60 protein-coding genes and 1 pseudogene (1 of these 61 running past the window's edge) are annotated in these 53783 nt (G+C 68.3%); 51 read left to right on the top strand and 10 right to left on the bottom strand.

Going from position 1 to position 53783, the window contains the following annotated elements; all coding sequences use genetic code 11:
• From DDF62_RS14270 to DDF62_RS14260, 3 genes are all read left to right on the top strand, one after another.
• Positions 1 to 1345, top strand: partial view of a TonB-dependent receptor gene (locus DDF62_RS14270; RefSeq protein ID WP_116489709.1) — the 3' end only. Its footprint begins 1364 nt before the window's first position; only the last 1345 of its 2709 coding nucleotides appear in the window; its start codon lies off the left edge, out of view; the stop codon is at positions 1343 to 1345.
• A gap of 212 nt (positions 1346 to 1557) precedes the next feature.
• Positions 1558 to 4071 (top strand): beta-galactosidase GalA, encoded by a 2514-nt coding sequence (gene galA / locus DDF62_RS14265; protein WP_116489708.1) that lies wholly within the window; start codon positions 1558 to 1560, stop codon positions 4069 to 4071.
• A gap of 229 nt (positions 4072 to 4300) precedes the next feature.
• Entirely contained in the window at positions 4301 to 6376 is a 2076-nt protein-coding gene (locus DDF62_RS14260) for a S9 family peptidase (RefSeq protein ID WP_116489707.1), read from the top strand.
• A gap of 206 nt (positions 6377 to 6582) precedes the next feature.
• On the opposite strand, the gene DDF62_RS14255 is transcribed toward DDF62_RS14260, so the two are convergent.
• Positions 6583 to 9441, bottom strand: coding sequence for a TonB-dependent receptor domain-containing protein (locus DDF62_RS14255; protein WP_116489706.1), 2859 nt, complete (start codon positions 9439 to 9441; stop codon positions 6583 to 6585).
• A gap of 345 nt (positions 9442 to 9786) precedes the next feature.
• On the opposite strand from DDF62_RS14255, the gene fdhD reads away from it, so the two are divergent.
• From fdhD to DDF62_RS14230, 5 genes are all read left to right on the top strand, one after another.
• Positions 9787 to 10602, top strand: coding sequence for a formate dehydrogenase accessory sulfurtransferase FdhD (gene fdhD, locus DDF62_RS14250; RefSeq protein ID WP_116489705.1), 816 nt, complete (start codon positions 9787 to 9789; stop codon positions 10600 to 10602).
• On the top strand, positions 10602 to 12911 hold the full coding sequence (locus tag DDF62_RS14245) for an FdhF/YdeP family oxidoreductase (RefSeq protein WP_116489704.1): 2310 nt from the start codon (positions 10602 to 10604) through the stop codon (positions 12909 to 12911). Before fdhD ends, DDF62_RS14245 begins: the two co-directional genes overlap by 1 nt.
• Before the next feature lie 51 nt (positions 12912 to 12962).
• Entirely contained in the window at positions 12963 to 14126 is a 1164-nt protein-coding gene (locus tag DDF62_RS14240; RefSeq protein ID WP_244286821.1) for a GNAT family N-acetyltransferase, read from the top strand.
• A gap of 16 nt (positions 14127 to 14142) precedes the next feature.
• Entirely contained in the window at positions 14143 to 15048 is a 906-nt protein-coding gene (locus tag DDF62_RS14235; protein WP_116489702.1) for a transcriptional regulator, read from the top strand.
• A 102-nt stretch (positions 15049 to 15150) separates the two neighbouring features.
• Complete coding sequence (locus tag DDF62_RS14230; RefSeq protein WP_116489701.1) at positions 15151 to 15990, top strand: GIN domain-containing protein; 840 nt, start codon at positions 15151 to 15153, stop codon at positions 15988 to 15990.
• A gap of 191 nt (positions 15991 to 16181) precedes the next feature.
• Here DDF62_RS14230 and DDF62_RS14225 read toward each other — a convergent pair whose 3' ends face one another.
• A complete protein-coding gene (locus tag DDF62_RS14225; protein ID WP_116489700.1) occupies positions 16182 to 16937 on the bottom strand; it encodes a hypothetical protein in 756 nt (251 codons plus the stop codon).
• Between the two features lie 625 nt (positions 16938 to 17562).
• Here DDF62_RS14225 and rpsJ point away from each other — a divergent pair.
• The 27 genes from rpsJ to rplQ all read left to right on the top strand — a co-directional run bounded on the left by rpsJ (position 17563) and on the right by rplQ (position 32031).
• Positions 17563 to 17871, top strand: coding sequence for a 30S ribosomal protein S10 (rpsJ, locus tag DDF62_RS14220; RefSeq protein WP_004616952.1), 309 nt, complete (start codon positions 17563 to 17565; stop codon positions 17869 to 17871).
• Between the two features lie 14 nt (positions 17872 to 17885).
• The gene (rplC, locus tag DDF62_RS14215) at positions 17886 to 18650 is read left to right on the top strand and encodes a 50S ribosomal protein L3 (protein ID WP_116489699.1); all 765 of its coding nucleotides are present in this window, start codon (positions 17886 to 17888) and stop codon (positions 18648 to 18650) included.
• Positions 18650 to 19288: a 50S ribosomal protein L4 gene (rplD, locus tag DDF62_RS14210; protein ID WP_116489698.1), complete on the top strand. Its 639-nt coding sequence runs from the start codon at positions 18650 to 18652 to the stop codon at positions 19286 to 19288. Before rplC ends, rplD begins: the two co-directional genes overlap by 1 nt.
• Complete coding sequence (locus DDF62_RS14205) at positions 19288 to 19584, top strand: 50S ribosomal protein L23 (RefSeq protein ID WP_116489697.1); 297 nt, start codon at positions 19288 to 19290, stop codon at positions 19582 to 19584. The genes rplD and DDF62_RS14205 overlap by 1 nt, the downstream gene beginning before the upstream one ends.
• A gap of 3 nt (positions 19585 to 19587) precedes the next feature.
• On the top strand, positions 19588 to 20424 hold the full coding sequence (gene rplB / locus DDF62_RS14200; protein ID WP_058348434.1) for a 50S ribosomal protein L2: 837 nt from the start codon (positions 19588 to 19590) through the stop codon (positions 20422 to 20424).
• A 3-nt stretch (positions 20425 to 20427) separates the two neighbouring features.
• Positions 20428 to 20706: a 30S ribosomal protein S19 gene (gene rpsS, locus DDF62_RS14195; RefSeq protein WP_012285669.1), complete on the top strand. Its 279-nt coding sequence runs from the start codon at positions 20428 to 20430 to the stop codon at positions 20704 to 20706.
• A gap of 2 nt (positions 20707 to 20708) precedes the next feature.
• Entirely contained in the window at positions 20709 to 21089 is a 381-nt protein-coding gene (gene rplV / locus DDF62_RS14190) for a 50S ribosomal protein L22 (protein WP_116489696.1), read from the top strand.
• The gene (gene rpsC / locus DDF62_RS14185; RefSeq protein WP_058348436.1) at positions 21089 to 21838 is read left to right on the top strand and encodes a 30S ribosomal protein S3; all 750 of its coding nucleotides are present in this window, start codon (positions 21089 to 21091) and stop codon (positions 21836 to 21838) included. Before rplV ends, rpsC begins: the two co-directional genes overlap by 1 nt.
• Positions 21839 to 21850: 12 nt before the next feature.
• Positions 21851 to 22282, top strand: coding sequence for a 50S ribosomal protein L16 (gene rplP / locus DDF62_RS14180; RefSeq protein ID WP_058348437.1), 432 nt, complete (start codon positions 21851 to 21853; stop codon positions 22280 to 22282).
• 5 nt (positions 22283 to 22287) lie between these two features.
• Positions 22288 to 22479 (top strand): 50S ribosomal protein L29, encoded by a 192-nt coding sequence (rpmC, locus tag DDF62_RS14175; protein ID WP_101715812.1) that lies wholly within the window; start codon positions 22288 to 22290, stop codon positions 22477 to 22479.
• A 10-nt stretch (positions 22480 to 22489) separates the two neighbouring features.
• A complete protein-coding gene (gene rpsQ, locus DDF62_RS14170) occupies positions 22490 to 22729 on the top strand; it encodes a 30S ribosomal protein S17 (RefSeq protein ID WP_101715813.1) in 240 nt (79 codons plus the stop codon).
• Between the two features lie 18 nt (positions 22730 to 22747).
• Entirely contained in the window at positions 22748 to 23116 is a 369-nt protein-coding gene (rplN, locus tag DDF62_RS14165; protein ID WP_058348440.1) for a 50S ribosomal protein L14, read from the top strand.
• Complete coding sequence (gene rplX / locus DDF62_RS14160; protein ID WP_101715814.1) at positions 23116 to 23430, top strand: 50S ribosomal protein L24; 315 nt, start codon at positions 23116 to 23118, stop codon at positions 23428 to 23430. The genes rplN and rplX overlap by 1 nt, the downstream gene beginning before the upstream one ends.
• Positions 23423 to 23980, top strand: coding sequence for a 50S ribosomal protein L5 (gene rplE, locus DDF62_RS14155; protein WP_101719242.1), 558 nt, complete (start codon positions 23423 to 23425; stop codon positions 23978 to 23980). Before rplX ends, rplE begins: the two co-directional genes overlap by 8 nt.
• Positions 23981 to 24003: 23 nt before the next feature.
• Positions 24004 to 24309, top strand: coding sequence for a 30S ribosomal protein S14 (rpsN, locus tag DDF62_RS14150; protein WP_058348443.1), 306 nt, complete (start codon positions 24004 to 24006; stop codon positions 24307 to 24309).
• Between the two features lie 10 nt (positions 24310 to 24319).
• Entirely contained in the window at positions 24320 to 24718 is a 399-nt protein-coding gene (rpsH, locus tag DDF62_RS14145; protein ID WP_058348444.1) for a 30S ribosomal protein S8, read from the top strand.
• Positions 24719 to 24736: 18 nt separating this feature from the next.
• Entirely contained in the window at positions 24737 to 25270 is a 534-nt protein-coding gene (gene rplF / locus DDF62_RS14140; protein WP_116489695.1) for a 50S ribosomal protein L6, read from the top strand.
• Positions 25271 to 25273: 3 nt separating this feature from the next.
• Entirely contained in the window at positions 25274 to 25624 is a 351-nt protein-coding gene (gene rplR, locus DDF62_RS14135) for a 50S ribosomal protein L18 (RefSeq protein ID WP_058348446.1), read from the top strand.
• Positions 25625 to 25634: 10 nt separating this feature from the next.
• On the top strand, positions 25635 to 26240 hold the full coding sequence (gene rpsE / locus DDF62_RS14130; protein ID WP_058348447.1) for a 30S ribosomal protein S5: 606 nt from the start codon (positions 25635 to 25637) through the stop codon (positions 26238 to 26240).
• A gap of 3 nt (positions 26241 to 26243) precedes the next feature.
• Positions 26244 to 26429, top strand: a complete 186-nt coding sequence (gene rpmD / locus DDF62_RS14125) for a 50S ribosomal protein L30 (RefSeq protein WP_058348448.1) — start codon at positions 26244 to 26246, stop codon at positions 26427 to 26429.
• 130 nt (positions 26430 to 26559) lie between these two features.
• Positions 26560 to 27045: a 50S ribosomal protein L15 gene (rplO, locus tag DDF62_RS14120; RefSeq protein ID WP_116489694.1), complete on the top strand. Its 486-nt coding sequence runs from the start codon at positions 26560 to 26562 to the stop codon at positions 27043 to 27045.
• Positions 27046 to 27341: 296 nt separating this feature from the next.
• The gene (gene secY, locus DDF62_RS14115; protein ID WP_116489693.1) at positions 27342 to 28700 is read left to right on the top strand and encodes a preprotein translocase subunit SecY; all 1359 of its coding nucleotides are present in this window, start codon (positions 27342 to 27344) and stop codon (positions 28698 to 28700) included.
• A 123-nt stretch (positions 28701 to 28823) separates the two neighbouring features.
• Positions 28824 to 29393, top strand: a complete 570-nt coding sequence (locus tag DDF62_RS14110) for an adenylate kinase (RefSeq protein WP_116489692.1) — start codon at positions 28824 to 28826, stop codon at positions 29391 to 29393.
• A 172-nt stretch (positions 29394 to 29565) separates the two neighbouring features.
• Complete coding sequence (rpsM, locus tag DDF62_RS14105; protein ID WP_058348452.1) at positions 29566 to 29934, top strand: 30S ribosomal protein S13; 369 nt, start codon at positions 29566 to 29568, stop codon at positions 29932 to 29934.
• A gap of 13 nt (positions 29935 to 29947) precedes the next feature.
• The gene (gene rpsK / locus DDF62_RS14100) at positions 29948 to 30337 is read left to right on the top strand and encodes a 30S ribosomal protein S11 (protein ID WP_058348453.1); all 390 of its coding nucleotides are present in this window, start codon (positions 29948 to 29950) and stop codon (positions 30335 to 30337) included.
• Between the two features lie 73 nt (positions 30338 to 30410).
• Positions 30411 to 31427, top strand: coding sequence for a DNA-directed RNA polymerase subunit alpha (locus DDF62_RS14095; RefSeq protein ID WP_101719247.1), 1017 nt, complete (start codon positions 30411 to 30413; stop codon positions 31425 to 31427).
• Between the two features lie 190 nt (positions 31428 to 31617).
• Positions 31618 to 32031, top strand: a complete 414-nt coding sequence (gene rplQ / locus DDF62_RS14090; RefSeq protein WP_101715823.1) for a 50S ribosomal protein L17 — start codon at positions 31618 to 31620, stop codon at positions 32029 to 32031.
• Positions 32032 to 32235: 204 nt separating this feature from the next.
• Here rplQ and DDF62_RS14080 read toward each other — a convergent pair whose 3' ends face one another.
• The 3 genes from DDF62_RS14080 to DDF62_RS14070 are packed head-to-tail and all read right to left on the bottom strand — an operon-like array spanning position 32236 to position 34599.
• Entirely contained in the window at positions 32236 to 32850 is a 615-nt protein-coding gene (locus DDF62_RS14080; protein WP_133244925.1) for a hypothetical protein, read from the bottom strand.
• A gap of 50 nt (positions 32851 to 32900) precedes the next feature.
• Entirely contained in the window at positions 32901 to 33707 is an 807-nt protein-coding gene (locus DDF62_RS14075; RefSeq protein WP_116489690.1) for an ABC transporter permease subunit, read from the bottom strand.
• Positions 33697 to 34599, bottom strand: coding sequence for an ABC transporter ATP-binding protein (locus DDF62_RS14070; RefSeq protein ID WP_116489689.1), 903 nt, complete (start codon positions 34597 to 34599; stop codon positions 33697 to 33699). The genes DDF62_RS14075 and DDF62_RS14070 overlap by 11 nt, the downstream gene beginning before the upstream one ends.
• A gap of 160 nt (positions 34600 to 34759) precedes the next feature.
• Here DDF62_RS14070 and DDF62_RS14065 point away from each other — a divergent pair, with 160 nt between their 5' ends.
• From DDF62_RS14065 to DDF62_RS14045, 5 genes are all read left to right on the top strand, one after another.
• On the top strand, positions 34760 to 36025 hold the full coding sequence (locus tag DDF62_RS14065) for an alkaline phosphatase family protein (RefSeq protein WP_116489688.1): 1266 nt from the start codon (positions 34760 to 34762) through the stop codon (positions 36023 to 36025).
• A gap of 113 nt (positions 36026 to 36138) precedes the next feature.
• A complete protein-coding gene (locus DDF62_RS14060) occupies positions 36139 to 36582 on the top strand; it encodes a VOC family protein (protein ID WP_116489687.1) in 444 nt (147 codons plus the stop codon).
• Entirely contained in the window at positions 36579 to 36920 is a 342-nt protein-coding gene (locus tag DDF62_RS14055) for an MmcQ/YjbR family DNA-binding protein (protein WP_116489686.1), read from the top strand. Before DDF62_RS14060 ends, DDF62_RS14055 begins: the two co-directional genes overlap by 4 nt.
• Positions 36917 to 37240 carry an ArsR/SmtB family transcription factor gene (locus DDF62_RS14050; RefSeq protein ID WP_116489685.1) on the top strand — a complete coding sequence of 108 codons (324 nt, stop codon included), beginning with the start codon at positions 36917 to 36919 and terminating at the stop codon, positions 37238 to 37240. The genes DDF62_RS14055 and DDF62_RS14050 overlap by 4 nt, the downstream gene beginning before the upstream one ends.
• Positions 37237 to 37707 (top strand): SRPBCC domain-containing protein, encoded by a 471-nt coding sequence (locus DDF62_RS14045; RefSeq protein ID WP_116489684.1) that lies wholly within the window; start codon positions 37237 to 37239, stop codon positions 37705 to 37707. Before DDF62_RS14050 ends, DDF62_RS14045 begins: the two co-directional genes overlap by 4 nt.
• Positions 37708 to 37711: 4 nt before the next feature.
• Here DDF62_RS14045 and DDF62_RS25605 read toward each other — a convergent pair.
• Positions 37712 to 37832, bottom strand: a pseudogene (locus DDF62_RS25605) (hypothetical protein); the annotation flags it as partial.
• Between the two features lie 41 nt (positions 37833 to 37873).
• Between DDF62_RS25605 and DDF62_RS14040 the strand changes: the two are divergent.
• The 5 genes from DDF62_RS14040 to DDF62_RS14020 all read left to right on the top strand — a co-directional run bounded on the left by DDF62_RS14040 (position 37874) and on the right by DDF62_RS14020 (position 43372).
• Positions 37874 to 39139 (top strand): TCR/Tet family MFS transporter, encoded by a 1266-nt coding sequence (locus DDF62_RS14040; RefSeq protein ID WP_116489683.1) that lies wholly within the window; start codon positions 37874 to 37876, stop codon positions 39137 to 39139.
• A gap of 101 nt (positions 39140 to 39240) precedes the next feature.
• Positions 39241 to 40677 (top strand): Do family serine endopeptidase, encoded by a 1437-nt coding sequence (locus DDF62_RS14035; protein WP_116489682.1) that lies wholly within the window; start codon positions 39241 to 39243, stop codon positions 40675 to 40677.
• A 66-nt stretch (positions 40678 to 40743) separates the two neighbouring features.
• The gene (locus DDF62_RS14030; RefSeq protein WP_116489681.1) at positions 40744 to 42045 is read left to right on the top strand and encodes a replication-associated recombination protein A; all 1302 of its coding nucleotides are present in this window, start codon (positions 40744 to 40746) and stop codon (positions 42043 to 42045) included.
• A gap of 5 nt (positions 42046 to 42050) precedes the next feature.
• Entirely contained in the window at positions 42051 to 42836 is a 786-nt protein-coding gene (locus tag DDF62_RS14025) for an RluA family pseudouridine synthase (protein WP_116489680.1), read from the top strand.
• A 38-nt stretch (positions 42837 to 42874) separates the two neighbouring features.
• On the top strand, positions 42875 to 43372 hold the full coding sequence (locus DDF62_RS14020; RefSeq protein ID WP_116489679.1) for a CC0125/CC1285 family lipoprotein: 498 nt from the start codon (positions 42875 to 42877) through the stop codon (positions 43370 to 43372).
• A 27-nt stretch (positions 43373 to 43399) separates the two neighbouring features.
• Here DDF62_RS14020 and DDF62_RS14015 read toward each other — a convergent pair whose 3' ends face one another.
• Both DDF62_RS14015 and DDF62_RS14010 read right to left on the bottom strand, forming a co-directional pair.
• Positions 43400 to 44632 carry a hypothetical protein gene (locus DDF62_RS14015; protein WP_116489678.1) on the bottom strand — a complete coding sequence of 411 codons (1233 nt, stop codon included), beginning with the start codon at positions 44630 to 44632 and terminating at the stop codon, positions 43400 to 43402.
• A 135-nt stretch (positions 44633 to 44767) separates the two neighbouring features.
• Positions 44768 to 45976, bottom strand: a complete 1209-nt coding sequence (locus DDF62_RS14010; RefSeq protein WP_133244924.1) for a TonB family protein — start codon at positions 45974 to 45976, stop codon at positions 44768 to 44770.
• Between the two features lie 113 nt (positions 45977 to 46089).
• Between DDF62_RS14010 and crcB the strand changes: the two genes are divergently transcribed.
• From crcB to DDF62_RS13995, 3 genes are read left to right on the top strand one after another with little or no spacing between them, the layout of a single operon-like run.
• On the top strand, positions 46090 to 46476 hold the full coding sequence (crcB, locus tag DDF62_RS14005; protein WP_116489676.1) for a fluoride efflux transporter CrcB: 387 nt from the start codon (positions 46090 to 46092) through the stop codon (positions 46474 to 46476).
• The gene (locus tag DDF62_RS14000; protein ID WP_116489675.1) at positions 46473 to 47462 is read left to right on the top strand and encodes an RluA family pseudouridine synthase; all 990 of its coding nucleotides are present in this window, start codon (positions 46473 to 46475) and stop codon (positions 47460 to 47462) included. Before crcB ends, DDF62_RS14000 begins: the two co-directional genes overlap by 4 nt.
• A complete protein-coding gene (locus tag DDF62_RS13995) occupies positions 47459 to 48949 on the top strand; it encodes a putative 2OG-Fe(II) oxygenase (RefSeq protein WP_116489674.1) in 1491 nt (496 codons plus the stop codon). The genes DDF62_RS14000 and DDF62_RS13995 overlap by 4 nt, the downstream gene beginning before the upstream one ends.
• Before the next feature lie 145 nt (positions 48950 to 49094).
• Here the strand turns inward: DDF62_RS13995 and DDF62_RS13990 are convergent, their stop codons facing one another.
• Together DDF62_RS13990 and DDF62_RS13985 are read right to left on the bottom strand one after the other, a co-directional pair.
• Positions 49095 to 50357 (bottom strand): DUF1501 domain-containing protein, encoded by a 1263-nt coding sequence (locus DDF62_RS13990; RefSeq protein ID WP_116489673.1) that lies wholly within the window; start codon positions 50355 to 50357, stop codon positions 49095 to 49097.
• A complete protein-coding gene (locus tag DDF62_RS13985; protein WP_244286820.1) occupies positions 50354 to 51793 on the bottom strand; it encodes a DUF1800 domain-containing protein in 1440 nt (479 codons plus the stop codon). Before DDF62_RS13985 ends, DDF62_RS13990 begins: the two co-directional genes overlap by 4 nt.
• Before the next feature lie 96 nt (positions 51794 to 51889).
• Here DDF62_RS13985 and DDF62_RS13980 point away from each other — a divergent pair, with 96 nt between their 5' ends.
• The 3 genes from DDF62_RS13980 to DDF62_RS13970 form a co-directional block, all read left to right on the top strand.
• Positions 51890 to 52618, top strand: a complete 729-nt coding sequence (locus tag DDF62_RS13980) for an ATP12 family chaperone protein (RefSeq protein ID WP_116489671.1) — start codon at positions 51890 to 51892, stop codon at positions 52616 to 52618.
• Positions 52619 to 52628: 10 nt separating this feature from the next.
• The gene (locus DDF62_RS13975; RefSeq protein WP_116489670.1) at positions 52629 to 52955 is read left to right on the top strand and encodes a YnfA family protein; all 327 of its coding nucleotides are present in this window, start codon (positions 52629 to 52631) and stop codon (positions 52953 to 52955) included.
• 72 nt (positions 52956 to 53027) lie between these two features.
• Positions 53028 to 53783: acyl-CoA carboxylase subunit beta (locus DDF62_RS13970; RefSeq protein WP_279629666.1), on the top strand; the 756-nt coding region annotated here is incomplete at its 3' end.

Below are 53783 nucleotides of genomic sequence, written 5' to 3'. Positions count from 1 at the left end.
ACTCGTCGCCGGGGCCCTGGACTTCACCCGCGACCTGGAAGGCACGTTCAAGAGCGTCCAGTTCGGCTTCCGCGTGTCGGACCGCACCAAGGACCACAGCCAAGGCCAGTGGTTCGTCTGCGCCAACCCGTCGAACCTCAGCAACATCTACGACGCCAGCCTGCAGGACGAGTGGGGCAACTGCCTGCAGTCGACCACCGTGCCGGCCAGCCTGCTGACCTCGTACAACATCGGCGGCTTCAATGTTCCGGGCGTCATCACCGGCGACCTCGACGCCGTCGCCCGTGCGATCTACGGCGACAACGCGTTCAACTACGCCAACGCCCGCGACAACCTGGCCCAGCGCTGGAAGGTCAACGAGAAGGTCGGCGAGGCCTACGCCAAGCTGAACTTCGCCGCCGACAGCTTCGCCGGCTCGTGGCTGACGGGTAACGTCGGCGTGCGCGTGGTCACCACCAAGACCAGCAGCGACGGCTACCGCCAGAACGCCGGCGCCAGCACCTTCAGCGCGGTGACGGTCGACAACGACTACACCGACGTCCTGCCGTCGGCGAACGCCAAGTTCGACTTCGGCGAAGGCAAGGTCGTGCGCGTGGGCCTGGCCCAGGTCGTGGCCCGTCCGCCGCTGGACGAGCTGCGCGCCAGCAAGACCCTCAGCACCTGGGCGCCCTACACCGGCTCGGGCGGCAACCCGAACCTGAAGCCGTTCAAGGCCGTCCAGTTCGACCTGTCGGGCGAGTGGTACTTCCGTCCGGAAGCCCTGGTGGCCCTGGCCTACTACTACAAGGACGTCGACACCTACATCGGCTGGACCCAGACGCCCGAGACCTACAACGGCACGACCTACGCCGTGGCCACCCCGGTCAACGGCGGCGGCGGCTACATCCAGGGCGTCGAGGCGACCTTCCAGACGCCATTCTTCTTCCTGCCGTCGGGCCTGGACAAGTTCGGCATCTATTCGAACTACGCCTTCGTCGACTCCGACCTGAACGAGATGACGCCGTCGACCAAGCCGCTGTCGCTGACCGGCCTGGCCAAGCACACCGCGACGGTCGACCTGTGGTACTCCAACGGTCCGATCGAAGCCCGCCTGGGCTACAAGTACCACAGCCCGATGACCGTGATTTACGGCTGGAACGGCTCGGAGCTGCAGACCCTGGGCACTGAAAAGACCCTGGACTTCAGCACCTCGTACCAGATCAACGACATGGTCGGCGTGCGCTTCCAGGCCAACAACCTGACCAACCGCGCCATGCGCACCTACCGCGACGGCGACGAGAACCGTCTGGGTCGCTACGACATCTATGGTCGTCGCTTCCTGATGGATGTCACGGTGAAGTTCTAAGGCGTTCAGAAGCCTTGCGTGGACCTCGCCCTTCGACAAGCTCAGGGTGAGGTCCATGGCATCGCTTCGGCATTCGAAATCCTCATCCTGAGCTTGTCGAAGGATCAGGATTTCGCACTTTTCCCAGGACGTCACTCCTCCCCGACGATCCTTTGCTGGGGGAGGAAACCTCGCCGGTTTCCTCCCTTCTTTTTTGCTTTGAGAGGTCCCCGATGGTCGAGTTCAGCCGCCGGCAAGCCCTGGCCGCCACCGCTGGCGTCGCCGCCTTCGCCGCCGCGTCTTCCGCCCGCGCCGCCAAGCCCGCCGCAACTACCGCCAGGAAGGCCGCGCCCGTCGTCGTCGACCTGGGCCCGCGCGAGCGCACCAGCCTGGACTTCGACTGGAAGTTCCACCTGGGCCACGCCCAGGATCCGGCCCGCGACTTCGGCTATGGCGCCAACCAGCGCACCTACGCCAAGGCCGGCGCCGACGCGCCCAACTGGTGGGTGGCCGCCGCCGCCCAGAAGGACTTCGACGACAGCGCCTGGACCCCGGTGACCGTGCCGCACGACTGGGCCGTCACCCTGCCGTTCGAGAACAATCCCGACTACAAGCCCAGCGGCAAGCCCGACGACGAGGACCTGCGCGCCGCCCACGGCTACAAGGCCATCGGCCGCGAGTTCCCCCAGAACAGCATCGGCTGGTACCGCAAGAAGTTCACCCTGCCGGCCGTCGAGACCGGCACGCGCCTGTCGATCGAATTCGACGGCGTGATGCGCGACGCCGTGGTGATGGTGAACGGCTACGTCCTCGAGAGCGAGGAAAGCGGCTACGCCAGCTTCCGCGTCGACATTACCGACATCGCCAATGTCGGCGGCGACAACCTGATCACCGTGCGCGTCGACGCCAGCCTGGGCGAAGGCTGGTTCTACGAGGGCGCGGGCATCTATCGCCACGTCTGGCTGGTCAAGACCGCCCCGGTGCACGTGCCCCAATGGGGCGTGTTCGTGAAGTCCAAGGTCGACGGCACGCTGGAGATCGAGACCGACCTGATCAACGAGGGCGACGAAGCCGTCGAGTTCAGCCTCGTCCACTCCGTGCTCGACGGCGCGGGCAAGCCGGCCCTGGCCGTGGCCCCGGCCGCCGGCCGCCTGCCGGGCTGGCAGCGCCAGTCGCTGTCGCAGACCGTGACCCTGGCCAATCCGGTGCTGTGGTCGCTGGAGAACCCGCACCTCTACACCCTGGTGACCGAGGTGAAGGTCGGCGGCGCGGTGGTTGACCGCTACGCCACGCCGTTCGGCGTCCGCTCGGTGCGCTTCGACCCGAAGGAGGGCCTGTTCCTCAACGACAAGCACGTCAAGCTGCAAGGGACCTGCAACCACCAGGACCACGCCGGCGTCGGCGCGGGCATCCCCGACACCCTTCAGACCTGGCGGATCGAGCAGTTGCAGTCGATGGGCTGCAACGCCTATCGCGCCTCGCACAACCCGGCTACGCCCGAACTGATGGACGCCTGTGACCGCCTGGGCATGCTGTTCATCGCCGAGACGCGCCGGATGTCCAGCGACCCGACCTCGCTAGACGAGATGGAGCGGCTGATCCGCCGCGACCGCAACCACCCGTCCATCATCCTGTGGTCGATCGGCAACGAAGAGCCGCAGCAGGGCACGGCGCGCGGCCGCAAGGTGGCCAAGACCATGCGCCGCCTGGTCAACCGCCTCGACCCGACCCGCGGCGTCACGGCGGCCATGGACTCGGGCTTCGGCGACGGCATCACCGCCGAACTCGACGTCATCGGCTTCAACTATCGCCACGAGAAGATGGATGACTTCCACGCCCGCTTCCCGAACCTGCCGATCATCGGCAGCGAGAGCGGCAGCACGGTCACCACGCGCGGCGAATACCTGCGCAGCGACGCCAAGAGCTATGTCCCGGCCTACGACACCGACCACCCCTGGTGGGCGACCACGGCCGAGAAGTGGTGGAGCCACGCGGCCGACCGTCCGTGGATGGCCGGCGGCTTCATCTGGACCGGCTTCGACTATCGCGGTGAGCCCACGCCCTTCAACCGCTGGCCCAGCATCAGCTCGCACTTCGGCGCGCTCGACACCTGCGGCTTCCCGAAGGACAACTATTACTACTACCGCGCCTGGTGGCGGAAGGAGCCGCTGCTGCACCTCTTCCCGCACTGGAACTGGGAAGGCCAGGAAGGAAAACCCGTTCCGGTCTGGGTCCACAGCAACTGCGACAAGGTCGAGCTGTTCCTGAACGGCAAGAGCCAGGGCGTGCGGGAGGTGAAAGCCAACCACCACGTCGAGTGGTCCGTGCCCTATGCCCCGGGCGTGATCGAGGCCCACGGCTACAAGGACGGCAAGGTGATCCTGCGCCAGCGCCGCGAGACCGCCGGTCCCGCCGCCGCCGTGCGCCTGACCACCGACCGCTCGGCCCTCGCCGCCGACGGCCAGGACGTGGGCATCCTCAAGGTCGAGGTGGTCGACGCCAAGGGCCGCGTGGTGCCCAAGGCCGGGGATCTGGTGACCTTCGCCGTCACCGGCCCGGGCGAGGTGATCGGGGTCGGCAACGGCAACCCGACCAGCCACGAGAGCGACGTCGCCAGCCAGCGCAAGGTCTTCAACGGCCTGGCCCAGGTGATCGTCCGCACCAAGCGCGGCCAGGCCGGCGAAGTGCGGGTGCTGGCCTCGGCCCCGGGCCTGAAGCCGGCCTCGCTGGCGCTGAAGGCGGGCTGACCGCGAGAACGAAATCCTCGCCCTTCGACGGGCTCAGGGTGAGGATTTCTACTGCAAGGCCTGCAATCTGGTCCTCATCCTGAGCTTGTCGAAGGACGAGGACCACGCGCGGGCAACTCAGGCTGGTAAGGCGCAAGATCCTTGCGCGAGGTGCGGAAATAGGGGTGGACGCTGGGCGTTAGCGCGGCAGTATCCACCCCTTCTTTCGCAAGCTTCGCCAGGATCGCCCATGCGCCGCCCGACCAAACTGCTGCTCGTTTCGCTGCTGGCCCTGGCGGCGGCGAGCCCGATGGCCGGCGTCGCCGCCGTGCGAGAGGCGCCCCAGGCCCTGTTCACCGGCCGCGACCTGTTCGGCCTGGAAGTCGCCTCCGATCCGCAGATCCGTCCCGACGGCGACCTGATCGCCTATGTCCGGGCCTCCAACGACATCATGGTCGACCGCGCCGTGCGCTCGATCTGGCTGGTCGACGCGAAGACCGGCGCCCAGACGCCGCTGGTGGCCGGGCAGGGGGCCGCGATGTCGCCCCGCTGGTCGCCCGACGGCCAGCGGCTGGCCTATGTGCTGGTGACGCCCGACGCTGGCGCGCAGCTCTACGTGCAGTGGGTCGCCACCGGCCGCACCGCGCGCCTGGCCACCCTGGTCGAGGCGCCCAGCGATCTCACCTGGTCGCCCGACGGCAAGACCATCGCCTTCACCATGCTCACCGCCGACGACGGCGCCAAGCTGGGCTCGGCCCCGGAGGGCAAGCCTGAAAACGCCAAGTGGGCGCCGCCGCTGACCGTCGAGACCCGCGTCACCTTCCGCGGCGACGGGGAGGGCACGCTGAAGGCCGGCTTCTCCAAGATCTACACGGTCTCGTCCGAGGGCGGCGCGCCGCGCCAGCTGACCTTCGGCAAGTTCGACGACCGCGGGCCGCTGTCCTTCACCAAGGACGGCCGCTACCTGCTGTTCTCGGCCAACCGCGCCGAGGGCTGGGAACGCAATCCGGCCGAGGCCGAGATCTGGCGCCTGACCCTGGCCGACGGTTCGCTGAAGGCCCTGACCACCCGCGTGGGGCCGGACGCCAATCCGGTGGTCTCGCCCGACGGCCGGCAGGTGGCCTATGTCGGCTATGACGACGCCCGCCGCCGTGGCTACGAGAACACCCGCCTCTACGTGATGGACATCGACGGCGGGAACAGCCGCGTGCTGACCGGCGACCTCGACCGCTCGATCGACAACCCGGTGTGGTCGGCCGACGGCCGCGGCCTCTATATCTCCTACGACGAGAACGGCTCGGTGCGCGTCGCCCGCGTGGACCTGTCTGGCAAGGTCGAGACGGTGGTCGCCGGGCTGACTGGAGCGGGTCTTGACCGTCCCTACAGCGGCGGCGCGTTCAGCGTGGCCCGCGACGGCGCCGTGGCCTTCACCCAAGGGGCGACCAGCCGCCCGTCCGATATCGCCATTGCCCGGAAGGGGGGCGAGGCCAGGCGCCTGACGGCCCTCAACGCCGACCTGCTGGGCGCCAAGACCCTGGGCAAGGTCGAGGCCCTGTCGGTCAAGTCGTCCTTCGACGGCAAGGACATCGGCGCCTGGATCGTCACCCCGCCCAACTTCGATCCGGCCAGGAAGTATCCGCTGATCCTCGAGATCCACGGCGGGCCGTTCTCGGCCTATGGCCCCAGCTTCTCGACCGACAACCAGCTCTATGCGGCGGCCGGCTATGTGGTGGTCTACGCCAACCCCCGCGGCTCGACGTCGTACGGCGAGGCCTTCGCCAACGAGATCGACCGCAACTATCCCAGCCACGACTACGACGACCTGATGAGCGCGGTCGACGCGGCCGTCGCCAAGGGTTTCGTCGACACCGATCGCCTTTACGTGACCGGGGGCTCGGGCGGCGGCGCCCTGACGGCCTGGATCGTCGGCAAGACCAACCGCTTCGCCGCGGCCGCCACCCAGAAGCCGGTGATCAACTGGTCGAGCCAGGTGCTGACCACCGATGCGTACAGCTTCATGGCCTCGTACTGGTTCGGCAAGATGCCGTGGGAGGACCCGCAGGGCTATTGGGCCCGCTCGCCGCTGTCGCTGGTCGGCAACGTGAAGACCCCGACTCTCGTCGTCGTGGGGGATCAGGACCTGCGCACGCCGGTGGCCGAGTCCGAGCAGTATTACCAGGCCCTGCAACTGCGCGGCGTGCCGACGGCCCTGGTCAAGGTTCCCGGCGCCAGCCACGGCGGCCTGGCCGTGCGGCCCTCGCAATCGGCCGCCAAGGCCTCGGCCATCCTGGCCTGGTTCGAGAAGTTCCAGTCGCCGCCGAAGTGATGATCCTCCCCCTGTGGGGGAGGCGGCCGAAGGCCGGTGGGGGGACGTTTTCAGCTGCCGCAGTGTGGGCCGATTTCGTCGCCACGCCCCCCACCGATCGCTGCGCGATCGCCTCCCCCACGGGGGGAGGTTCCTGCGGATCGCCCCAAAGAAAAGCGGCGGGGCCTTTCGACCCCGCCGCCTGATCTTGTCCTGGACCCGAAGGCTTAGAACTTGGCCTTCACCGCCACGTAGAAGCGGCGGCCGAGCACGTCGTAGGTCGACGGATCGGTGTTGGCCTGCACGTACGAGGTGAAGTACGGCGGCTGCTTGTCGGTCAGGTTCGTGACGCCGCCCCGGATCGAGTAGGTGTCGTTGATCTGCCAGCTGCCGTTCAGGTCGAAGTAGTCGACGGCGTCGATCTTCTCCGAGGAGTCGGCCGCGTCGACCATCTCGCCGATGTGGCGCCAGCGCACGCCGACGTCCACCGGACCCACGACCCAGCTGGTCGAGGCCGCGAACTTCCACTCGGGGTGCGAGACGGCCACCGAGCTGATCGAGGTGTTGCCGATCGTGCCCTTCAGCTCCTGGAACTCCTCGCCGGCCAGGCTCTGGACCTTGAAGCTGTCGAGGTAGTTGCCCACCACGTTGAACTTCAGCATGCCGTACTTGTCGTCGAGGCCGACCGCGCCCAGGCCGAAGGCCCAGTCCGCCTGGAAGTCGACGCCGGTGGTCTTGTAGCGGGCCAGGTTCAGGTTGGTCAGGGTGAGGGTGTCGATCTCGCCCGTCGAGCTGTTGCGCGAGAACAGGCTGCAATAGTAGGCGCTGTTGGCGTCGCCGTTGTAGCACTTGTCCAGCACGGTCGAGGCGTCGATGGTGCCGATCGCGTCCTTGATGTCGATCGAATAGTAGTCGACCGACAGCGACAGGCGTTCGAACAGCGGGTTGTCGAAGCGCGGCGACCAGACGAAGCCGACATTGTAGGTGTTGGCGGTTTCTTCCTTCAGGTCCGGGTTGCCGCCGGTCAGGGCGTTCACCTGGCTGTTGGCGTAGGTGTAGCTGTCGATGATCGCCGACGGCACGCCTTGCGACAGGCAGAGCGTGCGGACGTTGGCGGCGTTGGCGCCGGTCCGGTAGCTGCTGTTGTAGGCGCAGGGGTCTTCGCTGATCGACGGGTAGTCCTGGTTCTGCGGCGAGTAGAGCTCGCCGATCGACGGGGCGCGGACGGCGCGCTGGTAGCCGCCGCGGATGCGGAAGCCGTCGACGACCTCCCAGTCGCCGTCGACCTTGTAGGCGCCGACGGTGCCGATGGTCTGGTAGTCCGACATCCGGTAGCCGGCGTCGAGGTTCAGCGACTTGATGAACGGCAGGTCCTTGAGGACCGGCACCAGGATTTCGCCGTACAGCTCGTAGACGTCGGTCGAGGCGTCGATGGCGTCGGCGGCGTTGAAGCCGACCACGTCGCCGGTCGAGAGCAGGCTGTCGGGCACGTACTGGAAGCTGTCGAACTTGTAGTCCGCGCCCCAGGCGCCGCGCACTTCACCGGCCGGCAGGTTGAACAGACCGCCCTGGAAGTTCAGTTCGACCATGCGCTGTTCGGCGGCGGTCCAGTTCTTGGTCGTGCGCGAGATGTACGAGCGGCACGAGTCCGACAGGGCGTTGTTGCCGAACGGGTCATAGCCGCCGGTGCAGATGCTGGCGCCGCCGTCGGCCGCGTCGAGCAGGGTCTGCACCGCCGAGTGGCTGACGTTGCCCGACTGGGTCTCGTTCTGCTCCGAACGGCCGAACGAGGCGTACAGGTCGTAGGTCCAGTCCTTGAAGCCGGTCGCGCCGCGCACGCCGCCGGCCAGCTGGAAGACGTTGAAGGTGGTTTCCGAGATGCGGGAGCCGACGTCGGTGAAGCGCTTGCGCAGCAGGAAGTCGGCGGTCGGGTCGGCGCGGCTGGCCAGGATGGTCGACAGGTCGGTCGGGATGAAGGGGTTGGTGACCGGCACCGAGAAGCCCGTCGAACCGGCGGCCGGCGACGGCGCGAGGATGGTGCGCGAGTCGTAGTGGGTGAAGTTGAACGAGCCGTAGACCTCGGCGTGCTCGTTGACCTCGTACTCGGTGGCCGCGTAGGCCGAGTAGCGGGTCAGCGGCAGTTGCAGCAGGTTCAGGGCGCCGGTGTTGTAGGTGCCGTTCACGGGGATCGTCGAATAGTCGATCGCGTCGGAGCCGGTGTAGTTGACGCCGTTGTAGAACAGCGTGCCGTCGTCGTTGAAGCCGAGGTTGGCCGAGCGGCCGACTGAGCCGGCGGCATAGCCGTACTTGGCGAACACGGCGTCGACGGCGGCCTGGCTGGGCAGGTTCGTGCCGGTGGCGTCATAGCGGCCGTACGGGGTGGTCGACGAGGCGCCGGAGACCTTCGCGAAGTCGCGGGCGGCGTTGTAGACCTCGCCGCGCTGCGAGTAGCTGACCGAGAACACGGCGTGGCCCTTGTCCTCGGCGTACTTGCCGCCGGCGGTCAGGCTGAGCGAGCTTTCCTTGCCGTCGCCCTGCTCGGTGATCCCGTACTGGGCGTCCATCTGCAGGCCGGTGAAGTTCTTGTTGAGCTTGAAGTTCACCACACCCGACAGGGCGTCCGAGCCGTAGGTCGCCGAGGCGCCGCCCGAGATCACCTCGATGTTCTGGATCAGGGCCGAGGGGATGATGTTGACGTCGACGGTGCCGTCCGAGTTCGACGGAACCACGCGGTGGCCGTCGATCAGCACCATGGTGCGCTGGGTCCCCAGCCCGCGCAGGTCGATGTTGGCCTGGCCGCCGTTCGACGGGTTGTTCGAGGTCGACGATACGGCCGGCACGAACTGCGGCATCTGGTTGAGCAGGGTGTCGACCGTGACCGAACCGGTCTTCTCGATCGCTTCCTGGCCCATGGTCACGATCGGGCTGTTGGAGACGTAGTCGCGGCGCGCGATGCGCGAGCCGGTGACCACCACTTCTTCGACGGCGGAGGCGTCGTCGGTCGTCTGGGCCTGCGCCAGCATCGGCGCGGTCGTCATGGCGATGACGAGCGCGGAAGCGCCCAGCAGATAGGTATTTCTAGCCATTCATAGTCCCCAGTATTCGCCAAGGCTTCGCGGCCAAGGCCATGGTGGCGGAATAAAATTTCGCCGTGGGGCAGGGATGGGCGGGGTTTGTTTCGCGATTGTGAGGTGAAAGTTCTGTAACGTTCGGGTGAATTACCAGAACGTCGGGATGTGGTTTGTCGCCAATCGTATACCGCAGACTTTCGGTCGGATTGGATATCTGTCGGAAACCTACGGCGCGATCTTTGAAGCAAATCGCCGTTTTGTGTTGTGCTTGACGCAAACTGGCCGCGTGGCCCGGCAGCCACACCCCGTGTTCGTCTTTCGCCATGGCGGCGCAGGCGCCCAAACTGTAGTCTTTTGACCATGTCCGATGCTTCCGCCCGCCTTCGCCCTGCCTTGGAATGGCGCGCGCCCGGGCGCGCCGCGCCGATCGAGCGCTGGGCCCCGACCGAGGTCGCCGTGGGGCTGTCCTTCGACGGTCGACCGCACACAGTGCTGATGGCGACGCCGCGCGGCGTGGCCGATCTGGCGCGGGGCTTCACCATCACCGAGGGCGTCGCCGCGCCCGATGAGATCGCCTCCGTCGAGGTTCGCGAGGAAGAGCTCGGCCTGCTGGTCGACGTGCGCCTCGTCGAGGGCGCGGCCCGTCGCAAGGCCAGGCCGCGCAAGCTGGAAGGACGCTCGAGTTGCGGCCTGTGCGGGGTGCAGCGGCTGGCCGACGCGGTGCGGCCCCTGCCGCCGGCGGCGGCTGGCGTCTCCATCGCCCATGCGGCGGTGCCCGCCGCCCTGGCCGATCTCGAGGCCGTCCAGGCCCTGGGGCGCAGCACCCGCGCCACCCATGCGGCCGCCTTCTGCGATGTCGACGGCCGGGTGCAGCTGCTGGCCGAGGACGTCGGCCGTCACAACGCCCTGGACAAGCTGGCCGGTGCCATGGCCCGCGAGGGCCGCGACGCCGGAGCGGGCTTCGTTCTGGTCACCAGTCGCTGCTCGTTCGAGATGGTCGAGAAGGCCGTGCGCATGGGCGCCGGCATGATCGTGGCGGTGTCGGCCCCGACCGACCTGGCCGTGCGCCGGGCCGAGGAGGCGGGCCTGACCCTGGTCGCCTTGGCTAGGCCCGACGGCCACATGGTGTTTTCCCGTCCCGACCGGTTGGTCGAGGCGGCGCTGGAGGTTGCGTGATGGCTGACGATTCCAATCCGGTCGGGGGCAAGATCCCGGGCGTGAAGCCCTATGACGCGCCGGCCGGCGGCTGGGGCGCGCTGAAGGCCGTGGCCGGCGCCCTGGCCGACCAGGAGACCATCGTCGAGGGCGGCAAGACCCTGATGCGCGCCAACCAGCCCGAGGGCTTCGACTGCCCCGGCTGCGCGTGGCCCGATCCCAAGCACACCTCGTCGTTCGAGTTCTGCGAGAACGGCGCCAAGGCCGTGGCCTGGGAGGCGACGACCAAGCGGGCCACGCCCGAGGTCTTCGCCGCCCATACCGTCAGCGAGATGCTGACCTGGAGCGACCACGCCATCGAGGACCTGGGCCGCCTGACCCATCCGATGGCCTATGATCCGGCCAGCGACCGCTATCTGCCGATCGCTTGGAGCGAGGCCTTCGCCCGCACGGGCGCGGCGATCCAGGCGCTGGAGAGCCCGCACGAGGCCGAGTTCTATGCCTCGGGCCGGGCCAGCAACGAGGCGGCCTTCCTGTTTCAGCTGCTGGGCCGCAAGGTCGGCACCAACAATTTCCCCGACTGCTCGAACATGTGCCACGAGCCGACCAGCGTCGGCCTGCCGGACTCGATCGGCATGGGCAAGGGCTCGGTCAGCCTGGAAGACTTCGACCACGCCGACCTGATCCTGTGCTTCGGCCACAACCCCGGCACCAATCACCCGCGGATGATGGCGACCCTTCGTGAAGCGTCGCGCAGAGGCGCGACGATCATGGCCTTCAACCCGCTGGTCGAGCGGGCTCTGGAGCGGTTCGCCTCGCCGCAGGACCCGGTCGAGATGGCGACCCTGTCGTCCACCCCGATCGCCTCGCGCTATTATCAAGTGAACGTGGGCGGCGACGCGGCCGTGGTGCAGGGGCTGATGAAGGCCGTGCTGGCCTTCGACCGCGCCGTGCGCGGCGCCGACGAGCCGGCCGTCCTCGACGACGACTTCATCGCCGAGCACACGGCGGGCTTCGACGCCCTGGCGGCCCACCTCGACGCCCTGTCCTGGGACGAGATCGTCAGCGTCGGCGGCCTGTCGCGGGCCGAGATCGAGGAGGCCGCGGCCATCTACGCCCGGTCCAGCGCCACGATCCTCTGCTACGGCATGGGCCTGACCCAGCACCGCAGCTCGTCCAGCACGGTGCAGCAACTGGTGAACCTCTTGCTGCTGCGCGGAAACATCGGCCGGGCGGGGGCGGGGATCTGTCCGCTGCGGGGTCACTCCAACGTCCAGGGCGACCGTACGGTCGGCATCTGGGAGAAGCCGTCGGCGGCCCTGCTCGACTCCCTGGCCAAGGTGTTTGGCTTCACGCCGCCGCGCGAGCATGGCCACACCGTCGTCGAGGCCATCGAGGCCATGGGCGCGGGCGAGACCAAGGTGTTCGTCGGCCTGGGCGGCAACTTCGCCGTCGCCGCGCCCGACCCCGTGCGCACCCACGTCGCCATGCGGATGGTCGACTTCGCGGCCCACATCGCCACCAAGCCCAACCGCACCCACCTGCTGGTCGGTCGCGAGGCGCTTCTGCTGCCGTGCCTGGGCCGCACGGAAATGGACCTGCAGGGCGGGGTGCGCCAGTCAGTGACGGTCGAGGATTCGATGTCGATGGTCCACGCCTCGCGCGGCCTCAACCCTCCGGCCTCCGAGCACCTGATGTCCGAGCCGGCCATCGTCGCCGGAATCGCCCGCGCGGCCCTGGGGGCCGATGATCCCGTCGACTGGGAGGGGCTGACGGCCGACTACGACCGCATCCGCGACCTGATCGAGCAGGTCTTCCCGACCCAGTTCACCGACTACAACGCGCGCGTCCGCCAGCCGGGCGGCTTCCGCCTGCCGGTGCCGGCGGCCGAGCGCAAGTGGACCACGCCGTCGGGCAAGGCCAACTTCCTGCCGCACACGGGGCTGGACGATCCGCGCCGGGGCGACGCCTCGGTGATGCTGCTGACCACCCTGCGCAGCCACGACCAGTACAACACCACCATCTACGGTGAGAACGACCGCTATCGCGGGGTGTTCGGCCGGCGCGACGTGGTGTTCGTCAATCCGGAAGACCTGGCGGCGCTGGGCGTGGCGGAGGGCCAGCGCATCGACCTGGCGGCCGCCTTCGATGAAACCGGCGCGCGAGTCGTGCGCGGTTTCACGGCCGTGGCGCGAAAAATTCCGCGCGGGTGCGTGGCCGCATACTATCCGGAAACCAATGCTCTAGTAGCACTTGAGGATCACGACCGGCGTAGTGGCACGCCGGCCTACAAGTCGGCGCCTGTGCGGTTAACCTTGCACGGCGGCTGACGGAGGGCCGCCGATCCACGCCCGGCGTAGTCCGCAAGGACGGGGAGCAGGGTGCTGGACACGGGAATGCAGGCGCGGGTCATCGAGGTCGCCGATCTCAACGCCGCCGAGCGCGCGCGCTGGAACGCCCTGCGCGCCGCCGAGCCGGTGCTGGGCGGTCCGTACTTCGATCTCCGCTATGTCGAGGCGGCCGCGGCCTGCGCGCCCGGCTCCCGGGTCGCCGTGCTGGAGCGCGGCGACCGCATCGTCGGCTTCCTGCCCTTCCAGCGCCGCGGCTCGTCGATCCAGCCGCTCGGCGCGCCGATGAGCGACTTTCACGGCCTGATCGCCGAGCCCGATGTCTGCCTGCCCGCCGTCCTGACCCTGCTGGGCGTCGAGCGCATGCGGGTCAGCGGCCTGATCTCGCCCGTGCCCTTGCCTGAGCTTTCGGTGCGCTACGCCATGGCCGCCGACCTGTCGGCCGGCTTCGAGGCCTATCAGGCCACGCGCAGCTCCGCCTTCCTGAAGGACAAGCGCCGCCGCGCCCGCGCCCTGGAGCGCGATCACGGCCAGATGGTCTTCACCTTCGAGCGGCCGGCGCTGGATCTGCTGGCCTGGCTGGTGGCCCAGAAGCGCGCCCAGATCCGCCGCACCCACCAGCACGACATCTTCGCCTGCGGCTGGACCATCGATCTCCTGAACCGCCTGGCCGAGTCCGAGGCCGATGACTTCGGCCTGCGCCTGGCCGTGCTGCGCGCCGGCGGGACGATCGTGGCGGCCGAGCTCGGCCTGACCGCCGGCGACCGTCATCACCTGTGGTTCCCGATCTACGACCCGGCCTTCGCGCGATACTCGCCCGGCGCCCTGATGACGCTGGAGACCCTGCGGGTCGCGGCCGAGCGCGGCATCGCCCGCGTCGACTTCGGGCCCAGCGAGGAAGCCTACAAGGAAGACTTCGCCGTGCCGATGGAGCCGGTGCTGGAGGGGGCTGTGGCCATGCGGCCGTCGCTGATGACCCACCTGCGCGGCGCGCCCGGCGTCGAGCGCATCGACGAGGTGGGCAAGCGCCTGGCCCGTCGTCTCGACCGCATCGCCGCCTGCGAGCCTGGCCTGATCGGCCAGGTCAAGGGCGGCGCCAGTTTCGTCACCGGCCTGGGCCGGCGTCACCCGGCCGTCGGGGCCGGGATCGGCGTCGGCATCGGCCTCGGCTTGAGCCTCGGCCTGCTGGCCGACTGAGGGAGGAGTAAGGCCTATGACCCGTCTCGTCGCGCCCTGGTCGGGGGACCAGATCCAGGACTTCCGCAAGGCCCCGATCACCTTCCGCCACAACCTCGCCGAAACGGGCCTGTTCGACGACGACGCCCTGGCGCGCCTGCTCGACGCCTATCCGGCCGAGCTCTACGACATCAACCTGTTCGACTTCGACGCCGAGGGGCAGGCGACCATGCGCACCGGCGCGCGCGGGCGGTTGCCGGGGCGCGAGGTGCTGGAAGGCGTCAAGCAGGGCCGCATCTGGGTGCAGCTGCGCCGGGCCGAGGCCTGGTATCCGGCCCTGACCCCACTGATGAAGCAGGCCTTCGAGGAGATCGCGGGCGAGGCGAGGGGCTTTTCGCCTGTCCAGCTGAACGGCCAGCTGATCATGTCGGCCCCGGGCGCCAAGGTGCCGTTCCACGCCGACGCGCCGGGCGTCATCCTGTTCCACCTGCGCGGCCGCAAGCGGATCTGGATCTATCCGGTCGACGAGGCGCACATGCCCCAGCAGGGCATGGAGAACATCATGCTCAAGCAGCAGACCGAGGACCTGCCGTATCACCGCGACATGGACGCGGCCGCGGCGGTGTTCGACCTGGAACCGGGCATGGCCGCCAGCTGGCCGCTGCACGCGCCGCACCGGATCGAGAACCTCGGCACCTTCAACGTCTCGCTGTCGGTGGACTATCAGACCTGGGGCTCGCGCCTGACCAACGGCGCCCACTTCGCCAACGGCGTGCTGCGCCGCTGGGGCCTGCCCGTGGCGGCCATGGACAAGACGCCGATGGCGGCGCGTGCGGGCCTGTGGGCCGCCTCGCTGGGCCTCAAGCGGCTGGGCCTGGTCGAAGACAGGATCAAGGGGTTCGAGCGCAGCTTCGAGATCGGCGACGCCCAGAAGGCGGCCTGACGCGGTTCGTGACAACAGCGTCATGACCTCGAATTAAGTCGTGCGGCGCGGCCTCGCCGACTAGCGTTCCCTCAACGCAAAGCCATCCGAGGGGACTTAAAGATGCGCGCAATCATCAGCCTGGCCGCCGGCGCGGCCGTTGTCGCCCTGGCCGGCGCGGCCGCCGCCGAGCCGACGGTCAAGATCAAGGACGCCGTCGCCCGCGTCACCATCATTCCCGAAGCCCGCAGCGACGTGAAGGTCGAGTTCCTGACCACCAACGGCGGCCTGCCGCTGGAAGTGCGCAAGGTCGGCGGCCAGACGATCATCGACGGCAACCTGCGCCTCAAGCGCATCCAGAGCTGCAACAGCCGGGGCGAGGGCTCGGCGGTCCGGGTCCGCGATCTCGGCGAGGTGCAGTGGAAGGACATCCCGCAGGTGGCCATCCGCGTGCCGATGAACGTCTCGGTCGGCGCCTCGGGCGCGGTCTATGGCAGCGTCGGTCGCAGCGACAGCGTCGAGCTGGCCAACGCCGGCTGCGGGGATTGGACCATCGCCAACACCCGGGGCAAGCTCGAGATCAGCCTGGCCGGCTCGGGCGACACCAAGGCTGGAAGCGCCGCCAAGGCCGAGATCAACCTGGCCGGCGCGGGCGACATCAGCCTGCAGGACGTGTCGGACCTGGAGGTGTCGATCGCCGGCTCGGGCGACGTGAAGGCCGCGGCGCTGCGCGGCGGCGATCTCGACGTCAGCATCGCCGGTTCGGGCGGTGTGAAGATCACCGGCGGCCGGGCCCGCGACATCGACGTCAGCATCATGGGTTCGGGCGACGTGAACTTCGGCGGCGAGGCCGACCGGGTGTCGCTGTCGGTGGCCGGCTCGGGCGACATCCGCGTGGCCAAGGTCAACGGCTCGGTCAAGAAGTCGGCCGTGGGCTCTGGCAACATCTATATCGGCCAGTAAGCCCAGCGAACCGGAGCGCCGTTCGGCGCACATCGGTACATATATATATAAAGAGAACGCCCCCGGAGCTTTCGCTTCGGGGGCGTCTTGCTTTTCGTCGGAACCCGCCCGGGTAGGAGGGGGAGGGCGGGTCCCTTGAAACGCTGCCCGTGATCTTCCGGTGGGCGCCGGAAGATCACGAAGCTTCCGGCTTAGCGGACCAGGAAGCCGAACAGGTCGCTGCCGGTGGCCAGGTCGGCGCCGGCGGCGTTGCGGGCCTTCAGGCTGCCGCCGAAGGTGTAGCGCAGGCCAACCTTCACGGCGTCCGACTTCAGGTCGGCCAGGTCATCGGCTTCGCTGTGGGTGTACTTGGCGAAGGTCGACCAGCCGGTGTTGGCGAACTTGTATTCGCCACCGACGTTGATGTCCCAGATGTCGGCGTCGACGAGGCCGTCAACGTTCGACCAGCCAAGGCCGGCGTCCAGACGGAAGTCGTCCGACACGAAGTAGTTGGCGCCGGCGCGGACGGTCCACAGGTCGGCGTCCAGGTCGTTCGACTGACCGTAGGCGGCGAGACCCGTCAGGGTCACGTTGCCGAGGTACTTCTGGGCTTCGCCACCGACGGCCCACAGGGTGTCGTTCGACGGGCGCGACAGGGCGGTGAAGCCGCCGATGCGCAGGCCGTTGCCGACGACGGTCGTGGCGTGCACGGCGCCGGTGGCGACGGTGCGTTGCGAGACGTCGCTGTCGGCGATCGAGACGTCGGCGGCGCCGGTGATCGTCCACGAACCGGTCGGGATGGCGACCGAGCCGTCGATGACGACCGAGGTGCCGTCGGCGTCGCCGGCGCGGGTGTCGATGTTGTTGTAGTCAACGGCGGCGCCGACCGAACCGATGTTCTGGGCGAAAGCGGGAGCCGAGACGGCGACGGCCAGCACGGCGGCGGCGGCGAACAGTTGGGTCTTCATAGTGGGTAATCCCCTTACTCATGTGGTCTCGACGGCGGTCGGTCGTTTTGGGGAGGGCCTCCCTACCGTCGAGCGGGGCGGATCTATGAAGGTTCGATGACGGCCGCAAGGCTCTGTCAGACCGTTCGGGGCGTTATGGTGCGCAAATACTACACTTGCAGGAACGAATTGAGTTTCTATACGCGCGGGTCGCGCACAAAGATTGTGTGTATGGGGCTCAAGTCGGTGAACATTGCTTTTTGTTCAGCCGCGTTTTGGCCATAAGTGTTAAGCCGTCGTGCTCGGGGCGGCGGCTTTACGTCTTGTTAAACAAGCCGTCGCGAAAGCCCGTCGGGACCGCTTGACGAAACCGATTCAGGCACGTAAAAGCGCCCCTCTGTTGGACCGGCTGTGAGCTCTAGGGCTCAAACGCGGTTCGCAAGCGACCCGTAACCAGGCGTCCTTCTCATCCAGAGGAGGGTTCTCCTCGGAGGACGGCGTGGTTGCGGATCACCGGCCCTCGCAAGCGATTGCGCGGGCCAATTTGTTTTGCGGACGCTGCGTTCGGACGTCTCGAAAGAGGAGTCCGGGTTGGTCTTTGAAATGGTTCGAGACGCGGGCGCAGCCCACTAGGAAACCGAGCGATATGGATCGTCAGAACATCCGCATCCGGCTCAAGGCCTTCGATCACCGCGTGTTGGATCATTCCACGCGCGAGATCGTGAACACGGCCAAGCGCACGGGTGCGACGGTGCGGGGCCCCATCCCCCTGCCCACGCTTATCGAAAAATTCACCGTCAACCGTTCGCCGCACGTCGACAAGAAGTCGCGCGAGCAGTTCGAGATCCGTACGCACAAGCGCGTCCTCGACATCGTTGACCCGACTCCGCAGACCGTGGACGCGCTGATGAAGCTCGACCTGTCGGCCGGCGTTGACGTCGAAATCAAGCTGTAAGGAGGGCCGAACTGATGACTCTCCCCGCTAACCGCACCGGCCTGATCGCCAAGAAGCTCGGCATGACCCGCTTCTTCGACGACGCCGGTCAGCACGTGCCGGTCACCGTCCTGTCGCTCGACGGTTGCCAGGTCGTGGCTCAGCGCACCGTCGAGAAGGACGGTTACACCGCCCTGCAACTCGGCGCCGGCGCCAAGAAGCCCAAGAACACCTCGAAGGCCGAGCGCGGCCACTTCGGCAAGAACTCGGTCGAGCCCAAGCGGGTCGTCGCCGAATTCCGCGTCGACGAAGCCGCTCTGATCGAAGTGGGCGCGGAATTCACCGCCGACCACTACGTCGCCGGCCAGAAGGTCGACATCCAGGGCGTCACCGTCGGTAAGGGTTTCGCCGGCGCCATGAAGCGCTGGAACTTCGGTGGTCTTCGCGCCACCCACGGTGTCTCGGTCTCGCACCGTTCGCACGGTTCGACCGGTAACCGCCAGGATCCGGGCCGTACGTTCCCGGGCAAGAAGATGGCTGGTCACCTCGGTCAAGAAACCGTCACCACCCTCAACGTCACCGTCTGGAAGGTCGACGTCGAGCGCGGCCTGATCCTGGTCAAGGGCGCCGTCCCGGGCCACGAAGGCAGCTACGTGAAGATCCGCGACGCCGTGAAGAAGGCCGCTCCGGCCGATCTGCCGCGTCCGGGCGCCTTCCGTAAGGCTGGCGAAGCCGCTCCGGCTGCTGAAACCCCCGCTGAAGAGGCCCCCGCGGCGACGACCGAAGAGGGCGAAGGCTAATGAAACTCGACGTCATCAAACTTGACGGCGGCAAGGCCGGCTCCCTGGATCTCGACGACGCCATCTTCGGCATCGAAGACATCCGCGGCGACATCCTGCAGCGCGTCGTCACCTGGCAGCTGGCCAAGCGCCGCTCGGGCAACCACAAGATTCAGGTCCGCAACGAGGTCTCTCGTACGGGCAAGAAGATGTACAAGCAGAAGGGCACCGGCGGCGCTCGTCACGGCTCGCGTCGTGCGGCTCAGTTCGTCGGCGGCGCCAAGGCCCACGGCCCGGTCGTCCGCAGCCACGCTTTCGACCTGCCGAAGAAGATCCGGGCCCTGGCTCTGCGCCATGCCCTGTCCTCGAAGGCCAAGGCCGGTTCGCTGGTCGTGCTCGACAGCGCCGTTCTGACCGAAGCCAAGACGGCCGCCCTGCGCGCCAACTTCGACAAGATCGGTCTGAAGAACGCGCTGGTCATCGCTGGTCCGGAAGTGGACGCGAACTTCAAGCTCGCCGCCCGCAACATTCCGAACGTGGACGTGCTGCCGAACGCCGGCCTGAACGTCTACGACGTGCTGCGTCGCCACACCCTGGTCCTGACCAAGGACGCGGTGGAAGCGATCTCGGCTCGTTTCGCTGAGAAGGAAGCCGCGTAATGGCCGCTACCGCCCGCCACTACGACACGATCCTGTCGCCGGTGATCACCGAAAAGACGACCCTGCTCAGCGAGCAGAACAAGGTTGTCTTCAAGGTGGCCGCCGATGCGTCGAAGGACGAAATCGCCGCCGCAGTCGAAGAGCTGTTCAAGGTCAAGGTCACCAAGGTCAACACCCTGGTCACCAAGGGCAAGACCAAGCGCTTCCGTGGCATCGTCGGTCGCCGCACCGACGTCAAGAAAGCGATCGTGACCCTGGCCGAAGGCCAGTCGATCGACATCACGACGGGGCTCTAAGACATGGCCTTGAAGCACTTTAACCCGACCAGCCCCGGCCAGCGCGGCCTGGTGCTGATCGATCGCAGCGAACTCCACAAGGGTCGCCCGGAAAAGAAGCTCGTCGAGGGCCTCTCCAAGTCGGGCGGTCGTGGCGGCAACGGCCGTATCGCCGTTCGCTTCCGCGGCGGCGGCGCCAAGCGCCTCTACCGTCTGGTGGACTTCAAGCGTCGTAAGCAAGGCACGGCCACGGTCGTTCGCCTCGAGTACGATCCCAACCGCACCGCGTTCATCGCCCTGATCAAGTATCAGGACGGCGAGCTGGCCTACATTCTGGCCCCGCAACGCCTCAAGGCCGGCGACGAAGTCGTCACCGCCGAAAAGGTCGACGTGAAGCCGGGCAACGCCTCGCCGCTGCGCACGCTGCCGATCGGCACGATCATCCACAACGTCGAGCTGAAGCCCGCCAAGGGCGGCCAGATCGCCCGTTCGGCTGGCGCCTACGCCCAGCTGGTCGGTCGTGACGCCGGCTACGCCCAGATCCGCCTGAACTCGGGCGAGCTGCGCATGGTCCTCGACACGTGCATGGCCACCGTCGGCGCGGTCTCGAACCCCGACCACATGAACGAAAACCTCGGCAAGGCCGGTCGTGTTCGTCACATGGGTCGTCGCCCGCACGTCCGCGGCGTCGCCATGAACCCGGTCGACCACCCCCACGGTGGTGGTGAAGGCCGCACCTCGGGCGGTCGCCACCCGGTGACCCCGGCTGGTAAGCCGACCAAGGGCGCCAAGACCCGCGTCAACAAGGCCACGGACAAGTTCATCATCCGTTCGCGCCACAAAGCGAAGAAGGGCCGCTAAGCCATGACCCGCTCCGTCTGGAAAGGCCCGTTTGTCGACGGGTACCTCCTGAAGAAGGCCGACGCCGCTCTCGCGTCGGGCCGCAAGGACGTCATCAAGACCTGGTCGCGTCGTTCGACCATCATGCCGCAGTTCGTCGGCCTGGTGTTCGGCGTGCACAACGGCCAGAAGCACGTCCCGGTCTCCGTGTCGGAAGACATGGTCGGCATGAAGTTCGGCGAGTTCGCTCCCACGCGTAACTTCCCGGGCCACGCCGCCGACAAGAAGGCCAAGAGGAAGTAATCATGGCCAAGCAAAAGCAAGCTCGCCGCCTTGAAGGCGTTGAGGCGATGGCTAAGGTGCGCACCCTGCGCACCAGCCCGCGCAAGCTGAACCTGGTCGCTCAGTCCATCCGTGGCCTGAACGTCCAGCGCGCTCTGAACGAGCTCGAATTCAGCCACAAGCGCATCGCCCAAGACGTCCGCAAGGCGCTGTACTCGGCGATTTCGAACGCCGAGAACAACCACAACCTCGACATCGACTCCCTGGTCGTCGCCGAGGCCTATGTGGGCAAGAACCTGGTGATGAAGCGCTTTTCGCCCCGCGCCCGCGGTCGTGCGACGCGCGTGGAAAAGCCGTTCTCCGAGATCACGATCGTGGTCCGCGAACTGGGTGAGGCCGCCTAATGGGTCAGAAAGTCAATCCGGTCGGGCTGCGGCTCGGCGTGAACCGCACCTGGGACAGCCGTTGGTTCTCCGACGGCGACCAGTACGGCAAGATGCTGCACCAGGACCTGGCCATCCGCGCCGCCCTGAAGAAGCGCCTGTACCAAGCTGGCGTCTCGCGCATCATCATCGAGCGTCCGCACAAGAAGTGCCGCATCACGATCTATGCCGCTCGTCCGGGCGTCATCATCGGCAAGAAGGGCGCTGACATCGAGAAGCTCCGCAAGGACCTCTCGGTGATGACCGAAGGCGAAGTCCACCTGAACATCGTCGAGATCCGCAAGCCGGAAACCGACGCTCAGCTGGTCGCCGAGTCCATCGCTCAGCAACTCGAGCGCCGGATCGCCTTCCGTCGTGCGATGAAGCGTTCGATCCAGTCGGCCGTGCGTCTCGGCGCCAAGGGCGTCCGGATCAACGTCTCGGGCCGCCTCGGCGGCGCCGAAATCGCCCGCATGGAGTGGTACCGCGAAGGTCGCGTTCCGCTGCACACCCTGCGCGCGGACATCGACTACGGTTTCGCTGAAGCCAAGACCACCTACGGCATCATCGGCGTGAAGACCTGGATCTTCAAAGGCGAAGTGCTGGAGCATGACCCGATGGCGCTGGACAAGCGTCTCGCTTCCGAATCCGGCCCGGCCGGTGAAGGCGGTGGACGTGAGCGCGGCGATCGCCCGGACCGCGGCGACCGCGGCCGCCGCAATCGGGACTAAGGATAGAGCGCTATGCTGTCACCGAAGAAAACCAAGTTCCGCAAGCAGTTCAAGGGCCGCATCCACGGCGCCTCGAAGGGCGGCACCCTGCTGAACTTCGGCTCCTACGGCCTCAAGGCCGTTGAGCCGGAGCGCATCACGGCTCGCCAGATCGAAGCTGCTCGTCGCGCCATTACCCGCCAGATGAAGCGTCAAGGCCGCGTCTGGATCCGTATCTTCCCGGACGTGCCGGTCACCGGCAAGCCGGCCGAAGTCCGGATGGGTAAGGGCAAGGGCGCCGTCGACTACTGGGCCGCTCGCGTGGCCCCCGGCCGCATCATGTTCGAAATCGACGGCGTGCCGGACGATATCGCGCGTGAAGCGCTGCGCCTCGGCGCGGCCAAGCTGCCGATCCGCACTCGTGTGGTCACCCGCCTCGACGCGGGCGTGGCCGTGGAGGCTTGAGGCTCATGAAGATCGCCGACATCCGGGGCCTGACCCCCGATCAACTCGCCGAAACCCTGATCAACCTGAAGAAAGAGCAGTTCAACCTGCGCTTCCAGGCCGCCACGGGTCAGGTCGAGAAGACCCACCGCGTGAACGAAATCCGCAAGGATATCGCGCGGATCAAGACCGTGCTGCGCGCCAAGGCCGCGGCGTAAGGAGAACGATATGCCCAAGCGTATCCTCGAAGGGGTCGTCGTCTCCGATAAGGGTGACAAGACCGTTGTGGTGAAGGTGGAACGCACCATCGTTCACCCCCTTCTGAAGAAGATCGTGCGCCGCTCTAAGAAGTACCACGCGCACGACGAAGCCAATGTGTACAAGACGGGCGAAACCATTCGCATCGTCGAGTGCGCTCCGAAGTCCAAGCTGAAGACCTGGGAAGTGCTTCCCAAGGCTTCGGCCTAAGTCTGGAAGGTCTAAACCATGATCCAGATGCAAACTAACCTGGACGTCGCCGACAACTCTGGCGCTCGCCGGGTCATGTGCATCAAGGTGTTGGGCGGCGCAGGCCGTCGCTACGCCAGCGTTGGCGACGTCATCGTCGTCTCCGTGAAGGAAGCCATCCCGCGCGGTCGCGTGAAGAAGGGTGACGTTCTGCGCGCCGTCGTGGTTCGCGTGAACCAAGGCCTGAAGCGCAAAGACGGTTCGATGATCCGCTTCGACAAGAACGCGGCCGTCATCGTCAACAAGCAGAGCGAGCCGGTCGGCACGCGGATCTTCGGCCCGGTTCCCCGTGAACTGCGCGCCAAGAACCACATGAAGATCATCTCCCTCGCGCCGGAGGTGCTGTAATGGCTGCTAAGATCAAGAAGGGCGACCGCGTCGTCGTTCTGGCCGGTAAGGACAAGGGCAAGCAAGGCGCTGTGACCCAAGTCCTGCCGAAGGAAAACCGGGTTGTCGTGGAGGGCGTGAACATGGTCGCCCGCCACACCAAGCCGACCCAAGCCGACCCCCAGGGCGGCATCAAGCACAAGGAAGCCGCGCTGCACGTCTCGAACGTCGCCGTCGTGGATTCCAACGGCAAGGCCACCCGCGTCGGCTTCAAGATCGAAGGCGACAAGAAGGTGCGCGTCGCCAAGACGACCGGCGAGGTGATCAATGGCTGATCAAGCTTACGAGCCCCGGCTGAAGACCGTCTACCGCGAGCGCATCCGCGCCGCGCTGAAGGAGCAGTTCGGCTACACCAACGAGATGCAGATCCCCAAGCTGGACAAGATCGTCCTGAACATGGGTATCGGCGAGGCGGTGGCCGACTCCAAGAAGGCTCAGCTGGCCCTGAAGGAACTGGAAGCGATCGCCGGCCAAAAGCCCGTCGCGACCCGCGCCCGCAAGTCCATCGCCGGCTTCAAGCTGCGCGAAGGCATGGTGGTCGGCGCGAAGGTCACCCTTCGCAAGGACCGGATGTTTGAATTCCTCGACCGCCTGGTCACGATCGCGCTGCCGCGCGTGAAGGACTTCCGTGGTCTGAACGGCAAGAGCTTCGACGGCCGTGGCAACTACGCCATGGGCCTGAAGGAGCACCTGGTGTTCCCGGAAATCAACTATGACCAGATCGAACAGATCTGGGGCATGGACATCATCGTCTGCACCACTGCGAAGTCCGACCAGGAAGCCAAGGCTCTCCTGAAGGAATTCCAGTTCCCGTTCGTCAACTAAGAGAGCGGGAAGGGAAAGAAACCATGGCCAAGAAAAGCGCCGTCAACCGCAACGAAGCCGTCAAGGCTCTCGTCAAGCAATACGCCGAAAAGCGCGCCGCGCTGAAGGCGATCGCCAACGACGAGACCCTGCCGCTCGAGGAACGCTTCGAGGCTCGCCTCAAGCTGGCGAAGCTGCCCCGCAGCAGCTCGCCGATCCGCATCCGCAACCGCTGCGAAGTCACGGGCCGTCCGCGCGCCTATTACCGCAAGCTTAAGATGAGCCGTGTGGCCCTTCGCGAACTCGGTTCGCAAGGCCTGATCCCCGGCCTCGTCAAGTCGAGCTGGTGAGGACGATCAGATGTCGATGAACGACCCCCTGAGCGACATGATCGCTCGCATCAAGAACGCCGCCCTGCGCAAGCGCAACAAGGTCTCGACGCCGGCTTCCAAGCTGCGCGCCCGCGTCCTCGACGTGCTGGCCGACGAGGGCTACATCCGCGGCTACTCGCTGGTCGAGAAGCCCGGCGCGTTCCCCGAATTCGAGATCGAGCTCAAGTACTTCGACGGTGAGCCCGTGATCGCCGAGATCAGCCGCGTGTCCAAGCCTGGCCGTCGCGTCTATTCGTCGATCAAGGACCTCAAGCCGATCAAGAACGGCCTGGGCATCTCGATCCTGTCGACGCCGAAGGGCGTCATGTCGGACACCGCCGCGCGCGACGCTAACGTCGGCGGCGAAGTCCTCTGCCGCGTCTACTAGGCGCGGGAGGGAAAGAGCATGTCACGTATCGGTAAGAAAGCCGTCGCAATCCCCTCGGGCGTGCAAGTCACGCTCGCGGGTCAGACGGTCACGGTAAAGGGCCCGAAGGGTCAGCTGTCGTGGACGATCGCCGACGAAGTCGAAGTCAAGCAAGAGGGCTCCGAGCTCCTGCTGACTCCGCGCGTCGACACGAAGCGCGCCAAGGGCATGTGGGGTCTGTCCCGCACGCTGGTGGCCAACATGGTGCACGGTGTCACCACCGGCTTCGAGGAAAACCTCGAGCTGGTCGGCGTCGGTTACCGCGCCGCCATGAAGGGCACCGCCCTCAGCCTCCAACTCGGTTTCAGCCACGATGTGGACGTTGAGGCTCCGGCCGGCGTCACCTTCGCTGTGCCGAAGCAAACCGAAATCAAGATCGCCGGCATCGACAAGCAGGCGGTCGGCGAGATTGCCGCGAAGATTCGTCGCATTCGTCCGCCTGAGCCCTACAAGGGCAAGGGCGTGCGCTATGCTGGCGAGAAGGTTCGCCGCAAGGAAGGCAAGAAGAAGTAAGCCATGGCGCTCTCTCCTCGTGAATCGGCGGCCAAGCGCGCTCAGCGCAACCGGACCCGCCTCAAGTCGCTGGCCAACGGCCGTCCGCGTCTGTCGGTCTTCCGCTCGTCCAAGAACATCTACGCCCAGGTCATCGATGATGAACGCGGCGTGACCCTGGCGTCGGCTTCCACCCTGGAAGCCGAAGGCAAGGGCGCGGATAAGGACGCTGCGGCCGCCGTCGGCAAGCTCGTCGCCGAGCGCGCGATCGAAAAAGGCGTCAAGGACGTCGTCTTCGATCGTGGCGGCTACATCTTCCACGGACGGGTGAAAGCCCTGGCCGACGCCGCGCGCGAAGCCGGCCTGAACTTCTAAGGGAAACACAATGGCTCGTGGTGACCAACAGCGCGGTGAAGGCGGTCAACGCCGTGACCGTCGCGACCGCAACGCCCCCGAAGAGCGGGTCGACAGCGACATCGTCGAAAAGCTCGTCCACATCAACCGCGTCGCCGCCACCGTTAAGGGCGGCCGTCGCTTCAGCTTCGCCGCTCTGATGGTCGTTGGCGACCAAAAGGGCCGCGTCGGCTTCGGTCATGGCAAGGCGCGTGAAGTGCCGGAAGCCATCCGCAAGGCGACCGAAGAAGCCAAGAAGACCATGATCCGCGTCCCGCTCCGCGAGTCGCGCACCCTGCACCACGACGGCGCTGGCCGTTGGGGCGCCGGTAAGGTCATGATGCGCGCTGCCCCTCCCGGCACGGGCGTCATCGCCGGTGGTCCGATGCGCGCGGTTCTCGAAACCCTGGGCGTCCAGGACGTCGTGGCCAAGTCGACGGGTTCCTCGAACCCGTACAACATGGTGCGCGCCACGTTCGAAGCCCTGAAGGTGCAGTCGTCGCCCCGCCAGATCGCCGCCAAGCGCGGCAAGAAGGTTGGCGACATCCTCGGCCGTCGCGCCGACGGCGCTTCGTCGCCGGAAGCCATCGAGGGCTAAGTCATGGCTGAAGCTAAGCAAGTCACGGTCCGCCAAACGGGCAGCCCGATCCGTCGTGAAAAGGACCAGCGCGCCACGCTCGCCGGTCTGGGTCTCAACAAGCTGGGCCGCGTGTCCACGCTCGAAGACACCCCGTCGGTCCGCGGCATGATCCGCAAGGTCGCGCACCTGCTGGAAATCGTCGAGTAAGTCTGTTACACGACGACCCAAGATCGCCACCCCGGTGAAAGCCGGGGTGGTTTTCGTTTGAAGAAACCGCCCGAAAGGGCAGCCGAGTCCGGCCATCTGGCCGGGCGCAGATCTCCAAGGAGAGGCACATATGACCAAGCTGAACGAACTGGCTCCGGCTCCCGGCTCCACCAAGGGCCGCATGCGCGTCGGCCGCGGCCCGGGCTCGGGCAAGGGCAAGACCGCCGGTCGCGGTGTGAAGGGCCAGAAGGCGCGCTCGGGCGTCGCCATCAACGGCTTCGAAGGCGGCCAGATGCCGCTGCACATGCGCATGCCGAAGCGCGGCTTCAACAACCCCTTCCGCCTTGAGTTCGCCGAAGTGAACCTGTGGCGCCTGGAACAAGCCGTCGAAGCCGGCAAGCTGAAGGCTGGCGCTGAAGTCTCGGTCGCCGACCTGGTCGCCGCCGGCGTCATCCGTCGCGAGCTCGACGGCGTGAAGCTGCTGGGCAAGGGCGAAATCAAGTCGGCCCTGAAGCTGACCGTCTACTCGGCCACCGAAGCCGCCATCAAGGCCGTCGAGGCCGCCGGTGGTTCGGTCACCGTGACCAAGAAGGCCAAGGCGCAAGCCGAAGCCTAAGACCACAGAGTCATCCCGGGCCGTCTCGCCAGATCGTCCTGGCTGACGGCGCGGGAGCCGGGCGGGGTAGGGGCCTTTGCGCACCAGCCCGTCATAAAGCCCCATCGGGATGACGTTCTTTCGAGGCTCGCCGTGACATCACGGCGAGCCTCACCTATGTGTGGCTCCGCACTGGGGCCTACGCCCAGCGATCGGCGATTCCGCCGGCGCTTCGGCCAGGCCCCGTACAATACTTGGAGCGCGCTCCGCCTCGTCGCCTTCGACGATCCGGCCGCGCTCTCGTCGTGGGGAATTGAATGGCCTCGGCCGCCGAACAGCTCGCAGCCAATATGAACTTCGGGTCCTTCCAGAAGGCCACCGAACTTCACAAGCGCATCTGGTTTACGCTTATCGCCCTGGTGGTGTTCCGCCTGGGCACCTACGTGCCGATCCCGGGCATCAACCCGGACGCCTTCGCCAGCGCCTTCGCCGGCCAGTCGAAGGGCATCCTGGGCATGTTCAACATGTTCTCGGGCGGCGCCGTCGAGCGGATGGCCATCTTCTCGCTGAACGTGATGCCCTACATCAGCGCCTCGATCATCGTGCAGCTGATGGGTTCGGTGTATCCGCCGTGGGAAAAGCTGAAGAAGGAAGGCGGCGAAGCCGGCCGCAAGACCCTCAACCAGTACACTCGCTATCTGGCCGTCATCCTGGCCCTGGTGCAGTCGTTCTCGATCGCCGTCGGCCTGCAGAGCCAGCCGAACCTGGTCTATTCCGAGCTGCCGGGCTGGTTCTTCGTGCTGTCGACCGTCGTCTCGCTGACCGGCGGCACCCTGTTCCTGATGTGGCTGGGCGAGCAGATCACCAGCCGCGGCGTGGGCAACGGCGTGTCCTTGATCATCTTCGCCGGCATCGTCGCGGCCCTGCCGCGCGGTCTTGGCCAGCTGTTCGTGACCGCCCAGAACACCGGCAACTACTTCCCGCTGATGGTGATCTTCGTGCTCGCCGTGGCGGTGATCTTCGCCATCGTGTTCATGGAGCGCTCGCAGCGCCGCCTGCTGGTGCACTATCCCAAGCGCCAGCAAGGCAACCGCATGGTCGGCGGCGACAGCTCGTTCCTGCCGCTGAAGATCAACACCGCGGGCGTCATCCCGCCGATCTTCGCTTCCAGCTTGCTGCTTCTGCCGACGACCGCCATGCAGTTCCTGAACCCGGCCAACCTGCCGGGCTGGGCCCAGTGGCTGCCGCCCGTGGTCGGCGCCATGCAGCATGGCCAGCCGCTGTTCATGGCCAGCTACGCCGGCCTGATCATCTTCTTCTCGTTCTTCTACACCTCGGTGGTGTTCAATCCGGACGAGACGGCCGAGAACCTGCGCAAGTACGGCGGCTTCCTGCCGGGCATCCGTCCGGGCAAGCGCACGGCCGAGTACCTCGACTACGTGCTTACCCGCCTGACGGTGATCGGCGCGGCTTACATCACCGCCGTCTGTCTTTTCCCGGAAATCCTGATGGGCGCTCTTGGCAACAAGAACTTCGCCCTGGGCGGCACCTCGATCCTGATCGTCGTGACCGTGACCATGGACACCGTGGCGCAGATCCAGTCCCACCTGCTGGCGCACCAGTACGAGGGCCTGATCAAGAAGTCGAAGTTGCGCGGCGGCCGCGGCGGTCGCTGACGCAAGCGTGAAACCACCCGGAAGCCGGATTGTCACAATCCGGCTTCCGTTTTCTTTGAACGCATTCTAGGTCTGCCCTCGGTGAGGGGCGTCAGACCCTGGGAAACGCGTGAAGGGGCTTTTATGAACTTGATCCTGTTTGGCCCTCCCGGGGCGGGCAAGGGCACCCAGGCCAAGCGGCTGGTCGAGCAACGCGGCATGGTCCAGCTCTCGACCGGCGACATGCTGCGCGCCGCCATCGCCTCGGGCTCGGAGCTCGGGCAGAAGGTCAAGGGCGTGCTGGATCGCGGCGACCTGGTCACCGACGAAATCGTCATCGCCCTCATCGAGGAGCGCCTGCCCGAGGCCGAGGCCGCCGGCGGCGCCATCTTCGACGGCTTCCCGCGCACCGTGGCCCAGGCCCAGGCGCTGGACGTGATGCTGGCCAAGCGCGGCCAGAAGATCGACTCCGTCGTGCGACTCGAAGTAGACGAGCCGGCCTTGATCGAGCGGATCACCAAGCGATACGCGGAGCAGGGGCGGTCGGACGACAACCCCGAGACCTTCGTGAACCGTCTGGCCCGCTACAACGCCGACACCGCGCCGCTGCTCCCGTACTATCGCGAGCAGGGCAAGCTGGTGGAAGTGGACGGCATGGGGGCGGTGGAAGCCGTCGCCGCCTCGATCGACGCGACCCTCGCGGTCGTGGCGTAAGTTTTAATGGAATCCGTCCTCATGACGGATTCCGCCATTGACGGATGCGCAACGATCCCTATAACGGGGCGCTTCCGCGAAAGGGCGCGATCTGTGCGCGTCGGTCTGGGTCTTCGGATCGGGCCGAGCGCGCCGTTCGCGTCTTTGGTGCGTGACTAGGAGAACATTAGACGTGGCCCGTATCGCAGGCGTCAACATCCCGACGAACAAGCGCGTTGTCATCGCGCTTCAGTACATTCACGGCATCGGCCCGAAGTCCGCTCGTGACATCGTCACGACGGTGGGCATCGAAGACGCCCGTCGCGTCAATCAATTGACCGACGCGGAAGTCCTTCAGATCCGTGAGACGATCGACCGTGATTTCACCGTGGAAGGCGACCTGCGTCGCGAAAACTCGATGAACATCAAGCGTCTGATGGACCTGGCCTGCTACCGCGGCCTGCGTCACCGCAAGGGCCTGCCGGTCCGCGGCCAGCGCACCCACACGAACGCTCGTACCCGCAAGGGTCCGGCCAAGCCGATCGCCGGCAAGAAGAAGTAAGGTAGCCTGACCGATGGCCAAGGAACCGGGTCGCGTTAAAAAGCGCGAACGCAAGAACATCACCTCGGGCGTGGCGCACGTGAACGCCTCGTTCAACAACACCATGATCACCATCACGGACGCTCAGGGGAACACCATCTCCTGGTCGAGCGCCGGCATGATGGGCTTCAAGGGCTCGCGCAAGTCGACCCCGTACGCCGCTCAGATGGCCGCCGAAGACGCGGGCAAGAAGGCTGCGGAACACGGCGTGAAGACCCTGGAAGTCAACGTTTCGGGTCCGGGTTCGGGTCGTGAATCGGCCCTGCGCGCCCTGCAGGCCGTTGGCATGACCATCACGACGATCCGCGACGTCACGCCGATCCCGCACAACGGCTGCCGTCCGCCCAAGCGCCGTCGCGTCTAGTATTTTTTAGATCCAATTCTCCTTCGCCGGCTGCGTCAAACGCGGCCGGCGAGTCGCGTTCAAGGGACACCACGTGATCGAAAGAAACTGGAACGAGCTGATCCGTCCTGAGAAGCCGCAGATCGAAACCGGCGCCGACGCGACCCGCAAGGCTCGCATCGTCGCTGAACCGCTCGAGCGTGGTTTCGGTGTGACGCTCGGCAACGCCCTGCGTCGCGTTCTCCTCTCGTCGCTGCAAGGCGCCGCCGTCACCGCCATCCAGATCGATGGCGTGGTGCACGAATTCTCCTCGCTCGAGGGCGTTCGTGAAGACGTCGTCGACATCGTTCTGAATATCAAGCAACTCGCCGTGCGCATGCACGCCGAGGGCCCCAAGCGCATGACCCTGCGCGCCTCGGGCGCTGGTCCGGTCACCGCTGGCCAGATCGAAACCCCGGCCGACATCGAAATCCTGAACCCCGACCACGTGCTCTGCACGCTGGACGAGGGCGGTTCGGTGCGCATGGAATTCACGGTCAACACCGGCAAGGGCTACGTCCCCGCCGACCAGAACCGTCCGGAAGACGCGCCGATCGGCCTGATCGCCGTCGACGCCCTGTACTCGCCGGTCAAGCGCGTGGCCTACAAGGTCGAGCCGACCCGCGAAGGCCAGCGCCTGGACCGTGACAAGCTGACCCTGGAAGTCGAGACCAACGGCGCCGTCACCCCGGTGGACGCCGTGGCCTACGCCGCTCGCATCCTGCAAGACCAGCTGCAGATCTTCATCACCTTCGAAGAGCCCAAGGCCAAGGCCGCGGACGAAACGAAGCCCGAGCTGCCGTTCAACCCGGCCCTGCTCAAGAAGGTCGACGAGCTGGAACTGTCGGTCCGTTCGGCCAACTGCCTGAAGAACGACAACATCGTCTACATCGGCGACCTGATCCAGAAGACCGAAGCCGAGATGCTCCGCACCCCGAACTTCGGCCGCAAGTCGCTGAACGAGATCAAGGAAGTTCTCGCCGGCATGGGCCTGCACCTCGGCATGGACGTGCCGAACTGGCCGCCGGAAAACATCGAAGACCTGGCCAAGAAGTTCGACGACCAGATCTAAGACGACTATCGCGCTGAATCCGGGCCGCCTTCCGTTCCTTCGGGACCGGAGGGCGGCCTGGGCCTTTTGAAGCCGCCTAGCGGTGGAGGGCCCCGGCGCTTCGTTCTGACCCGGCCGGGAAGCGAGCTGGGACTGGTGACAACAGGCGCTTCTTTCGCGCCGCTCGGGCCAAGAGCCCAGGAGATACAAAATGCGTCACGGTTACGCCCACCGCAAACTCGGCCGCACCTCGGCTCACCGCACCGCCATGTTCGCCAACATGTCGGCCTCGCTGATCAAGCACGAGCAGATCGTCACCACCCTGCCGAAGGCCAAGGAACTGCGTCCGATCGTCGAAAAGCTGGTCACCCTGGCCAAGCGCGGCGACCTGCACGCTCGTCGTCAGGCCATCAGCTCGGTCCGCGACGTCGAACAAGTCGGCAAGCTCTTCGCCGTCCTCGGCCCGCGCTACAAGGACCGTCAGGGCGGCTACATCCGCGTTCTGAAGGCCGGCTTCCGCTACGGCGACAACGCCCCGATGGCCGTGATCGAGTTCGTCGATCGCGACGTCTCGGAAAAGGGCAAGGACTCGGGTCCGGTCTACGCCAACGAAGCCGAAGACTGATCTTCAGCCCAGGCTGAAACGAGAAGGCCCCGGAGCGATCCGGGGCCTTTTTGCTGTTCGGAGTACGACCCCTCTCTCTTTGAGAGAGGAAGGGGCCCGTGGCGAAGCCATGAGAGGTTACGAGGTTGGACGATGTGCCGGAGCTCCGTCTGACGCCGTAACGCCTCACCCCGGCCCTCTCCCTCTGGGAGAGGGAGCATGCAATCATCGACTGACGATGATCCCGTCGAACTCGGGCAGCGCCAGCTTCAGCTTATCGCGTGCGAAAGCGCTGGACGTAAGCGGGCCATGCACCTTGCCCGGGCCGTCGGGCTGGGCCTCGACGTAGAAGAACAGCGGCGTCTCGTCGGGCAGGTCTCGGCGGGCGATGACGACGTAGCGGTCGTCGCCGCCATACTGGTCGATACGCGGCCCAAGCACCGTGTCGCAGGTCAGGGCGTCACGCTCCCAGCACAGCCGCAGGGCCTCGCCACGAGCGTCGGAGGACAGGCGGTAGCGGCCCGCGACGACCTCGTAGGTCCCCTGGAAGTCGAGCCAGCCCACGCCGCCCGCGCCGCGCACGTAGCGGACGTCGCGCTCGACCCATTTGCCTTGCAGCCGCACCTTCTCGCGGCACAGCGCGACGTCGGCGATGGAGGTCATCCGGCAGGCGGCGGGCTTGCGCTCGGTGGGGGAGGCGGCGGGCGTCGGCGCCGGCAGCCTGCGCGCCTCGGCCAGGGCCGCCTCGCGGGCGAGGGCGGCCTTCTCGATGGTCGCCTGCTGCTCGGGCGAGAGCATGAAGTCCGGCTGGGCGGCGCAGGCGGCGCTGGCAAAGGCCATGAAGGCCGCCGCCCACGAAAGCCGGGCGGCGGGGAGGAAAACCGATCTCGTCATTCCCGCGTCAGGTCCTGCCGCTGGAAGAGGGCCAGGGCCGCCGCCGACAGGCCGGCCAGCCAGGCCGCGAGGAAACCAAGCGCCAGGCCCCAAGGGGCCGGTTCGTCGACGACGCTGCGCGGCGTCAGGAGCACGGTCTTCAGGAGGTCGCCCGAGAAGGCCGGGATCGCCAGGGCCTTGAGGCTGGGCTCATGCAATTGGCTTGCGACGATCGACTGGACGGCGGCGAAGACCAGCCCGACGATCAGCGCGCCCATGGTCGAGCGGGTGACGACGCCCACCACGGCCGACAGCGCCACCAGCACCATCAGCTGTAGCCAGCTGATCGCGAAGGTCCCCAGCAGGTCGACGCCCGCCGAGCCGCGATAGGCCACCAGGGGCCCGCCGCTGGTGGCGGCGCTGAACAGGCCGCCCAGGGCCGCGGCCAGGGCGTAGAGCACGAGGCTGATCGCCACCGCGCCCGCCACCGTCGCCAGCTTGGCCAGCAGCAGGTTCACGCGGCCGTTGCGCGGGGTCAGCAGCCGCCATGTCTCCCAGCGATAGTCGCCGGCCAGCACCGCCGTCGACAGGATCAGCACGAACAGGCCCACCACCGGCGAGGCCCCGTCGGCCAGCGCCTTGACCATCCGCCCGATCAGGTCGACCGGAATGGGCGGGGCGCCCTTCATCAGGCTGCGCGCGAAGAGTTCGCCGCCGATGTTCAGGGCCAGGCCCGCGATCGGGGCGAACAGCACGCCCCAGAACAGCGTGCCGCGGTCCTTGAGCAGCCGGAAGCGTTCGGCCGAGATGGCGTCAGCGAGCATCGGCCGGCTCCTTGGCTTGCAGGATGTCGAGATAGGCGCTTTCCAGGTCGGCCTCGCGCCAGCGGGCCTCGTGGATGTCGACGCCGGCGCCGACCAGGGCGCGGATCAGGGCGGGGGCCTCGTTGCGCTCGATCTGGGCGAGGACGGCGTCGGGGCCGTCTGCTGCGCCCTGCTCGCCGAGGATCTCCAGCACCTGGGCCACGGGGCTGGCGACCAGGTGCAGGGCCGGCTTGCGCCCGGCCAGGGTCTCGACGGGACCCTCGGCCACCAGCCTGCCCTTGGCCAGGATGGCCACGCGGTCGCAGACGCGCCGCACCTCGTCCAGCTGGTGGCTGGCCAGGATGATTGTCGCGCCTTCCTCGGCGGCCAGGCGGCGGATCAGCTCGCGGATCTCCTGGATGCCGGCCGGATCCATGCCGCTGGTCGGCTCGTCCAGGATGGCCAGGGTGGGGCGGGTGAAGAACACCGCCGCCAGGCCCAGCCGCTGCTTCATGCCCACCGAATAGGTCGAGGTCTTGCGGTCGGCCGCGCCGGACAGGCCCACGCGATCCAGCCAGCCGTCGATGTCGACGTCGCGGGCGCCGCTCTGCAGGGCCAGCATCTTCAGCGCGTCACGTGCAGTCAGGTACGGCGGATAGCGCGGTGTCTCGATCATCGCGCCCACCTGGCGCAGAGACGAAGCGTGACCGGCCGGCGAGCCCGACAGCCGTGCGACGCCCGAGGTCGGCCGCACCAAGCCCATGGCGATGCGGAAGAGGGTGCTCTTGCCCGCGCCGTTGGGACCCAGCACGCCGAACACCCCGCCGGCGGGGATCTTGAGGGTCAGGTCGTCCAGCGCCCGCACGGCGCCGTAGGTCTTGGTCAGCCCTTCGGCCTCGAGCGCGAAACTCATGCGGCGCAGGCCTGGCGCGGCGACATCGGACGACTCCCTTATGAACTTGCCGCGACTATGGGCGATGGAACGCAGGTCGGCCAAGTTGTTTGGCGCCTGCAATACGAATTGTCGCCGAGCTGTCCTATAGGGGCGGGACTCTTTGCTTCAGGGCCCGGCCATGACCGTTCTTTCCCGCTTCGCCGCATTCCTGGCGATCGCCGTCCTCTCCGGCTGCGCGACCGCGCCGCGCCCCGTGGGCGAGGGACCCTCGGCCCAGGCTTCCGTAGCCAAGGCGCCGCTGACCATCCTGGTCTCGATCGACGGCTTCCGCGCCGACTACCTGGACCGCGGCGACACCCCGGCCATGAAGGCCCTGGCCGACGACGGCGTGCGCGCGGCCATGCGCCCGTCGTTTCCGTCGCTGACCTTCCCCAACCACTACACCCTGGTCACCGGCAAGCGCCCCGACCACAACGGCATTGTCGGCAACACGATGGAGGATCCGCAGATCCCCGGCGTGACCTTCACCCTCAGCAACCGCGACGCGGTGACCGACAGCCGCTGGTGGGAGATGGCCAAGCCGATCTGGGTCAGCGCCGAGCAGCAGGGCGTCAGGACCGGCACCATGTTCTGGCCGGGCTCGGAAGCCCAGATCGACGGCGTGCGCCCGACCAAGTGGGCCGTGTTCGACCAGAAGAAGCCTTCGAATGATCGCGTCGACACCCTGCTGTCGTGGATCGACGAGACCAAGGACGCGCCCCTGGGTCTGGCCACGCTCTATTTCGACATCGTCGACAGCGCCGGCCACCGCTACGGCCCGGACTCGGCCGAGGTGCGCAAGGCCGCGGCCGACGTCGACGCCGCCATCGCCCGCCTGGTCGAAGGCCTGAAGGCGCGCGGCCTCTATGAGACCACCAACATCGTCATCGTCGCCGACCACGGCATGGCCCCGCTGCCGGGCAAGCAGCGCGTCGTGCTGGACGAGGCGGTCGACCTCTCCAAGCTGCGCTATGTGGGGCTGGGCGCCATCGCCGGCATCTATCCCAACAAGGGCGAGGAGGCCGCGGTCGCCGTCGCCCTGACCAAGCCGCAGGCGCACATGACCTGCTGGGAGAAGGCCAGGATCCCGGCCCGCCTGCACTATGGAACCAACCGCCGCATCGCGCCGATCGTCTGCTCGGCCCAGACCGGCTGGTACATCACCACCGCCGAGTCCCAGGCCAAGCGCACCAGCCCCGAGCGCGACGGCGGCGCCCACGGCTTCGACAACGCCGATCCATTGATGCAGGCGGTGTTCGTGGCTCGCGGTCCGGCCTTCAAGTCGGGCAAGACCCTGCCGGTGTTCGACAATGTCGACGTCTATCCGCTGCTGGCCAAGGTGACGGGCGTGCGCCCCGAGAAGGTCGACGGCCAGCTGGCCCCGGTGGCCGGCGCGCTGCGCTGATCCATCGGCAATGATCGAAGCAAAAGGGCGGGGCATCGGCTCCGCCCTTTTTGCTTGCCCATATAATTGCGTTATGCGTTAAATATTGCGTCGAAACGCAATGGGAGGCGCGCATGACCCGCCTGACTTCGGCTCTCTGCTACAAAGACCCCAAGGCCGCCCTGAAATGGCTGGAGGCGGCGTTCGGCTTCGAGCTCGTGCTGCTGATCGAGGACGGCGACGGCAATCTCGCCCACTCGCAGATGACGTTGGGCGAGGCCAACGTGATGGTCAGCAACGAGTGGAGCGCCGACCACGCCAGCCCGGCCTCGCTGGGCGGCAAGAACACCCAGACCGTGCATATCCACATCGAGGACGACGTCGACGCCCATTGCGAACGGGCGCGCGAGGCGGGGGCCGAGATCCTGATGGAGCCGGCCACCCAGTTCTACGGCGACCGCACCTATCGCTGCCGCGACCTCGAGGGCCACATCTGGACGGTCGGCCAGACGGTGAAGGCCGTCACCCGCGAGGAGGCCGAGGCCGCCACCGGCCTGAAGATCCAGGGCTGGGCGTGAGCCCGGAAGACTTTCGCCGCCTGGCTCTGGCCTTGCCGGGCGTGGTCGAGGGCGCGCACATGGGCACGACGGATTTTCGCGTCGGGCGGATCTTCGCCACGCTGGGCTATCCCGACGCCGGGTTCGGCATGGTGCAGCTGACCCGCGACCTGCAGGAGATGCTGGTCGCCGCCGAGCCGGCCGCCTTCGTTCCGGTCAAGGGCGGCTGGGGCCTGAAGGGGGCGACCAATGTCGTGCTCGACGCCGTCGACGAGATCACGCTGAAGAGCGCTCTCGAACAGGCCTGGCGGCTGAAGGCCGGCAAGAGGCTGATGGCCGAACTGGACGGCCGGGCGTGAGTCTCGACCGCACCCTGGCGGCCCTGGCCGAGCCGCATCGCCGGCGGACGGTGGAACTGCTGGCCGACGGTCCGCGCCGGGCCGGCGACCTTGCCGAGGCGCTCGGCCTGTCGCCGCCGGCCATGAGCCGCCACCTGCGGGCCCTGCGCGAGGCGCGGCTGGTCGAGGAGAGCCACCCGCCGTTCGACGCCCGGGTGCGGGTCTACGCCCTGCGACCCGAGCCGATGGCCGAGCTGAAGGCCTGGGCGGCCGCCGCCGAGGCGCTGTGGAGCGACCAGCTGCTGGCGCTGAAGGCTCATGTCGAGGCTGAGGAGACATGAGCGCCCGCATCCTCGTGGCCTTGCGCATGAAGGCCGCGCCGGAGCGGGTGTTCGACGTCTTCGTCGGCGAGATCGGCGCCTGGTGGCGGCCCAATCCCTTGTTCTCGTTCACGCCGCGCTCGCCGGGCGTGCTGGCCTTCGAGGGGCAAGGGGAGGGCGCGCGCCTGGTCGAGCGCCTGGCCTCGGGCAAGACGTTCGAGATCGGCCGCGTGCGGGTCTGGACGCGCGGCGAGCGGCTGGTGTTCGGCTGGCGGCAGGCCGCGTTCGCGCCCGGCATGGACACCGAGGTCGAGGTCACCTTCGAGGCCGTCGGCGCGGAGACGCGGGTGACAGTCCAGCATCGCGGCTGGGAGACCGTGCCGGCCGACCACGTGGCCCGCCACGGCTTTCCCGACCAGTTGTTCCTCCTGCGCCACGGCCAGTGGTGGACGGGACTGCTGGAGGGGCTGGCCGCGCATGTCCGCTGACGGATCCCGCGTCCTTCGAGGCCCGCTGCGCGGGCGCCTCAGGATGAGGTCGTCCTTGCCCTGAATTCCTCATCCTGAGGCGCGAGCCGAAGGCGAGCCTCGAAGGACGCAACGCCCTTGCCGATTATCCGACAGGCGGTCAAACATCCCGCCCCCGGGAGGCTCCATGTCCGAACCTATCGCTCATCCGGCCCGCAAGGCGGCGCTGGGCTTCATCTTTGTCACCGCCCTGATGGACGTGCTGTCGCTGGGCCTGATGATCCCGGTCCTGCCCAGCCTGGTGAAGCAGATGGCCGGCGGCCAGACCGACATGGCGGCCCAGTGGACGGCGGCGTTCGGCATGGTCTGGGGGACGATGCAGTTCTTCTGCTCGCCGATCCTGGGCATGATGTCCGACCGCTTCGGGCGACGGCCCGTGATCCTGATCTCGATCTTCGGCCTCGGGATCGACTACATCTTCATGGCCCTGGCTCCGACCCTGTGGTGGCTGTTCGTCGGGCGCATCATCCATGGGGCCACGGCCGCCAGCTTCTCGGCGGCGGGCGCCTATATCGCCGACGTCACGCCCGAAAAGGGACGGGCCAAGGCTTTCGGCCTGATCGGCGCGGCCTGGAGCGTCGGCTTCATCGCCGGCCCCGCGCTGGGCGGCCTGCTGGGCAAGATCGACCTGCACCTGCCGTTCTGGGTGGCGGCCGCGATGGCCCTGCTGAACTGGCTGTACGGCCTGCTGGTGCTGCCCGAATCCCTGCCGCCGGAAAAGCGCATCGCCCGCTTCGACTGGAAGAAGGCCAACCCCGTCGGCTCGTTGAAGCTGCTGGGCTCGCACCCCGACCTGCCGCGCCTGGGCGTGGTCAGTTTCCTGATGCAGCTGGCCCACAATGCCTATCCCAGCGTCTTCGTGCTCTACACCGGCTATCGCTACGGCTGGGACACCGCCCAGATCGGCCTCCTGATGATGCTGTCGGGCATACTGGGCGTGATCGTCCAGGCCCTGCTGATCGGGCCGATCGTCGATCGGCTGAAGGAGCGCGGAGCGGTGATCGTGGGCCTCGTCTGCTTCGTCGTCTCGTTCGCGGTGTTCGCCTTCGCGCCCAACGGCTGGATCTTCGCCTCGGGCCTCGCCGTCAGCGCCTTCGCCGCCCTGATCCAGCCCGGCCTGATGGGGATGATGACCAAGCGCGTCGGCCCCAGCGAGCAGGGCCAGCTGCAAGGCGCCAACTCGGCGATCATGGGGCTGACGGCGATCATCGGTCCGGCGCTCTACGGCCTGTCGCTGGCCTTCGCCGTGCGCCACGAGCAGACCCTGCACCTGCCGGGCTTGCCGCTGGTCATCGCCGGCCTGCTGGCCCTGGGCGGCTTGATGGTGATCCTGAACACCCGCAAGGCCCGTCCGCTGGCGGTCGGGGAACCGGGCCTTGATCCCGCGCGCTGAACGCCTTGATTGCGCCCGAAAACTTCGCTGTTTAAGGGGCGAGAGCGCGTGCCTGGCTCTCGCAGGCCGGGCGCGCCGCAAGATCTGACGGAGCCATCGACTTGTCCAAGCCCGCCCTTCGCGTCCTGCTTCCGACCCTGGCCCTTTTGGCCGCCTGCTCGGATCCGGCCTCGCGCAGCCAGGCCCAGTCCATCCCGGAACTCGCCCAGCCCACCCGCAAGGCGCCCACTGATCCGGGCTCGATGAAGTCGTCCTTCGCCCCGGTGGTGAAGAAGACGGCCCCGGCCATCGTCAATGTCGCCAGCCGCCGCGTCGTGCAGCGCCAGCAGTCGCGCGACCCGTTCTGGGACTTCTTCATGGGCGGGGCCGGCGGCACGCCGCGCGCCCAGGTGCAGGGCTCGCTGGGGTCGGGCGCCATCGTCCGCGCCGACGGGGTGATCATCACCAACCACCACAATATCGAGAACATGAGCGACATCACCGTGCAGCTCGCCGACCGGCGCGAGTTCCCGGCCACGGTGCTGCTCGACGACCCGCGCTCGGACCTGGCCGTCCTGAAGATCGACACCAAGGGCGAGCGCCTGCCGACCATCGCCATCGACGACCAGGAGCAACTCGAGGTCGGCGACCTCGTCCTGGCCATGGGCAACCCGTTCGGCGTCGGCCAGACCGTCACCAACGGCATCGTCTCGGCCCTGGCCCGCACCGACGTCGGCGCGGCCGAGTTCGGCAGCTACATCCAGACCGACGCGGCCATCAACCCGGGCAATTCCGGCGGCCCGCTGGTCGACATGGACGGCGACCTGATCGGGGTGAACACCTTCATCATCTCGCGCTCGGGCTCGTCCAGCGGCGTCGGCTTCGCCATCCCGGCGGCCGTGGTGAGGCAGGTGGTTTCGACCGCGCTCGGCGGCGCCCACAGCGTCGTGCGGCCGTGGCTGGGCGTGCGCGGCCAGCCGGTCACCGGCGACCTGGCCAAGAGCCTGGGCATGACCACCCCGCGCGGCGTGCTGGTCTCCGACGTCTATCCCGGCGCCTCGGCCGACAAGGGCGGCATCAAGGAAGGCGACGTCATCCTGTCGATCGACGGCCAAGCGGTGAACGACGAGGGCGGTGGCGCCTTCGCCATCGGCACCCACAAGGTCGGCGACCGCGTGCCGGTGCAGATCCGTCGCGGCGACCGCGAACAGACCCTGACCATCCGCGCCGAGGCCGCGCCCGAAACGCCGGCCAAGGACGAGCGCACGATCAGCGGTCGCAACCCCTTCGACGGCGCGACGGTGATGAACCTGTCGCCCGCCGCCGCCCAGGACATCGGCGCCGACGCCTTCGCCGGCAAGGGCGTGCTGGTCACCAAGGTCGGCCAGGGTTTCGCCCTGAACGCGGGCCTGCGCCCGGGCGACTTCGTGCGCGAGGTCAACGGCAAGGCCATCAACACCACCGCCGACCTGGCCGCCGCCACGCGCGGCGACGCGGCGACCTGGAACGTCGTCATCGAACGCAACGGCCAGCGCATCGCGGCCCGCTTCCGGACCTGACGCCTTCGACCCTCTCCCTTCGGGGAGAGGGTTCCCGAGGGGGCGCGAACCCCCTAAACCTCTCCCATGTCCGATCTCTTCCAAGCCGCCGGCCTGACGCCTCACGCGCCCGCGCCGCTTGCCGACCGCCTGCGTCCGCAAAGCCTCGACGAGGTGGTGGGCCAGGAGCATCTGCTGGGTCCCGACGGCCCCATCGGCCGGATGGCGGCCGCCCATCGCCTGGCCTCGATGATCCTCTGGGGGCCGCCCGGCACCGGCAAGACCACCATCGCCCGCCTGCTGGCCAAGGCCGGCGGCTACGAGTTCATGCAGATCTCGGCGGTGTTCTCCGGCGTCGCCGACCTGAAGAAGGCCTTCGAGCAGGCCCGCATGCGCCGCCAGTCGGGGCAGTCGACGCTGCTGTTCGTCGACGAGATCCACCGCTTCAACCGCGCCCAGCAGGACGGCTTCCTGCCGTTCGTCGAGGAGGGGATCGTCACCCTCGTCGGCGCGACGACCGAGAACCCTTCGTTCGAACTCAACGGCGCCTTGCTGTCGCGCTGCCAGGTGTTCGTGCTCAAGCGGTTGGACGAGACCTCGCTGGAGGCCCTGCTGGCCAAGGCCGAGGCGGCCGAGAACCGCAAGCTGCCGGTCGACGCCGAGGCCCGCCAGGTGCTGATCGCCATGGCTGACGGCGACGGCCGCTATCTCCTGACCCTGACCGAGACCCTGCTGTCGATCGGCACGGACACGCCGCTGAACCCCACGCAACTGGGCCAGCTGCTCCAAAAGCGCCGCCCGGCCTACGACAAGGACCGCGAGGAGCACTACAACCTCGTCTCGGCCCTGCATAAGTCGGTGCGCGGCAGCGATCCCGACGCAGCCCTCTACTGGCTGGCGCGGATGCTGGAGGGCGGCGAGGATCCGCTGTTCATCGCCCGCCGCCTGGTGCGCATGGCCAGCGAAGACATCGGCGCGGCCGATCCGCTTTCCCTGCTGCTGACCACGGCCGCCAAGGACGCCTACGACTTCCTGGGCAGCCCGGAAGGCGAGCTGGCCTTGGCCCAGGCCGTGGTGCACATGGCCAGCGCGCCCAAGTCCAACGCCGTCTACACCGCCTACAAGGCCGCCCGCCGCGCCGCCAAGGAGACCGGCAGCCTGACGCCGCCGGCCCACATCCTCAACGCGCCGACCAAGCTGATGAAGACCCTCGGCTATGGCGACGGCTACGCCTACGACCACGACGTCGAGGGCGGCGTCTCGGGCCAGAACTACTTCCCCGACGGCATGGCCCGTCCGAAATTCTACGAACCCAAGCCGATCGGCGCCGAGGCCAAGGTCAAGGAACGCCTCGACCACTGGAGCCAACTGCGCCGGGGCGGTAAGTGACGGCGATGTCCAAGCCGCCCCGCCGTCCGCCCGCGCCGCCCAAGCCCAAAGCCTCCGACACCCCGATCGAGCTGACGCCCGATGAGGTCGCGTTCACTCGCTCGCTGGTCATCCACGAGGACGACAGCGTCTTCGTGCTGAACAAGCCCGCCGGCCTGTCCAGCCAGGGCGGCCGGATCAAGGCCCACACGCTGGACGACCTGCTCTGGGCCCTGGCCCGGCGCGACCGGCCGCGTCCGCGCCTGATCCATCGCCTGGACCGCGACACCTCGGGCGTGATCCTCACCGCCCGCACCAAGCCGGCGGCGACCTTCCTGGGCAAGGCCCTGATGGGCAAGCGCTTCCGCAAGACCTACCTGGCCATCGTCGCGCCCGGCGCGCCCGAGCCGCGCGGCGGCCAGATCGATGCGCCCCTGCGTCGCGAGTCGATCGGCCGCGAGGCCTATATGCGGGTCTGCGAACCCGATCACCCCGACGCCGAGACCGCCCGCAGCCGCTATCGCACGCTGGCCTCCAACGGCCAGGCGGCGCTGGTCGAGCTGTCGCCCGACACCGGCCGCATGCACCAGCTGCGCGTCCACATGGCCTCGATCGGTCGGCCGATCGCCGGCGACAGCCGCTACGGCGGGACGCTGATGCTGGCCGGCGCGCCCGTGCCGCGCCTGATGCTGCACGCCGCCCGGCTGGTGTTCCCGCACCCCGAAGGCGGCGAGCGGCGCATCGAGGCCCCGCTGCCCGACGACTTCAAGGCCGTGCTGGAAAAGCTGGACTTGGCGCCGCCGGAACGCTGAACTTGGCCGGGCCGTTTGAGAGGCAAGGGAGAAACGCCATGAAGACTCCGCTCGCTCTTGTCGCCTGCGCTCTCATCCTCGGAGCCTGCGCCACCGCCCAGCCCACCATCTATCGCCCGCAGGCCAGCGCCTCGGACGTCGGCTTCGCCCAGTACAAGATGGAGGACGGCCGTTACCGCGTGACCTTCCGCGGCGGCCCCGGCGCGCCGGTGGGGCAGGTCACCGACTACGCTCTGCTGCGGGCGGCCGAACTGGCCCTGGCCGACGGCTATTCCTGGTTCCGCGTCGCCGACCGCGTCACCCAGTCGACGGGGGGAGGGGGCGGCCCCACCTTCTCGGTCGGCGGCGGCTCGGGCAGCTATGGCCGTCGTTCGTCGGTGGGACTGGGCGTCGGCACGAGCTTCAACCTCGGCCCCAAGCCCGCGCTCAGCACCACGCTGGAGGTCGTGTTCGGCAAGGGACCGCGCCCGCCGGGCGAGGCCTATGACGCCCAGAGCGTCGTCAACACCATCGGCAAGGGCATGGGCCGGGTCTGAGACCGCTGGCCGGTCTCAGCGGGATGGCTAAGCCGCGTTGCGCGCCGCGTAGGGGTGCGTGGCCCGCAGCGAGGCGTGGGTGAGACCGGCGGTCTCGGCGGCGGCGAAGTAGCCTTCCGCCGGAAGACCTTGCAGGCTGACCATCGGCGCCAGGCCCCGGGCCTCACGACCGAAGGCCATGATGTCCATGGCGATCTTCTCGGCCGGGCCGCCCAGGTCGCAGGCGTCCAGCGTCAGGCCGGCCAGGCGCGCGTCGCGCAGGTGCTTGAAGGCTTCCTTGTCGGGCGGCACGCGGGCGATGACGCCGCGGGTCAGGGCCTTGAGCAGGCCGACCACTTCCAGCAGGCGCCCGGCGGGCGTGCCGCGGGTGACGTCCACCAGCTCGATCATCACGCCGCCGCGCAGCAGGGCCAGCGACAGGCCCGAGGTGCCGGTCAGCAGGTCGCGGCCGCGCTGGGTGCCCAGGGTGCGGAACGAGGCCGGCAGCACCAGTTCGGGCTTTTCGTTGCCTTGCGCCGCCTTGGCGAAGGCCGCGCCGTAGCGCAGCGTCGCCTCGTCGATGAAGGCGATGTCCTTGTCGGCCAGCTTGGTGATCGCGCGGCCGCTGATCGAGCGGCCGGTGCCCAGGTGGGTGACGATCGGTTCGACGCGGATGGCGGTGGTGATGTTACGGCGCAGGCCGATCACATGCTCCAGCGCGAAGTCGACGCGCAGGGCCGCGCCGCCGCTGGTCGTGAAGGCCACCGGGGTGCGGCGCATCTCGTCGCTGACGTCGATGTCGGTGCGGAACGGCGAGCGTTCGGAGTCGCGGCGGGCGCGGGCGGCCAGCACCACGGAGGGATCGATCGGGCGGCAGACGACGCCGCTGGCCTCGATGCCGATCACCGAGCGCACGCCGATGTCGCGCAGCTCGGCCGCGCCCAGCAGGTGGGTCAGCACGTCCTCGAGGATGCGGATGCTGGCGGCCTGGGCCGACAGGCCCTGGTCGTTGTGCGTGGCGATCAGGAAGTCGTCCTCGCTGACCCGGCCGCGCAGGTCGGCGCGATCCAGGTGTTCGTTCAGCTTGCGCTCGACATAGGTCCAGACGTCGGTGCGCTTCTGGTCCCACCAGTCGCCGGCCCAGCGGCGGATGGCCTTGATGCTGATCACGTTGACCGCGCCCCGGCCGACCAGGTCCGAGCCGGCCAGGCGGTTCAGCATCGCCGGCGGCAGGGCCAGGCGTTCGGTCGTGTCGTCCTTGGGAGGCAGGGAGGCGGGCATCTGACCGTGGGATTCGCGAGTGGAGCCCCTAGGTTGCGCCCGCCGCCGTTAATCCGGGGTGCAGGAAGAGGGTTGAGGGCATCTTTACCTTGTCGCAAAGCCTTGCCCCATAAGGGCCTTTTTGGTTTCGGGGCGTTAATCCTCGACGAGGTCCTTCATCGCGAAACTGACCGGCACGACGCAGCCCTTGGCGCCCTCGGCCGATGGCGCCGGACGCGCCCGCCGCAGCATGGCGGCGGCGGCCGCGCCGAAGGCGTCGACCGGCTGGGCGGCCAGGATCTGGACGCCGTCGATCCGGCCCTCGGGCGAAACGTCGAAGCGCAGGCTGGCCCAGCCCTCCACGCGTTCGCGGGCCAGCGCGGGCGGATAGGCGCCCTGGGTCGAGATGTTCAGGGCCTCGCGGGTGACGCCGCACGCCTCGCCCTTGGCGGGAGCCGCGGCCTTGACCGGGCGCGCGGGCAGGGCGGCGGGAGAGGGCGCGCGCCGGGCAGGCGAGCGCATGGGCGCTCCCGAGGGCCTGGGGCGGGCGGCGTAGGTGACATAGCAGCCGTTCACCGGCCGCCCGGGATGGAAGCGGGAGTCGGCCACCGATGCGCCGGCCAGGTCCGCGAGCACAGGGTCGCCGCCCTGGGCGACGACGCGGACGTTGCGCACCTCGCCCTCGGCGTCGATGTCGTACAGCAGGCCGGCCCAGGGCGCGACGAAGTCGCGGTCGTCGAAGGAGCGCAGGTCAGGATAGCTGATCTGGGCGGGCAGGCGCTGGGGAGCCTTGCCGCAGTCGCCGCGCGCCGAGATCTCGCGTCGCGCCGCCGACGGGGCGTCGCGGCGGCGCCTGGCGACGATCTCCAGCAGCGTCGCCGTCGAGGCCTGGGACAGCGGCGTATAGCTGCGCGACACCTCGATCCGGCAGTCGGCGACCGGCGGGCCGACCATGAACCGCCAGCGCGCGAACGCGGCGACCATGTCCTGCGAGGTCATGCTGTCCGCCGCTGGCCTGATGTCGACGGGAGCCCCGTTGGCGTCGATGGCGAAGGTCAGGGCGGCGGTCGGGCGATCGTCGCGCGTCGGAGCCCCGGGCGGCGAGCCCCTGGGCGCCAGGCCCACATTGACCTCGGGCGGGAACTGAGCGCCATGCACGGCCCCGACGTTCCGGGTCGCGCAACGCGCCACGGTCGGCGAGGGGCCGTAGGTGACGACCCGGGTGACGAGCTCGCGTCGGGCTTCGCTGATCGGCGGAATGGAGAGGGGCGGGGGAAGGGGCGGATCGAACGCCAGCGCCAGCGCCGGGGCGGCGCCGAGCGCCAGGAGCCAGGGCGCCAGGGGCATGACGAGCATGAGACGCATACTCTATCTCCGCGAGTGTTGCGCGCCGACCTATGCAGTCGGTATGGCCAAGGTCAAGGCGGCCTTGGCGTTCTCACCTTGGCGATCATGGCCGCTCGGCGCATAAGGGGGCCATGACCAAGGTGCTTCTCGTCGCCGTGGGCGGCGCCGCCGGCTCCGTCGCCCGCTATCTCGTGGGCGTGGCCGCGCTGCGCTGGATCGGCCCGGGCTGGCCCTGGGGAACCATGACCGTCAACATCGTCGGCGGCTTCCTGATGGGACTGCTGACCGGCTGGCTGGCGCTCAGGGCGGCCGGACAGCAGGAAACGCTCCGCGTGCTCCTGGGCGTCGGGATCCTCGGCGGTTTCACCACCTTCTCCGCCTTCTCGCTGGACACCGCTCTGATGATCGAGCGGCGCGCCTACGGGCAGGCCTTTTCCTACACCGCCGCCAGCGCGATCATCGCGCTCGCGGCCCTTTTCGCGGGCCTTTATCTCGCCCGCAGGATGTTCGCCGCATGAAGGAAGTCCGCACCCTCTACGTCGACGGCGGGGAGGACGGCGTTCGTCTGGACCGCTGGTTCAAGCGTCGTTGGCCGCACCTGAACCACATCCAGCTCAACAAGCTGTTCCGCTCGGGCCAGGTCCGGGTCGACGGTTCGCGCGCCAAGGCCGACACCAAGCTGGCGGCCGGCAGCCAGATCCGCGTCCCGCCGCTGCCCGACGCGCCTGATCCCTCCGAGAAGGGCAAGCTGTCGGCGCGCGACATCGCCTATGCCCGCTCGCTGGTGCTGTACGAGGACGAGGACGTCCTGGCCCTGAACAAGCCGGCGGGCCTGGCCGTGCAGGGGGGCACCAAGACCACCCACCACATCGACAAGCTGCTCAGCGCCTGGGGCGAGGGCGTCGATCGCCCGCGTCTGGTCCACCGCCTCGACCGCGACACCTCCGGCGTGCTGCTGCTGGGCAAGACGCCCAGCGCCGCCGCGCGCCTGTCGGGCGCCTTCGCCAAGCGCAAGGCGCAGAAGACCTACTGGGCGATCGTCGCGGGCAACCCGCACCCGCTGGAAGGCGTCATCGAGCTGCACCTGGCCAAGCGCGGCCTCAACGACCGCGAGATCGTGGTGCCCGCCGATCCCAAGGACAAGGACGCCTCGCCGGCCGAGACCGAGTTCGTCACCATCAGCCGCGCCGGCCCGCGCGTCACCTGGATGGCCCTGCGCCCGCACACCGGCCGAACCCACCAGCTGCGCGCGCACATGAAGGCCATCGGCCACCCGATCCTGGGCGACCCCAAGTACGGCGACGAGAAGTCGGCCCAGCTGTCGGAAGGGCTGAAGCTGCAGCTGCACGCCCGCTCGATCCTGCTGCCGCACCCCAGCGCGGGCATGCTGCACGTCGAGGCGCCGCTCAGCGCCGAGATGAAGGCCGGCTTCGCCAAGTTCGGCTTCACCGAGGACGAGGCCGACCAGGATCCGTTCGCCCGCCGCCAGACCAAGCGGCGATGAACCAAGGCCTGGTCCAGCAAGCCTGGGACCTGCTCGGCCGCGGCCAGGCCGAGCAGGCGGTCGCCCTGACCGCGGCCGGCGCGGCGCGGCCGACGGCCATGCCGGGCCTGCTGATCGTCCACGCGGCGGCGCTGAAGGGCGTGGGCCGTCATGCCGAGGCCCTGCCGTTCAACGAACGGGCCGCCCGGGGCGCGCCGCAGGATCGCCTGGCCTGGTACAATCTGGCCGCCACCAACGGCGATCTCGGACGCCAGGCCGAGGCCGAGGCGGCTGTCCGCAAGGCCATGGCGCTGGGCCTCGAAGCGCCCGAAGCCCGGCTGGTGCTGGCCCGCGCCGTGCAGTTCCAGCACCGCTACGACGAGGCCGAGGCGATCTTCCAGGATGCGATCGCCCGCCGTCCCAACTTCGTCGACGCCCATCGGGATCTCGCCCAGCTGCGCTGGATGCGCACCGCCGATCTGGACCACGCCCTCTTGCCGCTGAAGGCGACCCTGGCGCGGCAGTCCGATCCGCGCCTGCTGCATGTGCAGGCCCTGGTCGAGGAGTTCGCTGGCTGTCTGCCCCAGGCGCTGGACACCCTGCGGCTTGGCCTGCGCCGACACCCGAACGACCTGCACCTGCTGGTCACCGCCGCCCACGCCGCCGCCGAACTGGGCGAGACGGCGGAAGGCCTCGCCCACGCCCAGGCGGCCGCCCGCCTGGCGCCGGGCGCGGCCCCGGTGCTCAAGAGCCTGGCCGAGGCCCTGCTGGCCGTCGGCGACGCGACCGCCGCCGCGTCGGTCGCGGGCTCCGTGCTACAGGCCTTTCCATACGACCAGCACGCCCTGTCGCTGCAAGCCCTGGCCTGGCGGATGCTTGGCGATCCACGCTACCGCGCGCTCTACGACTACGACGCCTTCGTGCGTCCCTACACCCTGCCGACGCCAGAGGGCTGGAGCGACCTGGAGAACTTCCTGGCCGACTTGCGCAAGCGCCTGGGAGAGCTGCACGACCTGGAAACCCACCCGCTTCAGCAGTCGCTGCGCGGCGGCGCTCAGGTGCAGTCGCTGCATACTTCGCGAGAGCCGATTTTCCAGGCCTTCTTCGCCAGCGCCCGCGCCACCGTCGAGCGCTACGTCGCCGAGATCGGCGAGGGGAGCGATCCCCTTCGCGTCCGCCGCACCGGCAAGGCGGTGGTGCAGGGCGGCTGGTCGGTCAGCCTCAAGCCAAACGGCTTCCATACCGACCACGTTCATCCGCAGGGCTGGGTGTCGTCGGCCTTCTACATCGACCTGCCGCCGGGCGTGGATGATCCAGGCAAGCGCGAAGGCTGGATCAAGTTCGGCCAGCCCGGCTGCGCCACCGCGCCGAAGCTGGCGGCCGAGCATGCCGTGAAGCCCGCGCCGGGCACGCTGGTGCTGTTTCCGTCCTACATGTGGCACGGCACCGTGCCGTTCACCGGCGATGCGCGCCGCCTGACCATGGCCTTCGACGCGGTTCCGGGGTGAGGGAAAATCCCGAACCTATTTTTCCGCACAATCCCCGCGAAAGCGGGGACCCAGGCTTTTTCTGAAACGCGCGGCGCTCGACGATAAAACACCTGGGTCCCCGCTTTCGCGGGGATTTTACGGGTGTTTGGTTCGGGGGAGGGTCCTACACCAACCCCGTCACGGCCTTCGCCCCCGCGCTATCGACGAACACCTTCTTCTCCACGTCCGCCCGGTCCACGCCCAGGTGGTCGATCAGCACGCCCTTGAACAGGCCGCGCATGTCCAGCGTCGGGGCCACGTCGCGGTTCTCGAACAGGGCCGGCTCGGCCAGGGTCGGCCAGTCGCCGATGATCCCGCCGCGCTTCAGCGCGCCGCCCAGCACCAGGGCGGTCGAGCCGGTGCCGTGGTCGGTGCCGCCGGTGCCGTTGGCGCGGGCGGTGCGGCCGAATTCGGTGACGGCCACTACCACCGTGTTTTTCCATTCCGGTCCCAGGCCTTCGTGCAGGCCGTCCAGCACCGCGTCCAGATAGGTCAGGCGCGTTGCGATCTGGCCGACCTGGCCGGCATGGGTGTCGAAGCCGTCGAGCGACAGGGCGGCGATCTGCGGGCCGTCGGCCTGGCGCATGAAACCGGCCAGGGTCGACCCCAGCTTGCGGGCGGCCTCGCGCCCCTGGCGGTTGTCGGCGGGACGGCCGCCCGGCTGGCTCATGGCCGGCGTCGACGCCATCATCATCCCGCCCTCGGTTGCCGACGCGGGCGCGGGGGCCAGGGCCGTCATCGCCGCCTGGGCCATGGCCTCGGTCTCCAACCCGCGCGCGAAGGCCGGGCCCAGCAGCGGGTCGCCCTTGTAGAGGTCCTGCAGCAGTGTGGGCAGGCGCGCGGCCTCGTCGACGCCCTTGCCGGGCGACCAGCTGGCGGCCTGCACCTTGCCGCGCAGGATCAGAGGGGCGGTGGTCCCGACCGACAGGGCCTCGGTCTTGCCAGGACCCATCACCTCCAGCGTGCGGTTCAGCCAGCCGCTGTCGGCGCCGTAGACCTTGGCCTCGCCGGTCTCCAGCACGTCCTGGGCCTCGAAGTGCGAGCGGGCGCGGTCGGGTGTGGCGATGGCCGGGGCGATCCGGGCCTGGCCCTGCCTGGCCAGGGCATGGACGCTGGTCAGCGACGGATGCAGAGCGAAGGTGTCGTCCAGCTCCAGCGCCTCTTCCGGCCTGATCGCGATGGCGCCGCGCAGGGCGGCATAGCCGGGATCGCCGATCGGCGGGGCCACCGACAGGCCGTCCATGCCGCCGCGGCAGACCACGACGACCAGCTTCTTGGCGCCGTCGGCGGCGTGGGCCTGGCGGCCGACGAAGCTGACGGCCACGCCCAGGCTGGCGGCGGCGGCCAGGAACGAGCGGCGGGAAGGCGAGGGGGAGCGGTCGGTCATCGGCGTTGGAACTCCGGACTCATCACCAGCAGGGCGAAGGCTTCGCGGCGCGTTTCGGCGCGGGCGACGGCGCGGGCCGTGGGCTCGGAGAGCCGCGCGCCCAGGGCCGAGCGGGCCAGGGCGTCGGGATCGCGGGTGTCGGCCACGGCGGCGGCGAAGCCCTGCGTCCACTGCATGCGCTTGACCAGGCCGTCGGGCGAGGCCCAGGCGCCCGCCTCGTCGGGCCAGCCCTTGGGCGAGGGCGGATAGAACGGCTTCTGGCCCAGGCTGGTCAGGATGGGGTTCAGCCGCTCGAAGGACGCCGGCCGGCCGCCGACGGCGCGCCAGGTCGAGATCACGAACTCGTACGGCGTCTTGATCTTGGCCGGGGTCGGGTCCCACGCCTCGGGCGCGGCGATCAGGGCCTTGGCCACTTCGTCGAGCTGGCCGCCGGTCTCGATCCAGCGCGTCTCCAGCCGCTTGACGAGCGCCGGCGGCGGATCGTCGGCGACGAAATGGCGGGCGATCTTGCCGCAGACGTGGCGGGCCGTGCGCGGGTCGGCCGCCAGCGCCTTCAGCACCGCCAGGCCCTGGTCCTCGCCGCCTTGCGCATAGGCCTTGCCGAGGATCGAGCGCGCGCCCGGCTCGTGGGTGTTGGCGCGGAACACGAAGGCGCCGATGTCGGGATCCTGGGCGCGGCCGATGCTGAAGCCGGTCAGGGCGCGGGCGAATTCGGTGACGTCGGCCTGGCTGTAGCCGGCGTCGACGCCGACCGTGTGCAGTTCCAGGATCTCGCGCGCCAGGTTCTCGTTCAGCCCGGTCCGACGGCCCTTGCGCGTCTGGTAGCGGGCGGCCGGGCTGCTCGGGCCCACCGACTGGGCCTGGTCCAGGTAGGTCAGCATGGCCGCGTGGGTGCTGGCGGCCAGCAGCATGTCCTCGAAGCGGCTGAAGGCGTGCGGGCGGATGGCCTCGCGCTCGAACGGGCCGATGACGATCGAGGCGGCCTGCTTGGTCTGGGACACCGTGAAGTGGTTGGCGAAAAACAGCGCCCAGCGCTCGCGGAAGGCCGCCTCGGTGTCGGCCGCCAGCTGGGCGCGGGCCAGGAAGTCGCCGGCGGTCTTCTGGCGGATGTAGCGCTGAACCTCCTTCTGGGCGTCGGACTTGGCGTTGGCGCCGGGGGCGTCGACCAGCGGGATCGGCTTCATGTCGTTCCCGGCGACCATCCGCGTCTCCTGGCGGGCGGCGCGGCGCTCCTGCCGCAGATCGGCGAAGGCGGCGTAGCGCACGGGCGCGCTTTCGCCGTCGTCCTTGGGAATGTCCGCGCCCTCGCGGCGGACCTGGTCTTGCAGGAAGCCGCGCGGATCGCCCCGCGCCGCCTCGATCTCGCCGGGGCGGGCGCCCAGGCCGAAGCGGGTGGCGGCGATGGCGGCCATCATGTCCTTGGACGGCAGGCTCAAGCCGGGCTCTCCCTTGCGATATGGCGTCCGATCGACCATTCAACGCACGTGGCGCGCAAGTCCGTCGCCAGCTTCCCGTGAAAATGAGCCGTTCCCGTGTCCGACAAGCCTGACCTGATCGAAAAGCCGCGCCGCTTCTACAAGGCCGCGACCGCCGGCGACGCCAAGGACGGCCTCTATCCGGTGCTGCTGGACGGCCGCACGCCCAAGTCGCCGCAGAAGAAGCCGCTGGCCCTGCCGACCCTGGCGCTGGCGCGGGTCGTCGCCGACGAGTGGGAGGCCCAGGAGAAGGTCATCGACTCCACGGCCATGCCGGCCACGCGTCTGGCCTTCACCGCCATCGACCGCATCGCCGAGACCCGGGCCGAGGTCGCCCGCGAGGTCGCCGCCTACGCCGGTTCGGACCTGCTCTGCTATCGCGCCGACGGCCCCACGCCGCTGGTCGAGCGCCAGGAGCGCGAATGGGGGGCGATGCTGGACTGGGCCAAGGCCGAGCACGGCGTGGCGCTGGCGCCGGTCACCGGCATCATCCACGCGCCGCAGCCGCCGGCCGCCCTGGCGACGGTGGAGGCCCTGGCCCTGACGCTCGACGACTTCAGCCTGGCGGGCGTGGCCTACGCCGCCGGCCTCTTCGGCTCCACCGTCCTGGCCCTGGCCCTGCGCGCCGGCCGCATCACCGGCCAGAAGGCGCTGGACCTGTCGCGCCTGGACGAGATCTACCAGGCCGAACAGTGGGGCGACGACCACGAGGCCGTCACCCGCGCCGCCAACCTGGCGGTCGAGGCGGCCGTGCTCGAGCGGTGGTTCGCCGCCCTTCGTCGCTGAGGCCGGATCGGTGAGAAGCGCGCTGGTCTACGTCCTGGCCGCGATCTGCGAGATCGGCGGCTGCTTCGCCTTCTGGGCGTGGCTGCGGCAAGGGCGCTCGGCGCTGTGGACCATCCCGGGCGTCCTGGCCCTGATCGCCTTCGCCTGGCTTCTGACCCGGGTGGAAGCCGTCGCCGCCGGCCGGGCCTTCGCGGCCTATGGCGGGATCTACATCCTGTCGTCCATCGTCTGGATGCGGACGGTCGAGCAGGTTCGCCCCGACCGCTGGGACCTGATCGGCATGGCCGTGTGCCTGGCGGGCGCGGCGATCATCCTGTTCGGCCCGCGCGCCGCCTGACGGCTTCGCCTTGCCTGCCCCGTCGGGGCTCTTTACGCCTTTGGTTCCAGTCCCTGCGTGGAGCCGAAGACCTTGCAACACATCCTGGAAGAGCTGGAGCGTCGTCGGGAGCAGGCGCGGGCCGGGGGCGGCGAGAAGCGGGTGGCCAGCCAGCATGCGAAAGGCAAGCTGACGGCGCGCGAGCGGATCGACCTGCTGCTGGACGAAGATTCGTTCGAGGAGTTCGACATGTTCGTCGAGCACCGGGGGACCGAGTTCGGCATGGCCGAGCAGAAGGTGCCCGGCGACGGGGTGGTCACCGGCTGGGGCACGATCAACGGCAAGGTCGTCTACGTCTTCTCCAAGGACTTCACGGTGTTCGGCGGCAGCCTGTCGGGCGCGCACGCAGCCAAGATCGTCAAGGTCCAGCGCCAGGCGATGAAGGCCGGGGCGCCGATCATCGGCCTGTTCGACGCCGGCGGGGCGCGCATCCAGGAGGGCGTCGACAGCCTGGCGGGTTATGCCGACATCTTCCTCGAGAACACCCTGGCCAGCGGCGTCATTCCGCAGATCAGCGTGATCATGGGCCCCTGCGCCGGCGGCGACGTCTATTCGCCGGCCATGACCGACTTCATCTTCATGGTGAAGGATACGAGCTACATGTTCGTCACCGGGCCGGACGTGGTGAAGACCGTCACCAACGAGGTGGTCACCGCCGAGGAACTGGGCGGGGCGCGGGTGCATGCGGCCAAGTCGGGCGTGGCCGAAGGGGCGTTCGAGAACGACCTGGAAGCCCTGACCCAGGTGCGCCGCCTGATCGACTTCCTGCCCTCGTCCAACCGCGAGAAG

Source organism: Caulobacter radicis, assembly GCF_003094615.1.
GTDB classification, from domain to species: Bacteria; Pseudomonadota; Alphaproteobacteria; order Caulobacterales; family Caulobacteraceae; genus Caulobacter; species Caulobacter radicis.
The sequence above is the reverse complement of the archived record's forward strand: the minus strand, read 5'-3'. Positions and strand labels throughout refer to the sequence as shown.

What these genes read in the sequence shown, in the direction of transcription:
- galA (WP_116489708.1), top strand. Translation starts at nt 1,558, where the DNA reads ATGGTCGAGTTCAGCCGCCGGCAAGCCCTGGCCGCCACCGCTGGCGTC.
- DDF62_RS14260 (WP_116489707.1), top strand. Translation starts at nt 4,301, where the DNA reads ATGCGCCGCCCGACCAAACTGCTGCTCGTTTCGCTGCTGGCCCTGGCG.
- DDF62_RS14255 (WP_116489706.1), bottom strand. Translation starts at nt 9,441, where the DNA reads ATGGCTAGAAATACCTATCTGCTGGGCGCTTCCGCGCTCGTCATCGCC.
- fdhD (WP_116489705.1), top strand. Translation starts at nt 9,787, where the DNA reads ATGTCCGATGCTTCCGCCCGCCTTCGCCCTGCCTTGGAATGGCGCGCG.
- DDF62_RS14245 (WP_116489704.1), top strand. Translation starts at nt 10,602, where the DNA reads ATGGCTGACGATTCCAATCCGGTCGGGGGCAAGATCCCGGGCGTGAAG.
- DDF62_RS14235 (WP_116489702.1), top strand. Translation starts at nt 14,143, where the DNA reads ATGACCCGTCTCGTCGCGCCCTGGTCGGGGGACCAGATCCAGGACTTC.
- DDF62_RS14230 (WP_116489701.1), top strand. Translation starts at nt 15,151, where the DNA reads ATGCGCGCAATCATCAGCCTGGCCGCCGGCGCGGCCGTTGTCGCCCTG.
- DDF62_RS14225 (WP_116489700.1), bottom strand. Translation starts at nt 16,937, where the DNA reads ATGAAGACCCAACTGTTCGCCGCCGCCGCCGTGCTGGCCGTCGCCGTC.
- rpsJ (WP_004616952.1), top strand. Translation starts at nt 17,563, where the DNA reads ATGGATCGTCAGAACATCCGCATCCGGCTCAAGGCCTTCGATCACCGC.
- rplC (WP_116489699.1), top strand. Translation starts at nt 17,886, where the DNA reads ATGACTCTCCCCGCTAACCGCACCGGCCTGATCGCCAAGAAGCTCGGC.
- rplD (WP_116489698.1), top strand. Translation starts at nt 18,650, where the DNA reads ATGAAACTCGACGTCATCAAACTTGACGGCGGCAAGGCCGGCTCCCTG.
- DDF62_RS14205 (WP_116489697.1), top strand. Translation starts at nt 19,288, where the DNA reads ATGGCCGCTACCGCCCGCCACTACGACACGATCCTGTCGCCGGTGATC.
- rplB (WP_058348434.1), top strand. Translation starts at nt 19,588, where the DNA reads ATGGCCTTGAAGCACTTTAACCCGACCAGCCCCGGCCAGCGCGGCCTG.
- rpsS (WP_012285669.1), top strand. Translation starts at nt 20,428, where the DNA reads ATGACCCGCTCCGTCTGGAAAGGCCCGTTTGTCGACGGGTACCTCCTG.
- rplV (WP_116489696.1), top strand. Translation starts at nt 20,709, where the DNA reads ATGGCCAAGCAAAAGCAAGCTCGCCGCCTTGAAGGCGTTGAGGCGATG.
- rpsC (WP_058348436.1), top strand. Translation starts at nt 21,089, where the DNA reads ATGGGTCAGAAAGTCAATCCGGTCGGGCTGCGGCTCGGCGTGAACCGC.
- rplP (WP_058348437.1), top strand. Translation starts at nt 21,851, where the DNA reads ATGCTGTCACCGAAGAAAACCAAGTTCCGCAAGCAGTTCAAGGGCCGC.
- rpmC (WP_101715812.1), top strand. Translation starts at nt 22,288, where the DNA reads ATGAAGATCGCCGACATCCGGGGCCTGACCCCCGATCAACTCGCCGAA.
- rpsQ (WP_101715813.1), top strand. Translation starts at nt 22,490, where the DNA reads ATGCCCAAGCGTATCCTCGAAGGGGTCGTCGTCTCCGATAAGGGTGAC.
- rplN (WP_058348440.1), top strand. Translation starts at nt 22,748, where the DNA reads ATGATCCAGATGCAAACTAACCTGGACGTCGCCGACAACTCTGGCGCT.
- rplX (WP_101715814.1), top strand. Translation starts at nt 23,116, where the DNA reads ATGGCTGCTAAGATCAAGAAGGGCGACCGCGTCGTCGTTCTGGCCGGT.
- rplE (WP_101719242.1), top strand. Translation starts at nt 23,423, where the DNA reads ATGGCTGATCAAGCTTACGAGCCCCGGCTGAAGACCGTCTACCGCGAG.
- rpsN (WP_058348443.1), top strand. Translation starts at nt 24,004, where the DNA reads ATGGCCAAGAAAAGCGCCGTCAACCGCAACGAAGCCGTCAAGGCTCTC.
- rpsH (WP_058348444.1), top strand. Translation starts at nt 24,320, where the DNA reads ATGTCGATGAACGACCCCCTGAGCGACATGATCGCTCGCATCAAGAAC.
- rplF (WP_116489695.1), top strand. Translation starts at nt 24,737, where the DNA reads ATGTCACGTATCGGTAAGAAAGCCGTCGCAATCCCCTCGGGCGTGCAA.
- rplR (WP_058348446.1), top strand. Translation starts at nt 25,274, where the DNA reads ATGGCGCTCTCTCCTCGTGAATCGGCGGCCAAGCGCGCTCAGCGCAAC.
- rpsE (WP_058348447.1), top strand. Translation starts at nt 25,635, where the DNA reads ATGGCTCGTGGTGACCAACAGCGCGGTGAAGGCGGTCAACGCCGTGAC.
- rpmD (WP_058348448.1), top strand. Translation starts at nt 26,244, where the DNA reads ATGGCTGAAGCTAAGCAAGTCACGGTCCGCCAAACGGGCAGCCCGATC.
- rplO (WP_116489694.1), top strand. Translation starts at nt 26,560, where the DNA reads ATGACCAAGCTGAACGAACTGGCTCCGGCTCCCGGCTCCACCAAGGGC.
- secY (WP_116489693.1), top strand. Translation starts at nt 27,342, where the DNA reads ATGGCCTCGGCCGCCGAACAGCTCGCAGCCAATATGAACTTCGGGTCC.
- DDF62_RS14110 (WP_116489692.1), top strand. Translation starts at nt 28,824, where the DNA reads ATGAACTTGATCCTGTTTGGCCCTCCCGGGGCGGGCAAGGGCACCCAG.
- rpsK (WP_058348453.1), top strand. Translation starts at nt 29,948, where the DNA reads ATGGCCAAGGAACCGGGTCGCGTTAAAAAGCGCGAACGCAAGAACATC.
- rplQ (WP_101715823.1), top strand. Translation starts at nt 31,618, where the DNA reads ATGCGTCACGGTTACGCCCACCGCAAACTCGGCCGCACCTCGGCTCAC.
- DDF62_RS14080 (WP_133244925.1), bottom strand. Translation starts at nt 32,850, where the DNA reads ATGGCCTTTGCCAGCGCCGCCTGCGCCGCCCAGCCGGACTTCATGCTC.
- DDF62_RS14075 (WP_116489690.1), bottom strand. Translation starts at nt 33,707, where the DNA reads ATGCTCGCTGACGCCATCTCGGCCGAACGCTTCCGGCTGCTCAAGGAC.
- DDF62_RS14070 (WP_116489689.1), bottom strand. Translation starts at nt 34,599, where the DNA reads ATGAGTTTCGCGCTCGAGGCCGAAGGGCTGACCAAGACCTACGGCGCC.
- DDF62_RS14065 (WP_116489688.1), top strand. Translation starts at nt 34,760, where the DNA reads ATGACCGTTCTTTCCCGCTTCGCCGCATTCCTGGCGATCGCCGTCCTC.
- DDF62_RS14060 (WP_116489687.1), top strand. Translation starts at nt 36,139, where the DNA reads ATGACCCGCCTGACTTCGGCTCTCTGCTACAAAGACCCCAAGGCCGCC.
- DDF62_RS14045 (WP_116489684.1), top strand. Translation starts at nt 37,237, where the DNA reads ATGAGCGCCCGCATCCTCGTGGCCTTGCGCATGAAGGCCGCGCCGGAG.
- DDF62_RS14040 (WP_116489683.1), top strand. Translation starts at nt 37,874, where the DNA reads ATGTCCGAACCTATCGCTCATCCGGCCCGCAAGGCGGCGCTGGGCTTC.
- DDF62_RS14030 (WP_116489681.1), top strand. Translation starts at nt 40,744, where the DNA reads ATGTCCGATCTCTTCCAAGCCGCCGGCCTGACGCCTCACGCGCCCGCG.
- DDF62_RS14025 (WP_116489680.1), top strand. Translation starts at nt 42,051, where the DNA reads ATGTCCAAGCCGCCCCGCCGTCCGCCCGCGCCGCCCAAGCCCAAAGCC.
- DDF62_RS14020 (WP_116489679.1), top strand. Translation starts at nt 42,875, where the DNA reads ATGAAGACTCCGCTCGCTCTTGTCGCCTGCGCTCTCATCCTCGGAGCC.
- DDF62_RS14015 (WP_116489678.1), bottom strand. Translation starts at nt 44,632, where the DNA reads ATGCCCGCCTCCCTGCCTCCCAAGGACGACACGACCGAACGCCTGGCC.
- DDF62_RS14010 (WP_133244924.1), bottom strand. Translation starts at nt 45,976, where the DNA reads ATGCGTCTCATGCTCGTCATGCCCCTGGCGCCCTGGCTCCTGGCGCTC.
- crcB (WP_116489676.1), top strand. Translation starts at nt 46,090, where the DNA reads ATGACCAAGGTGCTTCTCGTCGCCGTGGGCGGCGCCGCCGGCTCCGTC.
- DDF62_RS14000 (WP_116489675.1), top strand. Translation starts at nt 46,473, where the DNA reads ATGAAGGAAGTCCGCACCCTCTACGTCGACGGCGGGGAGGACGGCGTT.
- DDF62_RS13995 (WP_116489674.1), top strand. Translation starts at nt 47,459, where the DNA reads ATGAACCAAGGCCTGGTCCAGCAAGCCTGGGACCTGCTCGGCCGCGGC.
- DDF62_RS13990 (WP_116489673.1), bottom strand. Translation starts at nt 50,357, where the DNA reads ATGACCGACCGCTCCCCCTCGCCTTCCCGCCGCTCGTTCCTGGCCGCC.